General features: G+C 39.5%; 39 protein-coding genes and 3 pseudogenes. 14 read left to right on the top strand and 28 right to left on the bottom strand.

Annotated elements, in window-relative coordinates; translation table 11 throughout:
• The first annotated feature begins 40 nt into the window (after positions 1 to 40).
• The 7 genes from IPH84_11690 to IPH84_11660 all read left to right on the top strand — a co-directional run bounded on the left by IPH84_11690 (position 41) and on the right by IPH84_11660 (position 8,571).
• A complete protein-coding gene (locus IPH84_11690; protein MBK7173869.1) occupies positions 41 to 1,717 on the top strand; it encodes a hypothetical protein in 1,677 nt (558 codons plus the stop codon).
• Positions 1,718 to 1,777: 60 nt separating this feature from the next.
• Positions 1,778 to 2,632: a 4Fe-4S dicluster domain-containing protein gene (locus IPH84_11685; GenBank protein MBK7173868.1), complete on the top strand. Its 855-nt coding sequence runs from the start codon at positions 1,778 to 1,780 to the stop codon at positions 2,630 to 2,632.
• The gene (nrfD, locus tag IPH84_11680; protein ID MBK7173867.1) at positions 2,622 to 3,860 is read left to right on the top strand and encodes a polysulfide reductase NrfD; all 1,239 of its coding nucleotides are present in this window, start codon (positions 2,622 to 2,624) and stop codon (positions 3,858 to 3,860) included. The genes IPH84_11685 and nrfD overlap by 11 nt, the downstream gene beginning before the upstream one ends.
• A 64-nt stretch (positions 3,861 to 3,924) precedes the next feature.
• Entirely contained in the window at positions 3,925 to 4,641 is a 717-nt protein-coding gene (locus IPH84_11675) for a hypothetical protein (protein MBK7173866.1), read from the top strand.
• Between the two features lie 304 nt (positions 4,642 to 4,945).
• A complete protein-coding gene (locus IPH84_11670; GenBank protein MBK7173865.1) occupies positions 4,946 to 6,610 on the top strand; it encodes a hypothetical protein in 1,665 nt (554 codons plus the stop codon).
• 12 nt (positions 6,611 to 6,622) lie between these two features.
• On the top strand, positions 6,623 to 7,963 hold the full coding sequence (locus tag IPH84_11665) for a sigma-54-dependent Fis family transcriptional regulator (protein ID MBK7173864.1): 1,341 nt from the start codon (positions 6,623 to 6,625) through the stop codon (positions 7,961 to 7,963).
• Positions 7,964 to 8,037: 74 nt separating this feature from the next.
• The gene (locus tag IPH84_11660) at positions 8,038 to 8,571 is read left to right on the top strand and encodes an archaemetzincin family Zn-dependent metalloprotease (GenBank protein MBK7173863.1); all 534 of its coding nucleotides are present in this window, start codon (positions 8,038 to 8,040) and stop codon (positions 8,569 to 8,571) included.
• Positions 8,572 to 9,047: 476 nt separating this feature from the next.
• Here IPH84_11660 and IPH84_11655 read toward each other — a convergent pair whose 3' ends face one another.
• From IPH84_11655 to IPH84_11645, 3 genes are all read right to left on the bottom strand, one after another.
• Positions 9,048 to 10,223, bottom strand: coding sequence for a DUF116 domain-containing protein (locus tag IPH84_11655; GenBank protein MBK7173862.1), 1,176 nt, complete (start codon positions 10,221 to 10,223; stop codon positions 9,048 to 9,050).
• A 128-nt stretch (positions 10,224 to 10,351) separates the two neighbouring features.
• Positions 10,352 to 12,016 carry a PAS domain-containing sensor histidine kinase gene (locus IPH84_11650; GenBank protein ID MBK7173861.1) on the bottom strand — a complete coding sequence of 555 codons (1,665 nt, stop codon included), beginning with the start codon at positions 12,014 to 12,016 and terminating at the stop codon, positions 10,352 to 10,354.
• A gap of 71 nt (positions 12,017 to 12,087) precedes the next feature.
• Complete coding sequence (locus tag IPH84_11645; protein MBK7173860.1) at positions 12,088 to 12,951, bottom strand: OmpA family protein; 864 nt, start codon at positions 12,949 to 12,951, stop codon at positions 12,088 to 12,090.
• 345 nt (positions 12,952 to 13,296) lie between these two features.
• Between IPH84_11645 and IPH84_11640 the strand changes: the two genes are divergently transcribed.
• A complete protein-coding gene (locus IPH84_11640) occupies positions 13,297 to 14,316 on the top strand; it encodes a branched-chain amino acid aminotransferase (GenBank protein MBK7173859.1) in 1,020 nt (339 codons plus the stop codon).
• A gap of 177 nt (positions 14,317 to 14,493) precedes the next feature.
• Here the strand turns inward: IPH84_11640 and IPH84_11635 are convergent, their stop codons facing one another.
• The 8 genes and pseudogenes from IPH84_11635 to tatA form a co-directional block, all read right to left on the bottom strand.
• Positions 14,494 to 15,645, bottom strand: a complete 1,152-nt coding sequence (locus IPH84_11635; protein ID MBK7173858.1) for a serine hydrolase — start codon at positions 15,643 to 15,645, stop codon at positions 14,494 to 14,496.
• Between the two features lie 26 nt (positions 15,646 to 15,671).
• Positions 15,672 to 16,514: an orotidine-5'-phosphate decarboxylase gene (pyrF, locus tag IPH84_11630; GenBank protein MBK7173857.1), complete on the bottom strand. Its 843-nt coding sequence runs from the start codon at positions 16,512 to 16,514 to the stop codon at positions 15,672 to 15,674.
• A 126-nt stretch (positions 16,515 to 16,640) separates the two neighbouring features.
• Positions 16,641 to 17,710: pseudogene (gene prfA, locus IPH84_11625) on the bottom strand (peptide chain release factor 1).
• A gap of 209 nt (positions 17,711 to 17,919) precedes the next feature.
• A complete protein-coding gene (locus IPH84_11620) occupies positions 17,920 to 19,668 on the bottom strand; it encodes a hypothetical protein (protein ID MBK7173856.1) in 1,749 nt (582 codons plus the stop codon).
• Between the two features lie 40 nt (positions 19,669 to 19,708).
• The gene (locus tag IPH84_11615; protein MBK7173855.1) at positions 19,709 to 21,406 is read right to left on the bottom strand and encodes a TldD/PmbA family protein; all 1,698 of its coding nucleotides are present in this window, start codon (positions 21,404 to 21,406) and stop codon (positions 19,709 to 19,711) included.
• A gap of 78 nt (positions 21,407 to 21,484) precedes the next feature.
• Positions 21,485 to 22,651 (bottom strand): phosphoribosylformylglycinamidine cyclo-ligase, encoded by a 1,167-nt coding sequence (locus IPH84_11610; GenBank protein ID MBK7173854.1) that lies wholly within the window; start codon positions 22,649 to 22,651, stop codon positions 21,485 to 21,487.
• Positions 22,652 to 22,670: 19 nt separating this feature from the next.
• A complete protein-coding gene (locus IPH84_11605) occupies positions 22,671 to 25,121 on the bottom strand; it encodes an OmpA family protein (GenBank protein ID MBK7173853.1) in 2,451 nt (816 codons plus the stop codon).
• A 68-nt stretch (positions 25,122 to 25,189) separates the two neighbouring features.
• Complete coding sequence (tatA, locus tag IPH84_11600; protein ID MBK7173852.1) at positions 25,190 to 25,582, bottom strand: twin-arginine translocase TatA/TatE family subunit; 393 nt, start codon at positions 25,580 to 25,582, stop codon at positions 25,190 to 25,192.
• Between the two features lie 365 nt (positions 25,583 to 25,947).
• On the opposite strand from tatA, the gene IPH84_11595 reads away from it, so the two are divergent.
• Both IPH84_11595 and IPH84_11590 read left to right on the top strand, forming a co-directional pair.
• Entirely contained in the window at positions 25,948 to 27,756 is a 1,809-nt protein-coding gene (locus IPH84_11595) for an ATPase (protein MBK7173851.1), read from the top strand.
• Positions 27,757 to 27,818: 62 nt separating this feature from the next.
• The gene (locus tag IPH84_11590) at positions 27,819 to 28,469 is read left to right on the top strand and encodes a TrkA family potassium uptake protein (protein ID MBK7173850.1); all 651 of its coding nucleotides are present in this window, start codon (positions 27,819 to 27,821) and stop codon (positions 28,467 to 28,469) included.
• On the opposite strand, the gene IPH84_11585 is transcribed toward IPH84_11590, so the two are convergent.
• From IPH84_11585 to IPH84_11560, 6 genes and pseudogenes are all read right to left on the bottom strand, one after another.
• On the bottom strand, positions 28,466 to 29,662 hold the full coding sequence (locus IPH84_11585; protein MBK7173849.1) for a cation:proton antiporter: 1,197 nt from the start codon (positions 29,660 to 29,662) through the stop codon (positions 28,466 to 28,468). The genes IPH84_11590 and IPH84_11585 overlap by 4 nt on opposite strands.
• 430 nt (positions 29,663 to 30,092) lie before the next feature.
• Positions 30,093 to 30,795, bottom strand: a pseudogene (locus IPH84_11580) (mechanosensitive ion channel).
• Positions 30,796 to 30,873: 78 nt separating this feature from the next.
• On the bottom strand, positions 30,874 to 32,427 hold the full coding sequence (locus IPH84_11575) for a KamA family radical SAM protein (GenBank protein MBK7173848.1): 1,554 nt from the start codon (positions 32,425 to 32,427) through the stop codon (positions 30,874 to 30,876).
• A 269-nt stretch (positions 32,428 to 32,696) separates the two neighbouring features.
• Entirely contained in the window at positions 32,697 to 34,076 is a 1,380-nt protein-coding gene (locus IPH84_11570) for an asparagine synthase (GenBank protein ID MBK7173847.1), read from the bottom strand.
• Positions 34,077 to 34,107: 31 nt separating this feature from the next.
• Positions 34,108 to 35,739, bottom strand: a complete 1,632-nt coding sequence (locus IPH84_11565) for a cobalamin-dependent protein (GenBank protein MBK7173846.1) — start codon at positions 35,737 to 35,739, stop codon at positions 34,108 to 34,110.
• 4 nt (positions 35,740 to 35,743) lie between these two features.
• The gene (locus IPH84_11560; GenBank protein MBK7173845.1) at positions 35,744 to 36,853 is read right to left on the bottom strand and encodes an NAD/NADP octopine/nopaline dehydrogenase family protein; all 1,110 of its coding nucleotides are present in this window, start codon (positions 36,851 to 36,853) and stop codon (positions 35,744 to 35,746) included.
• Positions 36,854 to 37,252: 399 nt separating this feature from the next.
• Between IPH84_11560 and IPH84_11555 the strand changes: the two genes are divergently transcribed.
• Together IPH84_11555 and IPH84_11550 are read left to right on the top strand one after the other, a co-directional pair.
• On the top strand, positions 37,253 to 37,942 hold the full coding sequence (locus IPH84_11555; protein MBK7173844.1) for a response regulator transcription factor: 690 nt from the start codon (positions 37,253 to 37,255) through the stop codon (positions 37,940 to 37,942).
• A gap of 154 nt (positions 37,943 to 38,096) precedes the next feature.
• Entirely contained in the window at positions 38,097 to 39,299 is a 1,203-nt protein-coding gene (locus IPH84_11550; GenBank protein ID MBK7173843.1) for a HAMP domain-containing histidine kinase, read from the top strand.
• Between the two features lie 228 nt (positions 39,300 to 39,527).
• Here the strand turns inward: IPH84_11550 and secDF are convergent, their stop codons facing one another.
• The 4 genes from secDF to IPH84_11530 all read right to left on the bottom strand — a co-directional run bounded on the left by secDF (position 39,528) and on the right by IPH84_11530 (position 45,789).
• Positions 39,528 to 42,653 carry a protein translocase subunit SecDF gene (gene secDF / locus IPH84_11545; protein ID MBK7173842.1) on the bottom strand — a complete coding sequence of 1,042 codons (3,126 nt, stop codon included), beginning with the start codon at positions 42,651 to 42,653 and terminating at the stop codon, positions 39,528 to 39,530.
• A 174-nt stretch (positions 42,654 to 42,827) separates the two neighbouring features.
• On the bottom strand, positions 42,828 to 43,019 hold the full coding sequence (locus IPH84_11540) for a cold shock domain-containing protein (GenBank protein MBK7173841.1): 192 nt from the start codon (positions 43,017 to 43,019) through the stop codon (positions 42,828 to 42,830).
• Between the two features lie 766 nt (positions 43,020 to 43,785).
• Positions 43,786 to 44,565, bottom strand: coding sequence for a hypothetical protein (locus IPH84_11535; GenBank protein MBK7173840.1), 780 nt, complete (start codon positions 44,563 to 44,565; stop codon positions 43,786 to 43,788).
• A 108-nt stretch (positions 44,566 to 44,673) separates the two neighbouring features.
• Entirely contained in the window at positions 44,674 to 45,789 is a 1,116-nt protein-coding gene (locus tag IPH84_11530; GenBank protein ID MBK7173839.1) for an endonuclease/exonuclease/phosphatase family protein, read from the bottom strand.
• A gap of 131 nt (positions 45,790 to 45,920) precedes the next feature.
• Here IPH84_11530 and IPH84_11525 point away from each other — a divergent pair, with 131 nt between their 5' ends.
• Entirely contained in the window at positions 45,921 to 46,796 is an 876-nt protein-coding gene (locus IPH84_11525; GenBank protein ID MBK7173838.1) for an endonuclease/exonuclease/phosphatase family protein, read from the top strand.
• A 14-nt stretch (positions 46,797 to 46,810) separates the two neighbouring features.
• Positions 46,811 to 49,036, top strand: coding sequence for a T9SS type A sorting domain-containing protein (locus IPH84_11520; protein ID MBK7173837.1), 2,226 nt, complete (start codon positions 46,811 to 46,813; stop codon positions 49,034 to 49,036).
• A gap of 66 nt (positions 49,037 to 49,102) precedes the next feature.
• Here the strand turns inward: IPH84_11520 and IPH84_11515 are convergent, their stop codons facing one another.
• From IPH84_11515 to IPH84_11485, 7 genes and pseudogenes are all read right to left on the bottom strand, one after another.
• The gene (locus tag IPH84_11515) at positions 49,103 to 49,834 is read right to left on the bottom strand and encodes a TIGR00730 family Rossman fold protein (protein MBK7173836.1); all 732 of its coding nucleotides are present in this window, start codon (positions 49,832 to 49,834) and stop codon (positions 49,103 to 49,105) included.
• Positions 49,835 to 49,929: 95 nt separating this feature from the next.
• A pseudogene (gene uvrA, locus IPH84_11510) lies at positions 49,930 to 52,784 on the bottom strand (excinuclease ABC subunit UvrA).
• Positions 52,785 to 52,821: 37 nt separating this feature from the next.
• Positions 52,822 to 53,826: a lytic transglycosylase domain-containing protein gene (locus IPH84_11505; GenBank protein ID MBK7173835.1), complete on the bottom strand. Its 1,005-nt coding sequence runs from the start codon at positions 53,824 to 53,826 to the stop codon at positions 52,822 to 52,824.
• Between the two features lie 113 nt (positions 53,827 to 53,939).
• Entirely contained in the window at positions 53,940 to 54,485 is a 546-nt protein-coding gene (rfbC, locus tag IPH84_11500) for a dTDP-4-dehydrorhamnose 3,5-epimerase (GenBank protein ID MBK7173834.1), read from the bottom strand.
• Between the two features lie 69 nt (positions 54,486 to 54,554).
• Positions 54,555 to 55,946 carry a dihydrolipoyl dehydrogenase gene (gene lpdA / locus IPH84_11495; protein ID MBK7173833.1) on the bottom strand — a complete coding sequence of 464 codons (1,392 nt, stop codon included), beginning with the start codon at positions 55,944 to 55,946 and terminating at the stop codon, positions 54,555 to 54,557.
• Between the two features lie 263 nt (positions 55,947 to 56,209).
• Positions 56,210 to 56,917: a hypothetical protein gene (locus IPH84_11490; protein ID MBK7173832.1), complete on the bottom strand. Its 708-nt coding sequence runs from the start codon at positions 56,915 to 56,917 to the stop codon at positions 56,210 to 56,212.
• A 136-nt stretch (positions 56,918 to 57,053) separates the two neighbouring features.
• On the bottom strand, positions 57,054 to 57,515 hold the full coding sequence (locus IPH84_11485; GenBank protein ID MBK7173831.1) for an Lrp/AsnC ligand binding domain-containing protein: 462 nt from the start codon (positions 57,513 to 57,515) through the stop codon (positions 57,054 to 57,056).
• Positions 57,516 to 57,671: the final 156 nt, after the last annotated feature.

The following is a 57,671-nucleotide window of genomic DNA, read 5'->3' as shown; positions in this document are numbered from 1 at the left end:
AGTTCACATCTTTCATTCGAACTTTAAAATTCAATGTCCCATGAAACCATATTCAAGTATTTTATTTGCCGGAATCTTATTACTGTTGATCTCCAATGGATTTAGCGGTAACACAACTGAAAAATCTTTAGTAAACAGTCCGGTTCAGCCTCAATTGGTGATTCATTGTTCACCTGACCTCCTTCCAATGATGCAAACATGGGTGCATTCCTATGCTGAAACAAATAAAGCTTTCACTTTGCAGTGCAGGGAAATATCCGGGAATGGAGTGTTGGCTGCAGACGGACTTCGCTTTTCATCGGCTAAATCGGCCGAAAAAGCAAACAATCAAAATTGGCAACTGAAAGTAGGGAAAGATGTGGTTGTTGGAATCATTAAAGCTTCTCACCCTCATGCAGCGATCATAAATTCAAAAGGAATCAAGGCATCACAAATGGCTGAATGGCTGAATAACCCTGATGCAAGGAACTGGAATACCGTCGACCCACAAATTAATAGTCAAGGTTTTGAATTATTCTATTCAGGAAGCCAGGGAATACTCTCAACGTTAAATACCTTTTCCGGCACTACAGAGCTTCTGATTATGAATAGATTGGAAACACTTGAGGAACTTCTAGGTAAAGTTGGAACCAATGAGAATGCGATAGGATTTTGCCGATTAGGAGATTTATTGAGTCTTCAAAAGAGGGCATTCCCTTCTTCAGTAATGATTGTTCCCATCGATAAGAATAACAATGGCAGGCTTGATAATTTTGAAAGGATTTATTCTGATCCTGTAGCTCTGTTGCGGGGTGTTTGGCTTGGTAAATATCCTTCTTCCCTTGTTGAAGATTTTGTAATTACCTCTGATAAGCTTCCTGCTGATCAATCTGTTATTGCATTTCTTCAATGGGTGATCAGTGATGGCCAGAATTTATTAAATACTAATGGATATTGTGAACTGGCAAATGTAGAAAAGGAGTCAGGTAAAACAGTTTTGGCTGGAAATCTTCTTGTGCTGAATGAACCAGAACAAGCTGTTGGCATGTCCTTATGGATCATCGTCATTTTTGGAGTCATTATTATTGGCGTCCTGATCTCCCTGATTGCATTCAGAGGTAAGGTTCAAAGAGGTCCATTGAATACAACCCCGGGGAAACATTACCTGATAAATGAAGACACCGCGACTTTCCCGGGTGGGTTCTATTTCGATAAAACACATACCTGGGTATATATGGAGCAGGATGGGATTGTTAAAGTAGGGATTGATGACTTTCTGCAACATATTACCGGTATGCTAAATAAAGTGACACTTCTTGAAGTCGGAACCAAAGTTAGGAAGGGTGAAAAGCTTGTAACTATTATCAATGAAGGCAAGCAACTCAATATCTATGCCCCGGTTTCAGGTGTGATTAAAAATCGCAATCCAAAATTAACAGTTGATTCAACGTTGATAAATTCAGCACCCTATTCTGATGGATGGATTTACCAGATCGAACCACTGAACTGGAAAAGGGAACTGGATTTTATGATGATGGGAAATGCTTATAAGGAATGGGTTAGAACTGAATTCCAGAGAGTCCGTGATTTTTTTGCCTTCAGTCCTGTAATGAGGCTCGACTCCGCAGAACCAGTGATGATCCAGGATGGCGGAGAGCTTACAGATCATCCGCTTTCCATGCTATCACCTGAAGTTTGGGAAGATTTTCAGACCCGGTTTATTGACATTTCCAGGTAATGCAAAACTTATCAGAACTATTGTTAGTGTGCGATTTTTATAACCATCAACTATAACATTATGAGCCTGGATCGGAGGGATTTTTTCAAAACAATGGGAATTGCCGGATTAACCCTGGCAATTGGAAATGAGTCATCGGCTAAGCCTGTTGGGAATCAGGAGACTGAATTCTTCGGGATGTTGTTTGATGCAACCTTATGCATTGGCTGCGGGAGTTGCCTCAAAGCTTGTTCAAAGTCAAACCAGCTTCCGGCTCCGGAAGGAGAGATTGAACCTGGGGTCATACAAAAGACCAGTGAAAGCCGTCGAGCTGTAATTAATAATTATAATACATCGAAAGGTGAAGTATATATCAGGAATCAATGTATGCACTGCAATGAACCCGCCTGTGCTGCTGCATGTCTGACAAAGGCAATGCACAAGACCAAAGAAGGGCCGGTAGTATGGGATGCCGACCGCTGCATGGGATGCCGTTATTGCATGGTATCATGCCCATTTGATGTTCCTAAGTTTGAGTATCATAGTGCAAACCCCAGGATTCAAAAATGTGATATGTGTTATAGCCGGATTGAGAAAGGAAAGATCCCGGCATGCGCTGAAGCCTGTGGTGACGCATTGATATTTGGTACCCGGAGGGAACTCATTGCAGAAGCAAGAAAAAGAATAACCGAAAACCCGGATGATTATGTAGATCAAATCTATGGGGAACATGTTGCCGGTGGAACCGGAGTTATTTACTTATCACCTGTACCTTTTAAGGAACTCGGTGTAAAGCAGGGTTTGCAAAATGCATCGTATCCATCATTGTCCAAGGGGTTTCTGTATAGCGTACCTTCCGTCTTTATCATACTCCCAACCTTATTACTAGGCATTCATGAAGCAACCAAAACCAATGAGCAAAACCATGAACATTAGCAGTAAACAGATTGAATCCCTCAAACTTAGGGAGCCTGGTACACCAATGATCAAATTTCTATGGGAGCAATTGAAACCCAGGGGAGCATGGTTGACACCGTTTAACCTTATCTCCATACCAATCATCTTTCTTGGAATAGGTCTGATCGTCATCAGGTTCTGGAAAGGAATCGGATCAATTACCAATCTTACCCAGGAAACACCATGGGGATTGTGGATCGGCTTTGATGTAGTTACGGGAGTGGCCTTCGCTGGCGGCGCATATGTGATCACATTCATGGTCTATATCCTGAAAATCAGGAAGTATCATTCCATCGTAAGAGTTACTGTTTTAAATGGGTTCCTTGCTTATGTTTTTTATGCAGGTGCTTTACTCCTGGACCTGGGTCGTCCATGGAACGTGGTAAATCCCATTATTGGCAATGGATTCGGGACCAGTTCAGTGCTATTCCTGGTAGCCTGGCATTTCCTCTTATATATGATTGCTGAATTAATTGAATTCTCCCCGGCAATCGCTGAATGGCTGGGAGCTAAAAGGGCGCATAAAATACTGAGTGGCATGACGATAGCCGCTGTTATCTTCGGGATTACCTTATCTACCCTGCATCAATCCGGGTTAGGGGCTTTATACCTTATGGCAAAAGATAAGATTCATCCCCTTTGGTATTCTGAATTCATTCCTGTTCTTTTCCTGGTTTCCAGTGTTTTTGCCGGACTTTCGATGGTGATTTTTGAAGGATCAATTACTCATAAAGTGTTTTCTGATAAGATCAGTGATTCTAACCATAAAGCTCATCACGGAATAATCCATGGACTCTCAAAGATTTGCACTGCTGCAATGTTTGCTTACTTTTTCCTGCAGCTACTTGTGTTCATACATGGAAAGCATTGGACTTATCTTAATACATCAATGGGATACTGGTATCTCGTCGAAATGATTGGTTTCGTTGTAATACCAATGCTGATCTATTTCATTGGTTACAGGCGAAATAAACTGTTGCTGATACGAATAGCGGCAATCCTGACTATGCTTGGAATCATCATCAACCGGCTGAACGTCACAGTGATCGGATTCAGATGGGATGCCACTCCTCATTATGTTCCATCATGGATGGAGATCGTTGTAACTCTTACTGTGATCTTTACGGAAATTTGGATTTTCAGATGGGTAATCAACCGTATGCCAGTACTCCAGGAATCGCCCTCCTGGGTAGAAGAATCTAAGTGATCCAAATCATTCTGTAACGATTGACGCAAATAAATAATTAAGATAATTCATCAAAACATCTATTATGGAAGGTTTTACATACAATGATATATTTGAGACCAAGGGTATTGAATATATCGCCATACTTATCTTCTTTGCTTTACTGATACCATTCTGGATGATCCTTAATCGGAGGGTTAAAGCTGGCAGTCGCATTCAAAATAAATCAGGCATATTATCAATGGCTGCATTGAGAATTCCTGAGGGCATTTTTCACAGTAAGAATCATTGCTGGACTTTCCTTGATCCAAATGGAGTCGCCAGCCTTGGAGCAGATGACTTACTCATGCATCTTGCAGGGAATGTCAGTTTCAGGAACCTGAAGAAGCCCGGGGATAAAGTGTTGAAGGGAGAATGTGTTGCCACTTTGACCCAAGGGACTAAAGAATTAAAGGTATTTACTCCGATCTCCGGAGAGATCCTGTCTGTAAATTCAAACCTGTCAGACTTTCCGGAACTTATTAATGAAGATCCCTATGGAAAGGGATGGATGTTCAGGGTTAAACCTGATAACTGGGTAGCAGAAACCAATACCTTTTATCTTGCACAAGAAACAGTTGACTGGACCTCACATGAACTTGAAAGAATTAAAGGTTTCCTCGTTCAGGCTACAGCGCCATATTCTGTTGATAAATCGATGGTAGTCATGCAGGATGGAGGTGAAATATCTGAGCAACCTTTATCTGGTTTGCCCCAGGAAATCTGGTCAAAATTTCAATTGGAATTTCTTACCCGGTTTTAATTTTTTCTTCACAGATGATTTTAGAATTGTATGAATGCCGTATATGACCCTGGCAGGAGTTTTGCCAGGGTTATACTTGTTTTTACTACCTAATATTCAATACTCTTATCAACTTTTCTGTATTTAAAATAGTGTCAGTTGTATTAGTTGTTTCTGTAAGATATTGTATAATAGAGATATAGGTAAATGATGCCAGGAACTGTTGAAAATTTCAGCAAATAAATATTAGAAATATCAACATATGATATACATATAATTGAAATACATATTAACTTAGCGTGGAAAATTGATTAATTATTCAACAATGGCCTGGTGGAATAATAAGGAAGATAAGAAAAGCAAACGTGCTTTCATCAATGGATATGTTAAATTCAGGTCATCGATCTACGGACGAGTGGTATTCATTATCACATTATCTTCATTTTTTCTGTTTGCTACTTTCGGGGTAATATTTCGCTCTGTGAATGAAGATTATATGAAGTCAGTCATTCGAGAGAAGGGTAATAATATTGGTGTTTTAGTCGAAGGAGCCTTGTATCGTTCGATGCTTGAAAATGATCAGATGGCATTACAAGGCACTCTGGATATTATCAATACCATGTCGGATATTGACGATGTAAATATGTATGACCAGGAAGATAATCTGGTATATACATCAATTGCTGACGATACCCTGAAACATGCTGATCCGGATTGTAAAAGCTGTCACAGGAATTTCAGTACCATGTTTTCAGCAACCGAGAAGTCTTATAAGATTATCGGGGTTGACAGTGAATGCAGCATGAGCCATGGGAATAATTCAATCCGTCATTTATTGATTAAATCACCCATACTAAATAGCAAATCTTGTTATGAGAGTAACTGTCATTATCATACGAAGGATGAAAAGATTTTAGGATCACTCGTGATAAAGATTCCATTGGCCAGCCTTGATACTGCTTTAATGAAATCAACTACAAACTACTTTGTGCTTGCTTCTTTAATGACATTATTACTTTTGATATTTCTTTTCTTTTTTACAGGGAAGAAGATCAAGGATCCTCTTAATGAAATAATCAAAGCCAGTGAAGCGGTAACGCATGGGGATAGGGACACCAGACTGGTGATCAGTCCCAGGCAGTTATCGGATATGCGGATGGTTTCATACGCTTTCAATAATATGTTGGACAACCTTCAGGCAGCCAATAATGAATTGAAGAACTGGTCCCAGCAACTGGAATATAAGGTACGTAAAAAGACGGAGGAATTAGGTCAGGCTCAGCATGAACTTATTAATATTGAGAGAATTGCATCACTTGGGAGATTATCTCTATCAGTAGCTCATGAGATTAATAATCCATTATCCGGAATTTTAGTGTATACAAAGTTGATATTTAAGCAATTAGGTAAGCAAGACATAGAACCAGTGAAAAAGGAGGCTATGCTGCGTCATCTAATTCTGATTGAAAATGAAACCAAGCGTTGTGGGGATATCGTGCGAGGATTGCTGGATTTTTCGAGGAAAGATCAAAACGATTTTGAACCCAGGCATTTGCACGAAATTCTGATCGAAACATTCGAATTGATGACTCATCCAATGAAAATTGCTAATGTCAGTTTTCTCTCTGATTTCTCAGCAAAAAGTGATTTGGTTTATTGTAGCCCTAATCAACTCAAACAAGCTTGTGTAGCGATCATTGTAAATGCATCTGAAGCAATTTCAGAACACGGAGAAATAGTTTTCCGAACAGTTAACCCTGATGATGAGCACATTAAAGTGGAGATTGCTGATAACGGAATCGGTATTTCAGCATCGGATCTCCCGCATATTTTTGAACCTTTCTTTTCAACAAAAGAAAATGAAAGGGGCATTGGACTTGGACTGGCAATTGTTCATGGTATTGTTCAAAGCCATAAAGGGCGCATAGAAGTAAAGTCGGAAAGGGCTAAAGGAACATCTATTTCAATACTTCTTCCCATTGTTAAATAATAAGCAGATATTATGGTAAAGCAAATTTCCATTCTGATTGTTGATGATGAAGAATCGGTAAGAGATTCTTTATTCAATTGGTTTATTGAGGACGGGTATAGGGTAGAATGTGCAGAAGATGCGAAACAGGCACTCACTAGGCTGGAGTCTTCAGAATTTGATATAGTGCTGGCTGATATCAAAATGCCTGGCATGGATGGCCTTGAAATGTTAAGAAGGATCAAAAGTCTTAGGAAAGACTCCATTGTGATTGTTATGACTGCTTTTGCAACTGTTGATACTGCTGTTCAGGCTTTGAAGGATGGAGCATTCGATTATGTCACGAAGCCTTTTGATCCGGATGATTTGTCGCATTTGATAAGGAATGCTTCAAAACAAATACACCTTGAAGATGAAAATGAAACCCTGAAAGTTCATTTGTCCTCACTCGAAAATGTTGAAAACTTAATAGGGAATAGTGAAGCCATGCGTCGGGTGTATGGAGAGATAGAACGTGTAGCTCATTCAGCCGCCCCTGTTATCATTACAGGGGAGAGTGGTACAGGTAAGGAGTTGGTAGCTAAGGCGATACATGCTAATTCCCCTCGAAAATTCTTTCCTATGGTGAGTGTTCATTGCGGCGCTTTAACTGAAAGCCTTCTCGAAAGTGAATTATTTGGGCATGAGAAGGGTGCGTTTACCGGGGCGATGTACAATCGGAAAGGCAGGTTTGAAATGGCTGATAATGGAACCATTTTTCTGGATGAAATTGCCACAATTTCTACAAAAATGCAGGTAGAGTTACTCAGAGTTTTGGAAACCAAGAGTTTTATGAGGGTTGGAGGGAATAGGGAGATATCATCCGATTTCAGGGTGATTTGTGCTACAAACAAAGATTTAAAAAGCATGGTCGAAGCCGGATCTTTCAGGGAAGACCTTTACTATCGGTTGAATGTAGTGACTATCGAAGTGCCGCCCTTACGGGAGCGTTTAGAAGATGTACCTGTCCTCGTGGATTTCTTTATCAGGAAATACTGTTCAGCAATGAACCGGACTGTAATTCCCATTGATGATGCCGCTTTGATTAAACTACAGGATTTAACATTCCCGGGTAATATCAGGGAACTTGAAAATATGATTGAAAGGGCTTTAGTTGTTGGTAACGGCAAACGAATTACTGTGAAAGATCTGCCATTTATCAAGGATTCACAAGGTTCTTCAGTTGAAAGCCTTGATGAGCTTGAAAAAGGCCATATCCTGAACATTCTTATTAAGTATTCCTGGAATATATCTGCTGCCGCTAAGGCATTAAAAGTTGACAGAGTAACCTTATATAACAAGATCAGGAAATACGACCTCAAGTCACCTCGGTAGAGATTAAAACTTTGTATTTTTCACATCTTATTCCCTGGTCATTATTCATCAATGTCAATTTAACAGAGTCAATAGTGGACGAGATCGCAATGATTTCTTTCGGATACTTCGAAAAGCAACTCCTTGATGCTGTTACTATGCGCACTGAGCAGGCTTTTTCTGCCCGTATTAGTTGGAAAGAAGGCTTTCTGGATCTCGGAGATTACTATGATCCTTCGAGGCGTCAATATGATGGTAACAGGATTCTGAAAGTTATTGATGAGCGGTTTGGAGTTAGCAAAGGAAAAACTATCGGTTTATTGAGTATTGATCTGTTTATTCCAATTCTCACCTTTATTTACGGACAGGCATTTCTGAACGGTCGTAGTTGTATTGCCTCCAATTACCGATTAAGTAATGAAAGATATGGTTTACTTCCGGATGAAACTCTCATGCACAACCGGTTTATTAAAGAGATCATTCATGAATTGGGGCACACTTATGGATTAATCCATTGCTCACATCCGGATTGTGTGATGCGTTCAAGTACCTATGTTGAAGATATTGACCAAAAAGGGGAGGATTTCTGTCCGAACTGTAAGTCAAACCTGATTCATTTTCCGGAATAACATACAATTTTATCAATACTGTATTAATCCCTGGATTTATTTTTCAAGGCTTATCCTGTTTTTAAAAAATGGAAATTTTTATGCCGTTTCTGTTCCATTTTAGTGAAAGATTAGAAAGGATTTGAACAAAATTCTGGTTCAAATTTTCACTTTTGCCTACCGTTTGTTGTCAAAATTAACCGTTAGATAAGCGAAACCTACCGTTTACTCATTGGAGCCTTGAAATTTGCAATAACGTATCTACTTTTAATTAATATTACTGGCAGCTAATGAGCACTTGTTGGAAGATAATTTACAGATTCAAAGTGTTGCCGGAGTCGAAAAGTAAATTTACCTAAAAATATTTTTCATCCACCTCTTTAATTTATCAGTGCTGCCTCACCAGAGTGGCTAATATCAATCCATTTTCATATCAGGGCTGCTTCCTTACCGAAGCAGCTCTTTTGTTTAGATTCCTCCTGTCACGAAATGCAGGATCAGGCAACCATTAAGCTTTTAGCCTGATTTCCTGCTACTTTTTTCAATTGATTGATATTTAAGTCTGTTGGAATGCCTTCTTCATTCCAGTGTTTTTTACAGCCACAATAATCGAGAAAGATACATTGAGATGAAATATTCAGGTTTTTCATCTCATAGCCACCAGTCAGCAAATTTAAAATACATGCTACACCAATGAGGCTTGTATCAGGTTTATTTTGCCATTTTTCAAGGAACCTGGTAAAATCCGATGAATGAGGAATGATATAGGTATCTGTTGACATTAACTTCATCTGCGATGCGATTTTTCCAATATTACAGTTTGAATTACAAAATGTACATTTCTTTTCAATTCCATCATTGCAGGCTTTACATCCTGAAGCTGGTTCAGTTCTCATACAGGTAGGAAGCAGCAGGACCTTTTTCTTTGTCTGCAGAAACCCGGATTTAAGCTCCCTGTTTAGCAGTTCTGCACCAAACATATTCAGGTGGTACTCATTTTCTTTACGATTAACTAAAAAATAATCCTCCTTGTTTTGATAATTAATTTTATTGATTGCCTGGAAGCATTCAATATTCATAGTGTATTTACCCAGTACTTTCTTTCCGTCAGAGGAAAACCTTTCTGCAAAGTAACATGACGAATTTAGTATTTGCCAGATGTAGGAATTGTTTTTCGTTTTAAAGAATTCAAGCCAGCTTTTCATCTTTTTTACTTCTTCATTAAACTCACCGGTTGAATGCAGCCAGTTTAATAGTCGGTTGAAGTTTTTATCTGTATATTCTATCTCCAACGCCTGGTTTCTTTGTTCAAGGAGTTGATAAGCAAGTATACCCCTGATCTTATCGATCCTGGATTTCTGCCTGGGATATCGCTTGCGCAGTTTATAAAGTTCAGTCAGGATGGTAGTGGAGATTCTTTTGGTTTGTGCTGCCTTCACTGAGTAGTTCATCCAGAAGATGCCAATCATCAGAAGTTCAAGCAGGTATTCATGCCTGGAAGAATCGATTCTCTTATTAAGTCGCTGGTTGTGAATATAATAATCTTCGGTAAATCTGCCAAGACAGGCATCCGCTTTTAGGATCATCCGATCAGTAAAACACTCGAGATCCAGGTAAAAGGAGTCGGAGTTTTGTTGTCCGGCATTAAGGGAATAGGGGAGTAGGCTGCTCATAGTAACTCAATTATGATGCAAACCTATGCACTTCTATGTAGGGTAGGAATTAAATTCCGGTGAATGGGGGAAATTGCTCCGTGAAGAGAGGAATATTCTTTGTAAAGAAAATTTTAGTTTATCAAAAACTAGTTAATATGAATCGGAAAGTTGACAGAAACGTTGGTGCCTTGATTAATTTTACTTGTCACTTTGATGGAACCATTCAATAATTGAACAAGGTCTTTGCATAATTTAAGACCGATTCCTGAACCATTTTCAGCCATGGTTCCCTTTGTTGTTACAAAATTGTCCTCTTCAAAAATTGATATCATGGATTCCTCCGACATACCAACACCAGTATCATTAATATGTATAGTGAATGAATCAGCATTATGAATCATTTTAATGGACACACTCCCTCCAATATCTGTAAATTTAATCGCATTAGAAAGTAAGTTGCGTAGGATTGTTTTGAGCATATCTGAGTCGATTTCCAGGCTAAGGTTATCGGAATAACTTACGTCAATTTCAATCTTCTTTCTATCTGCAGCGGGCAATAGGAAACTGATAGTTTGTTCAATTAATGTATTGATATTTAATAATGTGGGTTGGTATTTTAGTGCACCTGTTTGTGCATTGGCCCATGTTAGCAGGTTTTCAAGCAGGACATAGGATTGTTTAGCACAACTCTCAATTCTCTGAATATATTCCTCAAAGTTAGACAGGTCGTTTGACTGACTACTGATATGAAGGAGTTCTGCATAGCCAATAATACTATTAAAAGGCCCCCTGAGGTCATGAGCCATGATTGAAAGCAGTTTATCTTTGGTACTATTTAATTCTTCTAATTGCTGATAAAGTTTCACCTGGATTTCCTCTGCTTTCACTTCATCCGATATGTCCCTTACTATAGCCCACATACCTTCCGGTTTATAATCATCATCTTTGGAGAGATATATACGCAATTCAACGGGGAAAACAGATCCATCTTTCCTGATATATTCTTTTCTTAAAACTTCTGAATAACCGTTTATAAGTACTTGTTTTTCAATGATATTCAACTCTGTTTGGTGCCATTTAATAGGTGTGATATCAAGGAAGTTAAGCTTGTATATTTCCTCATACTCATAACCCAGCATGTGTTTAAATGCTTCATTGCATTCTTTGATTGTTCCATTCATATCCACCCAGGCATAACCATCCATAAGACTTTGATGCAAGCCGCGATATTTTTTTTCAGAAGCTTTTATTGCTTGTTCTGACAGGTATTGCTCGGTGATGTCACGCGATATTACAACAGTTCTTTGCTCTTGCTTCTCATTCACATACACCTTCCCCTTGGATTCAATGACTCGGTATTCGCCGTTCTTATGCCGGAACCTGTAAGTATCAGTGATTTTTGATTTGTTTTCCTGCAATTTCTCATATTGCTCATAGCTTCGTTTAAGATTATCGGGGTGGATAAACTCTAAAGCATTTTTTCCTATCAGTTCTTTAGGAGCATAGCCTAAGATATCTTTATATTGGTTATTGGCGTATCGATAAATCCCATTTTCATCGATTTCACAAACAAGGTCATTGATATTGTTAAGAAGAAGGAGTAGCCTTGGATTCTCAGTTTCAAGTTGAATTTCAGAATCAAGCCCTGGAGTGGTTTCAGTTGTTCGCACTATGGAAATCTCCGGCAAATCTGTTGGGTCTGGAAATGCTAAAAGAGCATCTTTTTCCTTAACCGACTGAATACGTTTACCTGCCAATCGTTTTTTCTTCATGAGGTTATCTGATTGTAAAGTAAAAGTAAGAGTTTTCAATCAAAAAAAATACCCCCGGGAAATTCCCCAGGGGCAGAAAATATTAACGTTGTCAACCTTTTAGTCCAAACCTACTTCTCAAGCAGTTTGAAGAATTGATCCAATTGTGGAAGGATAACAATACGGGTGCGGCGATTTGCAGATTTACCTTCAGCATTATCATTGGCACTGAGAGGTTTATACTCACTTCTGCCGGCAGCGGTCATCTTTGACGGATCCAGGCCGTACTTCGACTGTAATAATCGTACAACAGATGTAGCTCGTTTAACACTCAGGTCCCAGTTATCTTCAAGGTCACCTTTTTTGAAAGGAACATTGTCGGTATGACCTTCAACCATGAATTCGATGTTGGGCTGATTGGCCAGAACTTTGGCTACTTTTCCCAGTACAGTGCTGGCCTGCTCTGTAATCACATAGCTGCCACTCTTGAAGAGCATCTTGTCAGAAATATCGATATAAACTACCCCTTTATCAACCTTGATATTGATATCCTGGTCGTTAAGGTTGCCAATAGCTCCCTTTAGATTCAGGACTAAAGCCATATTCAATGAATCTTTCTGAGCTAAGGAATTCTGCAAACCATAAATGTAAGCATCTTTTTTCCCGATGTTATCCATCGATTGTTTAATGCTTTCTGCCTGGGCACCTGAAATAACTGAAAGGTTCTCCAGTTGATTAAGAACCTGATTATTGTTCTTTTTGAAATAAGCAACCTGGTCATTAAGGTCGGTAATCTGTTTGTTGAGAGCGTCTACATCATCTTTATGCTTTGCTCTTGCATTTTCACAAGCATTCAGGTCAGCCTGAGCTTTGGAAAATGATTGGGTGAGAGATTCAAGTTTGCTTGTTTGGGCTTTATACTTCTTTGAGCTCACACATGAGCTACCCAACAACACCATTGCTAATCCAAGTGCTAATAAAACTTTTGTATTCATCTTCTTTTATATTAGTTAAACATTGCAGCTGTAATGCAGGTTAAATCTTGCTTTTTTATAGTAAAACCCGCCTGTACATTCCTTGCTTTATATGTTACAAAGATACTCACAAAAACGTGACGAGCCTGATTCTAGTATGTTAATCATATTAATTTAGACCACTTTTAAGTTAAACATATAGAGGAAAAATGATTGTGAAAATGAGAATACCCAATGAAATAATATTTAACTTCGCCCATCGGGGATCGCTCATAAATGACTGGTAAAGTTGTTTTTTGACTTGTGGGTAGCATCCCTTTCAAGTCCTTCGTTTTCAGGATAATAATTAATAAAAGATATACGAAAATGACCAACATTGAATGGAGTACCCTCCCTTTTGGTTACCTGAAGACCAATTATAATATCAGGGCTTATTTTCGCGAAGGTGAATGGAGCAAACTGGAGATTTCTGATTCGGAATACATTCCAATCCATATGGCTGCAACAGCATTGCATTATGGACAACAAGCCTTTGAAGGACTTAAAGCATACATGGGCAAAGATGGGAAAATTCGTCTGTTCCGATGGGAAGAAAATGCAAAAAGGATGCAGGATTCGGCCAATGGAGTATTGATGGCTGTTCCACCCGCTGAGTTATTTAAAGAAGCCATCATTACAGCGGTAAAGATGAATAAGGAATTCGTACCTCCTTATGGAACCGGTGCTTCACTCTATATTCGTCCACTATTAATTGGAAGTGGTCCAAGAGTTGGTGTTAAACCTGCCGATGAATATATGTTGCTTGTATTTGTTTCACCTGTTGGTCCCTATTTTAAGGAAGGGTTTAACCCGGTTAGTATTCAAATTGCTCATGATTCTGATAGAGCTGCCCCTCTTGGCACCGGAAAATATAAAGTCGGGGGCAATTATGCTGCCAGTCTGATGGCAGGAGAACGCGCCCATAAACAAGGCTTTGCTTCTGCTTTGTTCCTTGATGCCCGGGAGAAAAAGTATATTGATGAAGCCGGCCCGGCCAATTTCTTTGCCATTAAAGGAAATAAGTATATTACACCGCTTTCAGAATCAATACTTCCTTCCATAACTAATAAAAGCCTGATGACTTTGGCTGAAGATATGGGAATGACAGTTGAAAGAAGAAAAATTCCTGTTGAAGAACTCGCAGAATTTGATGAAGTCGGAGCATGTGGTACTGCAGCTGTTATTTCACCGATAAGAAGAATCGTGGATCCCGTAACCGGGCAGGAATTTCATTATTGCAAGGATGGTAAAGCCGGAGAGGTTTCAACAAAATTATATAAAATGTTGCTGGGAATTCAGTATGGTGATGAACCGGATATTCATAACTGGATCACAATTGTCCAATAATTGATAGTTTCTTTGATTAATGGCTGCCCAACCAGGCAGCCATTATTATTTTTGTGCCTATCTAATTGATCCGGCATTGGCTACACATGCTGAAGAGCCTTTTCATTTAGTAAAAGGGGCAATAGTGAGACATTTACACTGCACTTGTGCATTTGTCTTCACGAGGGTGAACAGGAATTAGTAAATAGGTCCGGAATTCAGCAAATTGATGGCTGCATCGAGATATATATAAACATCCTCCGGAACATTCCCTCTCTTTATTTCACTCCTTTTATGGCCGAGCCTAACCACTACCGTTTTCAATTCCGGGATCACAAAGATGTATTGCCCCAGGATTCCCCTCGCATAGATAATATTCATTCCCTTGTATGTAAGTCTCCAGAACTGGTAGCCGTACCAATCGCATTTCTCGCCAGATTCATTCACAAGCCAGGTTGCAGGAGAAGTAGCTTCCATCATATATTCCCGTGAAATAACCTGTTTCTGGTTGAATTGGCCGGTATCCAGCACTAACTGACCGATTCGGGCAAAATCAGTTGCATTACTGTTAAAACAACAGTATGCTTTCTCATGTCCATCTTCTGTGTCTAAACTCCAGTAAGCATCATACTGAGCCCCCAGCGGTTGCCATAATTTTTCCGACGCATAAGTTGCTAAACTCTTACCGGAAGCTTTTTCTATGATAATGCTAAGTAGTTGTGTATCACAGCTTTTGTATCTGAATATTTTTCCCGGAGCCTCAGCAATTTGGAGTGAAGTCACTAATTCAGATAAGTTTTGGCCATAATATGCCTGGGTAGTCTTTGAAAAAGCGCTTGAATAGGCTTCATCCCAATCTAACCCGGAACTCATGCTAAGTAAATCTTTGATCCGGATGTTTTGGTATGCTTCACCTTTGAATTCCTGTATATAATCTGTGATTGGCTGATCGAGACTCTTAATTTTTCCTTCATCCAGCAGACAACCGATAAGCAGTGAAACGATGCTCTTTGCCATTGAAAATGAGTTGCTTAGCGAAGAGTCAGCATATCCATCCCAATATTCTTCATGCAGCAGGCTATCATTTTGAATCACAACAAAAGCCGTTGTTCCATATTGCCTGAAATAGGCAATAGAGGAATCGTTTATTACTAATTTGTTGTATTCCGGATGTTTTTTCCAGGGTAAGGGAATGCCCTTTGCAACTTGCCTGTTGGCGAAAAGTGAGTAATCGTCAATTCCAGGGTGTTGATACACAATGGCTTTGCGCAAATAAACTGGTAAAAGGAGCCAGATCAAGGCCAGGGATAACAAAACAATACTTATGACCCGGAACAATTTCTTATTCATAAGGGTGAGGATGAGGTGATGAAATGCTAAATAAGATCCTGCTGCATAAGAAGGGCTTGCATATCTTTTTGCATACTGGATGCTTCTTCGGCTGCTTTTTCTGCAAAATCAGGATCAGCTGAAGCAAAAAGAATGGAACGTGAGGCATTAACAAGGAGTCCGCAGTGGTCATTCATTCCATACCTGGCCACTTCCTGCAGGCTACCTCCCTGGGCTCCGACACCCGGAACCAGAAGGAAGTGCTCAGGGACAATTTTTCTGACTTCTGCCAGCATTTCTGCACGGGTGGCACCCACAACATACATCATATTATCAGGAGATCCCCAATGCCTGGATGTTTCCAATACTCTCTCAAAAAGAGGAATTCCTTCAGCATCCTTGTTTAACTGGAAGTTATCAGCTCCTTTATTTGAAGTTAATGCTAAAAGGATGACCCATTTTCCATTGAATCCAAGAAACGGAGATACGGAATCTTCCCCCATATAAGGCGCAACTGTAATAGCATCGAAACTAAAACCTGATGCTGATTTATCAAATGCAGCCTTTGCATATTGTGAAGATGTATTACCAATGTCTCCGCGTTTGGCATCAGCAATAGTGAATACCTCATCCTTGAACTTTTCTAAATAGTTCATGGTTTTATGCAGGCTTTCCATTCCTTTCAAACCACGACTCTCATAAAATGCCAGGTTGGGTTTATAAGCGACAGTAAAAGGCAAGGTAGCATCAATAATAGCCTTATTAAACTCGAAAACAGGGTCATCAAAATCCATGAGATGCCTGGGGATCTTTTGAAGATCACTATCAAGTCCGACACAAAGAAATGATCTTTTATTCCTGATCAGATCGAAGAGTTGTTGACGATTCATGGGATGGTGATGAAGGGATGATAAATTTTTTGTCCTTTGGGGGGTGGGGGAGCCTCCCCCCCGGGGGGGGGGGTGGTTTCCGCCCGCCGCCAAAAAATTCCCTTTCCCAGCAATTGGAAAATTTGATTATTCAACAGCAGCTTTGAGCCGTTCAGCATTTTCAGCCAGTTGCAGGGCATCGATTACTTCCTGGATATTACCATCCATGAAGGTTGAGAGGTTATAAAGGGTCATATTGATGCGGTGATCTGTCACACGGCTTTGAGGATAGTTGTAAGTCCTGACTTTGGCAGAACGATCCCCTGAAGAAACCATGGTCTTTCTTTTTTTGAAATTTCATCCAGGTATTTCTGGTATTCTCTTTCAAAGATGCGTGTCCGAAGAACCGTCATGGCTTTCTCAAAATTCTTTATCTGAGATTTTTCATCCTGAATTGCGACCACAATTCCGGTTGGAACATGCGTGAGTCTGACAGCAGAATAAGTGGTGTTTACGCTTTGTCCACCCGGGCCTGAAGAGCAGTAGGTATCTTTACGGATATCGCTGGGTTTGAGATCAACATCAAATTCATCGGCTTCAGGCAGAACGGCAATGGTAGCAGCTGAAGTATGAACACGGCCCTGGGTTTCGGTTGCAGGAACACGCTGAACACGATGAACCCCTGATTCATATTTAAGCACTCCGTAAACCCCTTCTCCTTTAACTTCGAGGATAATTTCCTTGAATCCCCCCATAGTACCTTCGGCCATGCTCACGAGTTCTAATTTCCATCCGCGGGTTTCGCAGAATCGTGTATACATGCGATACAGATCTCCGGCGAAAAGACTGGCTTCATCACCACCAGTACCTGCCCTGATTTCAAGCACGGCATTTTTGCCATCCTGTGGATCAGAAGGAATGAGTAAGAGACGAGTATCTTCTTCCAGGATATCTTTCTGGCTGATCATGCTTTCAAGCTCCTCACGGGCAAAAGCCCTCATTTCTTCATCTTTCTCTTCAGTTAGCATAACCCTTGCAGCCTCGATATTTTCTGTAAGCATTTTATACTGCTTGTAGGCGGCTTCAACAGGTTGCAACTCTTTAAAATCCTTAGAGAGTTTTATATAGTTCTTCATATCCGACATTACAGCAGGATCATTGATTTGCTGCTCAATACTGATGTAACGGCTATGAATGGCTTCTAATTTATCTAACATATTAATGCGTTCATTTTTGCGGGTGCAAAGTTAGTCTTTTTTATCTGAGAAATAAGAGTCCGGATTGTGACTAAGGAGGAGATAAATACCTTTGAATACTGCTGCAATTATTCATGCCAAAGGCTGAAATCATAACAAATACAGATACAGCAAAAACGTGACAGGAGTTCACGTTTTAGTCCCTTAATGTATGAACTTTACTTCAACCCTTAATTTACTTTCTTTATGGTTGGGTAAGGTACCAATCTTTTCTCCGTCCCATACTGAGAATTGCTGCTAAATCTGAAATTTCCGTTTTCAACAAGCACAGCATCCGGTACTATAAAACTCACCGGCAATTCCTGGAGATAAGAGTAGAAATCATTTTTTACAATTTGGGTTGATGAGAATCCTAATAGCCTGTCTGTCTGTGTTTTCATATAGCTATCATTATCAGAAATATCTTCCTTAATTAATCGTTCCGACTGATCGGCTATTTTTACCAGAAAGTATTGATTGCTACAGTAATTTTTACCGATAAAAAGAGGCCTTACTATCATTGCATATTCGAGGTTGCGGTCTTCTGCTTCTTCCAACAGCATCTTTCTCAGTTCTTCCTTACTTTTCCCATTTTTAGCATTTACCACCAATACCCCGGGTGCAACCTGGTCGTTAACTGATAATCCTCCGAACCTTGAATGTCCATTGGGAACCTGCTGGTTAGGAGTAGGAATGCGGTTATTTAACATGTTTTTCAGTACCCCATTTTCCACCAGGAGTAAGGTGTCGGGAGGAGCTATGCCTTCCGCATCCATCGGATAATAACCATAGAGTGGGGTGCCCTGGAATTGTTTCAGGGAGGGGCAATCCAACACAGTCAGGTCTTTGGAGAAAATCCTTTTATTATACTTCTGTTCATCACTGTCATTCTGCTTTACCGCTAGCGTGCGATTTTCATTACTAAATACCTCACGGGAGGCAATAAGTGTATTTGTCCCCTCAAAAAAGTATTTCCTGAAGTAATCGGCACTGGAGACTCCTTCGTATAGCACAGGGCCGGAATAGTCTTCGGGGATGGTATCCGGAATTCTGTTGTTTAATAAACGTGTTTTTATTAATTGACAAGCCTGAACCAATTCATCTTCACCAGGTAATTCATTCATTGTTAATCCATTGAATCCTATGCTTTCAATTAATGTACTTCCGTTAACATCAAAGCAATTGGCCGATAAATTGATGGAAAAACTTGTATAGGGATGATGCAGGACAGTACCTTCAGTATTATAGTAATAGGTCATGTAATTCCTTGCATTAAACGTTGCTTCAGAATCGATAAACACTGTATCCTCAAGAAAAATACCTGATAACTTCTTTAAGAGGCTTGACATTTTCTGCCTGTCGAACTCAATGACTTCAGGTGCTTTAATATTTGTAACAGCTGTAGAAGGATTGAAATCTCTCAATCCTTCGTTGGGATTATTACCAGCTTTCCTGTTAATAGCTTCAATTTTATGTTTATAATGGTCGTTTGCTGACCGATAAACTTCATCAGACATTTGCCAGAAATACCTCCTGATTGCCCAATAATCTGCCTCCTGCGGCAATGTTGTAAATTGTCGGAATGCAGAAGCAGAATTATAATTGCTTTCGGTATCATTGAAGTTTTCATCATTCAATTCATAATTTCCTACCATAAGCCTAAGGGTTCCGGCATTGTTCGGATCGAACCGGTCATAATAAACTGTACCCATTTTTGCCCCGCAGCGATACTCTTTTCCCCAGAGCAAAGTATATGCAATAAAAAACGGTTTTTGCATATCAGTATCATTCAGTTGATGAAAACTTCTGAATAGTTCATCCTTAAGCGCTGATGTAACAATTTTTTCTTCCTCTGGATTAATTGAAGTCAATTGGGCATAGCTTCCGAATGTGATACCTAAGCAAAAGAAAGTGATTGCTATATTGAAAAGTGATTTCATATTTAATGATTATTACAATGGGATTCTACTCACCTGATGATTAATTGGATGATATTGTTGTAGCCGAAGGTTGTACCAGGAATGGCTTCTCAACATGAAATTCAGGTGTTTTCTGTGTTTCAATTTTCTTTACAAAGAAGGAGGGGCATACGATGGTTACCGGGATGGACCCTGATTCTGCACCACAAAACCCCGGGAATAATTCAGAGTCATCGCCGGCGGCTTCTATTTCTGAAAACATGGTTAGCGGGGTTCCAATAAGTGAAACCTGACGCACCATCTCATCCGGCCTTCCATCAGCATAAACCCTGTATATCTCGGTAGGAAAAACAGTAAAAACATTGGCCATATAAACTGAGTTTAAGGTGAGACCTCCTGAAACCTGTTTGAAATAATAGCCATACTCTTTTTTCTGTCGTTTGCATTCAGATATCAGTTTTTTCCTCAATTCCGCTTCATTATATGTTTTCTCTGATTCAACAATCATGTTGGATTGCCTGGAAACAGCTCCCGATCCTATCATGGCTCTTCCATGTCCGTTGGATTGGTTGAAACCTTTGACAGGCTTTCGTGACATAAGGAAATCCTGCAAAACTCCGTTTTCAACCACCTTTACCTTTTTTGCGAGGATCCCTTCATCATCATATTTATAGCTTCCGGTAAGATGCTGACCCTTATAATCTTTGCTAGTAGGATCAAAAGAGATGCTGATGTATTTTGGAAGAACAGTTTTACCAAGCTTATCACCAAATGTTTGACTATCATTCATATCTGCCAACCGATGCCCTTCTACCCTATGTCCGAATATTTCGTGAAAGAATACGCCTGCAGCCTGCGGTGACAGCAGGGCCGGACCACTGTATGGCTGTGCAATGGGAGCATCCTTCATCAATTTCATCCGTGTAATCATCTGCTGCAGGTCAATCCTGATATTCTCGATCGATTTCAGTTCTGAAGGGTCGTTTACTGAATAGGTTAGCATATCCACAGCCAATTGGTTGTCAGTAGTCCTGATTAACCCCATGATCATCAGCATACATGATTGTTTATTCTGACTAATTTCCTGGCCTTCAGAAGTTACAAGGTGTTGCCGGTTCTGATTTGTGGCAAAAAACACTGTTCCTGCCATGAATGAAGTATCTTCAAGAAATTGTGATGAGAGAGACGAACATTTTAACTTCCACTCATCCAACAATGATTTATTGATGATACTTTCAGGAACTTCTTCATAATACACTAAAGCATCTGCCTTAGTAAAGTCGTCGACATCCTGTTTAAAACCTTCATCATCCCTGGCATCCAGTACTTGTTTATATTGATCTTTTGATCGCTCATAAGCATAAGCTGTTGCATTCCACATTTCCAGACGAAGTATCTGTTCATCATATGTCCATGGTAACATAACCTGGCTGGGTTCCAGCATGGGGTTTGATCCTTCAGGCAGGGCATGCGTATTGTCCATTTTATAGCTTCCAAGCCTGACGGCTGCTGTAAATGAGCGACTTGAGTCGATGTTTGCCGTGAGAACAGAACCAAAAGAAGCTTGAATTCCAAGGCTATACTGATCAAAGATTTTATATTCCATGAAGTAAGCAGGATACTCTTGTTTACTCAGGGAGTTCATTTCATGTTCCATCTCTGCTTTCATAATCCGGATGAGGGATGATTGGGCTATGCATTGGTTCTGAATGAATACAATGATTAATATTCCTGTCAGGATTGAAGATATGATTCTCATGCAGAATTTAGGTTTTTGAAGAAAAATTAACTGTTGGTTATTTACCACTTAAAATTGATGATGATAACTATCTTAAATTCAATACACGAAAAATTGTTCATCGGACTTGATAGTCAATGTTTTATGATCTGAAGCTTCCACTCTGCCGATAATCCTTGCGTCAATTCCAAAGCTTTTGGATATTCCAATGATGTCATTAGCATATTGTTGATCCAAATATAATTCCATTCGATGTCCCATATTAAATACCTGGTACATTTCTTTCAGAGAGGTGCCGGATTGTTCCCCGATCAAAGCAAACAAAGGTGGAATCGGGAAAAGGTTATCCTTAATAATATGCACATTCCCGGCAAAATGCAGGACTTTGGTTTGTCCGCCTCCACTGCAATGGATCATAGCATTTATCTTCCCTCTGAATTCTTCAAGTATTTTATGAATTACCGGAGCATAGGTACGGGTAGGAGAGAGGACAAGTCTACCAATGTCCAGGCCCGGGATTGAGGATGGGTCAGTGAGTTGCTTGCTCCCACAATAAACAACTTCTTGAGGAAGCCGTGTGTCATAGCTTTCCGGGTATTTATCCGCATATAAACGGGAGAATACGTCGTGACGGGCAGAAGTAAGCCCATTGCTTCCCATTCCTCCATTATACGTATCTTCATAGGATGACTGGCCAAAAGAAGCCAATCCGACAATCACATTACCCGGGACAATTTTATTCTCAATAATAGAATTGCGTTTCACCCTGGCTGTAACAGTGCTGTCGACAATGATTGTTCTAACAAGGTCACCAACATCTGCTGTTTCACCACCGGTTGAGAATATTCCGATGCCATAGGATCTCATTTTTTCCAGGAATTCTTCAGTACCGTTAATAATGGTACTAATTACTTCTCCGGGAATAAGGTTTTTATTTCGGCCGATTGTTGAGGATATGAATATTCCGTCAGTGATACCTACGCATAAGAGGTCGTCAGTATTCATGACGATGGCATCCTGTGCAATTCCTTTCCAGACAGACAAATCTCCTGTTTCTTTCCAGTAGAGGTATGCTAATGACGATTTTGTCCCAGCACCATCGGCATGCATTACTACGCAAGAATCCTGATCCCCTCCCGGGAAATCCGGGACAACCTTACAAAAAGCATTCGGGAATAAGCCCTTATCCAATTTGCTAATTGCTGCATGGACATCCTCTTTGGCTGCACTAACCCCTCTAAGGGTATATTTCAACTGATCCGACATCTGCTGGTCCTGCTTGCTTCTACTGGAAGATGATCTGTTTCTTTTCTTTGTCTATACTGTATTTTCCAAAACGTTTCAGGACTGATTCATTCATCAGGACTGCAGCTTTTTGTTTCTTCAGGACAGTTCCTTCAAGGTCAAATGACGATTTATTTGCAATATTGATTTCAGCGACATTAAAGATGGCCTTATCAGATACTGAGTTGTTACCAAGAATCTTTGCAGCATCACCAGCGAAATCTGTTTTACCAATGGCTCCTTCTTTTAAAAGCTTCAGGACCTGATCTTCGGAAAAGCTCAATCCAGGTCCTTCTTCACTGATCACAATATCTACATTGATTCCATTCAGTACGGCTGAAATAGTCATTGTCTGATCAGGATTCTCCAGGTATCGGAGGATATTGTCTTCCGGATTAATCTGAACCGTTACTTTCTGGGTTTGACTTACAATGGCTTTATTCTGTGTTTTAGGCACAAAGTCTTTGCTCAGGATACGGAATTCTGTCCTCCTGTTCAATGCATGAGCCGCTTCCTGTATAGGTTTAGTGGCTAAAGAATCAATGAATGTAGTTGTGAGTAAGGTTCCGGATTTAAATGAGAATCCATCTTTAGTAACATCTTTGGCAAGTTTGCGGGGAACACGTTCACCATAGCCTTTAGCAACCAAACGATCAGGATCAATCCCTCTTTCAATCAGGTAATTAACAACTGATTCCGCACGTTTCTGCGAAAGAACATCATTACTTTCGTCTGAACCTCTTGAATCGGTATGAGAAGCTAACTCAACGATAATGGTTTCATTTTCGTCCAGTGTCTTGATAAGTCCCTGCAGTGAATCCTGGTATTGAGGTTTCAGGTCCCATTTTGCAAGATCGTAAAGGATATCGGGCAGGACGACCGGTTTATCCGGGATTCTTTCAAGCATAAAATCAATGGTGAAATCCTTGCTACTCTCTAATCCGACGGTGGTTTCCCTGGCTTTTTTATTGAAATAATCATCCTTAACACACACCAATTCATAGGAAGTGCGGGCTTTGATCTGGGCTTTATTGAAACTATAAATCCCACGGGCATCTGTTTTGGCTTCAATTGAAGAGCCATCGGAGCCGGTAAGTTTCACCACTGCACCGGTGATAATCTGCAAAGTATTATCATCCTTTACGATCCCTTGAAGAGTAAACAGAACAGGTGGATTCTCAAATGAGTAGATATCATCACCGCCTCTGCCTCCTTTACGGTTTGAAGAAAAGAAACCTTTATCTTCTTCAGGATTGAAAATCATGGCAAAATCGTCGCCGGCTGAATTGACCGGGTACTGAAGGTTAACGGGTTTGTTCCAGATCCCATTGGAAAAGGTGGAGCGGAAAATATCCAGCCCACCCATCCCGGGGTGGCCATTTGAAGCAAAATAAAGGCTTGTGTCGTTGCGCAGGAAAGGGAACATTTCATCACCCGCAGTGTTTACTGCCGGCCCGAGATTAATGGCTTTTCCGAATTCATCACCGGCTGTTTTTCTTGCTGCCATCCATAAATCCTTTCCTCCCTCACCATTGGGCAGGTCGCTTGAAAAGAAAATCATGAGTTCATCAGGACTAATAGAAGGGTTTCCAAAGACTGTTGTGCTGTCTCCCCCTAATGAGAGAGGCTTGGGATCACCCCAATTTCTTCCTGAACGCCTTGAAACATAAACCTGGCAACCTTGCAGAGAGCCTTTATCATTACCACAGCGGGTAAAATATAACTGGTTGAATTTACTGTTTAATGCGGGGTTGCCTTCATTGGCACCGGTATTAATGACATTACCGGTTTCAAGCAGCACAGGGGAAGACCATTGCCCCTTGGGGTCCAGTTTTGCAATGAAGAGATCACTAAAACTCTGGCCGGTCCAGTTATCCAATGATTTTCCGGTTGCAGCATCCCGTGTTGAGGTGAAGACAATTGTATTATAAAGTTTATCAGCATAAGCAACAGAAAAATCAGATTCCTTGGAATTCAGAGGTTTCTCTACTTTAATATTGAATTTTGTAGGAGAATCTATCCATTCCTTTGCAAGTTTGCACGATTCAACCCCATTTAGTCCCCTTACGTCATCAGGTGCCTGCTCTGAATATTTCTCAAAAAACACCAGGGCATCTTCGTATTTTTCATTGCTCATCATCGCTTGTGCAAGGTAGAGGAATACAATGGGGTTCTTTTCTGCATAGTTTGTTTTGGAAATTCTTTTATATGCAGTTTCAGCCTTCTTGGTATTATTGATAAGCCGGTAGCATTCAGCCATCTGAAAGGATATTTTTTCCTTATCAGGTTTACCTTTGGCTTTTGACAGCGCTTTCTTATACTTCGTCAATGCCTGGTTATACTGCATATTGTTGAATGCATCATCAGCAGCTCTCCAATGCCTGTTTTGAGCTTGTAATGAGAAACTCAGTGCAATAAATGAGAAGATAAGTACCAGTGAACGTATTTTCATAAAGGGGGAACAATATGTATATTTAGATGCGTCAGAGCTAAGTAATCAACGAACGTGAACTGTTTTTATTATTCACTTTTTTCAGGGGGGGCAGGGGGATCAACAACAGGTTCAATTGGTTCAGGAGCAGGGACTTGTTGAGTGGGATTATTCTTAAGTTCATTGTCGACTGACAGATCCTTTACTACCCTGGCCCGTGTTTTGGAAACCTCCTGGGTTGCACTATTTATTTCATCCTTTACTTTACTTTGGGCGGCGGCAATTTCACTTCTGATTCCTGAGGATTCCTGCCTGAATTCTCGCGTAAGGTCATTCGAAGCCTTTTTCATTTCATTGATGGCACGACCTATTTTCCTGGCGATTTCAGGCATCTTCTGAGGCCCAAATACCAGGAAAACGACAAGAACAATTACTAATAGTTCACCGCCGCTGATATCAAGAAAGAGCAAAGTTGTATTCAAGGACTTCAGTTTGAAATTGATCAGGACAAAAATACTAAAGAGATGGCACTTATTCGAAAAAACAATTCAGCTGCTTATTAAGAGTAACAGATTTGATTAGTTTCTCCATGAAAAAATGAAGGTTGAAGATGAATTAATATTCAAATTATTTTATTAAAAGTAAGAAAATCAGGTAGTATTAATTTATTATAATTTTTAGCTACCTGTTTGATTATAGGTTTGTTAAAAACTGAATAATACAGAAATCAGCTGAATAATACAGCCTTCAGTGCTCATGATAATAATATTTTGATTTTTAGTGGTTTACTGATTCAAACAACTTAATACTAACTTTGTGTTATGACTTACCTTTCTTCTATTTGAATATGTCGATAAAGTTAGGCTTACTTAGGATTATTGATTTTTTTAACCTTATAAGGAAACGGTTGCTGGCTTTCCTGGATACATTGGGTCTGCTTGCAGCATTGTCTGGCTTTCTCATCATGCTGTATCACATTGGTTTCGGGCATGAGACAGAAGAATTAATTTCTATTCAACGATTGTATAATATCATCTTATGTGCTATTATACTGAGCAATGTTTCCGGGCTTTTTATAAAAAAGTGGAAGGTTAGAGATCTTAGGCTACGACTTTCGGAATTGGCAGTCATTCCTCTCTTATTATTAATACTCAATGCAAGGACTGGATTTACGGGAGTTTTCTGGACTCAAGGCTTAATGCTTGATTTCCTCACTAGAAATTTAGCTGTTTATTTGATTTTTTTGATAGCGCTTATTATAGAGGTATCAACAAGTACATTAAAGCTAAAATTTCGAAATACAAATCCCGGACTTCTCTTTACTTTCAGTTTCCTATTTATCATTGTATTTGGTACTGTTTTACTGATGTTACCGAAGGCCACTTTCCATGGAATCGGGTTAACGGATGCTTTTTTTACTTCAACCAGCGCTGTATGCGTTACGGGATTACTAGTTGTTGATACAGCTACCTGCTTTACTCCATTGGGTAAACTAATAATTATAGCACTTATCCAGGTTGGAGGATTAGGTGTGATGACCTTCACAAGTTTTTTTGGATATTTCTTTAAAGGAGGGGCTTCTTTTGGGAATGAATTTCTTTTAAAAGAACTTATCAATGAAGAAAAGCTTGGTGAGATTTTCAAAACGTTATTAAAGATCATCCTGGTTACTTTCTCTATTGAAACAGTTGGGGCAGTCATTATATATTATTCATTAGATTCGTCTGGATTTTCCAGTCATCTTTCAATGATTGGTTTTTCATCGTTTCATTCCATTTCCGCATTCTGCAACGCAGGATTTTCCACTCTTTCGCAAGGATTATACCAACCTGGTTTCAGGTTCAACTACAATCTTCATTATGTGATTGGTATACTTGTTATCATTGGAGGTTTGGGCTTCCCTGTAATTTTTAATTATTATCGGTTATTAAAGCACTTTTTGAAGAATAAGTATCACCAGATTATTGGGAAAAAGGGCTATGTTCATGCACCAAAAATAATCAATCTGAATTCCCGGGTGGCCCTTATTACAACCTTGGTATTGCTCTTAACCGGGTTTGTATTTTTCTTCTTTTCCGAATACAATCATTCATTGAAAGACTTATCAGTGTCAGGTAAAGTAGCCGGTGCTTTTTTCGGTTCTGTGACCGCCAGGACAGCTGGGTTTAATACTGCTGACATGTCGTTACTAGCTCCTGTTTCAGTCTTGCTTTACCTGTTTTTAATGTGGGTTGGAGCGTCACCAGCGTCTACAGGTGGTGGCATAAAAACGACAACATTTGCTGTGGCAGTTCTCAATTTTTTTCATTTATCCAAAGGCCAGGATAAAATAGAAGTTTATGGAAGAGAATTGACGAAAGAATCAGTAAGCAGGGCATTTGCTGTTATCTTTCTTTCATTCCTGGTAATTTCAATTGCAGTTTTTACCCTCGTCTTAACAGATGGTCAGTTTAATCTTTCAAAAATTGTATTTGAAGTAGTTTCAGCATTTGGAACAGTTGGTTTATCGTTGGGTATTACAGCATACCTGTCGATAGCCGGGAAATGGGTGCTGATCATTACGATGTTTTTGGGACGTATAGGAACGCTTACGATATTGGTAGGAATTTTCAGGAGATTAAACCGATATAATTACCATTTCCTTCAGAAAATATAATGATCAATTAAAATTAAGCACATGAAATTTATCGTAATAGGCTTGGGAATTTCGGGTCAGCATTGTCAATCAGGCTCACAGCTTTGGGTCATGAAGTAATTGGTATTGATGGCAACCGGGAAAAGACAGAAATTTTTAAGGATACTATTTTTCAAACCATTAGCCTTGATTGTACCAGTGAACTTGCACTGCAAACCTTGCCGCTGAAAGAATGCGATTATGCAATTGTCACAATTGGGGAAGATTATGGAGCTTCTATTATGACCACAGCATTATTGAAACAAGCTGGTGTAAGAAAACTGGTAAGCAGGGCAATTAACCCATTACATTACAAAGTACTTGAAACCCTGGGGGTTGATCAGATACTTCAACCAGAATTTGATTCAGCATCAAGCTTTGCTGATAGCATACTATTTAAAGGTGTCACAACTTCGTTTGATGTTACTGAAGATTATAAGGTAATAGAAGTCCTTCTGCCAACCAGATACAATGGCTTGCTATTATCAGAGGTTGATTTTCTGAAACGATATTCGTTATTGGTAATGACCATAATCAGGTACGATGAATCCAAGTCTATATTTGGACATACTGAGAAAAAGAAAATTTCACTTGGACTTCCTTCGGGGGATATTAAACTATTGAAAGGTGATTATCTACTTCTTTTTGGCAGAATAGGGGATATCGATAATCTTTTACATACTTCAGAGGACTAAAGGCTTATTAGTTTTATCCTTATTCTGGAGTTCCGATTTTTTGTTGTCATCAATCCGACCATCATTATCAGTGATGTAAGTATGATTACCTGGATTATCAAGGACTGATTGACCAATGAAATGCGGTTGGCAGGATCGATCGAAAGAAAAAGCAAAATAGTGATCAACCCTCTTGGGGCTACGAACAGCAATGTCCTGAGAGGCAAGTTTGACAAAATGAGTTGAAGAGCTCTGAAAAGGAAGATAATAACCACTATGCCTAATGCCCAAATTAGAGTATCTGTATTTAAGATTTCAGAAGTGGCAATAAGATATCCGAACAGTAAAAAAAATAAGGCTCTTACAATGAATGCTGCTTCGATGGTTAGTTCTTTGAACTTGCGAACTTCTTTATTAAGCAGATCCGGATTAAATCTTTGTATCCACTTAAACTGCTTAAGTTCATCCAAATTGCCAATAAATAAGCCGAACATCAGGATAAATATCAATCCTGGCAAATGGTAGATTTTTGAGAGTTCATAGATTAATATGACTAATAGGATGATTGGAACAAATTTTATGTGATGTTCGATCTTGCTTAATAAGAATGAGAGGCCAATGGTTGCAATAAATGAAACACTAAACATGATGATCATCTGAATGCCAAATTGCCCGAAAGAAGTGGTGCCAAAATTATCGTTGAATATGATAAAATTAAAGAATAGGACACCTATTATATCTGAAAAACTGCTTTCATAAATAATAAACTCTTTATTAGAGGATGAAAGGCCACGAACGCTAGGAATAGCAATAGCACTACTCATGATGCAAAAAGGAATAGCATTGGTCAGGCTATCTTTAAATGTAATCGGGCTGAAATACCTGAAAAGATAGGTCAGCAAGAATGCTGAAGCTATCATGGGAAGCAGGGCGTCCATGAAAGACTTGGTGATGAGTATGATCTTCGATCTGTTGAATTCAAGTTCCAATGAACCCTCAAGTACGATCAGAATAAGACCGATTGTCCCCAGGATTGGAAGGACAGAGGTGAAATCGGGAATCTGAATATTAATAAAAATAGTGAGTCGCCTCACTAACCAACCTAAAATCAATAATAGAATTACAGAAGGGATCCTTGTCTTTGTTGAAGTGATATCAAATAAGTAAGCTATTAATAGCAGAAGGCAGAAAGTAATTATTATCGTTGTGGTCATGGAATGAGAATTGATGATTTTATTGTTGTCATGCAATAACTACAACATTCCGGGGAATCAGAATGTTCCTATTTATAAGGGATAATACTGAAGGTTCCGGGAAGAGTGCCTTAATAGTAATTCAAATATAGTAAGTTTTATAGTTATTTTTGGAATGTTCTCAGTTTAGACCTGGTTTCCAGTAACGCAATCTTTGCAGAGTTTATCTCTTCATAAAAGAATCGATTCTAGGGCTCAGCTTTACAAGCATTTCTTTATTTACATTCTTGTGTCTTTATTTCTCCCAAAGACAGTATTCATTATTATTATCAAACATAGTAATCCAAGTTTATTATTGCTTGCTTTTGAATCATGTATTCTGACTTTCTGGCCGGAATAACACACGACAAATGATAGTCTGAAGGGAGTTCAAAGTGAAAGTATGCTTTTTTCAGAATTCCTTTTTTTCTTTCATTTCCGGAATGCCATTTTTAAAGTGAATATCAACTTGGTGGAATGGGATTACCACTTTTTGTTCAGCAAATTTGCGATTGATAATTCTTCGGATATCACTTTTAACACGTTCAATCCGCAACACCCACATCTATCCTGAAACGGGTCTTCATAGATTGATGGCTCCAGTTGATTACCTTATTTGTGGTAATTTGGGAGTTTGGAATTATGACCACAATATCATCCCTGTTTAGCCCTTTTGAAGTCCGGATACCAATTTGTTGAATAGTTATTACATCATCATCAACTTCAAGGATATCACCCACCCTGGTGGATCCTTCAATAAGGATAATAATTCCCGAAACTATATCATTAAAGGTTTGTTGGAGACCCATCCCAACCCCTACGAGTAATGCTGCTGATCCAACAATTAAAGCGGTAACCCGGATCCCAATACTCTCCAGCATTAATCCAACAGCTATCACCCAGAGAATATACCGGATAATTTGATAGAGGGCATATGAATTGCTAAGATCATATTTATTTAGCTTCTTGTTATGGAAAATACTTTTCTTGATTATCCAGATAATGGCCCTGGTGATCAGCCAGATAACCACGACGGAAATGATTGAATAAATTGAAATTTCAAATTTCCCTAAATGAAATGCAATATTTTCCAGTGAATGGTCAATTTTTGTCATGTTATTATAATAAGTGTTGTATAAGCTGAAAAGCCTTCAATAAGATATACCGTTCTTCAGGTTGAAAGAACAAATTTGTCAGCTGGGCAGATTTGAATCATCATTGCGAACAGAGCGCTTTGCCTTGTTAAATTCCTTTTCTAAGAAGTTACCTATCTCGGAAGGATTTGTCAGAGGCATTTCATTATTATGAAGCTTGTAACCCAAAAGTTCAGCTTTCCTTTGTCCGTCAAAAGAAGGCAATCTGGTTTTATTGGTCGTTTTTATATGTTTACCCTGCTCATCAACAATAATAACCTTCGGCAGGAATACCCCTTTTCGTCCTATAAAATTATTCATGATTTGCATAGCTTCATCATATTCAGCTTGTGTTGCCCGGCCTAAAGCTTCATACTCCGGGATTGTTCTGTTATCCCATGTTGAAACGGTAGCAAAGCTTTTCGAGATAAACTCTTCCACATTATTATGTTTGTCGAGGGTATCGTGCCCTGATGGCATTAATAACACTTTTCCTCCACCTCCTTCGATATTGGCTGCATACCTTGGGACCGTAATTCCAGAAATCCAGCCTTGAATATGTTTCATATATATTTTGCCAACCTGTATGGGTGTAATAAAATGAACGATCCCTCTTTCCTTATGGCATTGAAGCAGGTAATACGGATGAACTCCAATCCAGAACATTCTTCTGAAAGTTTCAGCCAGTATTCTAAGGTTGTCATTTACATGATTCAGGAGAACGGTTTGATTTCGTACAGTAAACCCATGATTACGGATTTTCTTGATGGCTGCTGCCATTTCCAATGTCAATTCCTGGAAATGGTTGATATGGGTCATAAAGTAAACATATTTGTCTAAACCCTTATTGAAACGATTGGCTGATTTATTAATGAGTTCCAGCAGGTCATCTGTTATTCCCATTGGCATGACAACAGGCACTCTTGTTGCAATTCTTATGGCCCGAACATGAGGTATTTTGCTCAGTTCTTCCAATACAAATTGAAGGCGTTTCTTGCTGATCATTAATGCATCACCCCCTGTAATCAGCACCTCATTAATATTCGAATTGAATTTTATATAGAAGAGGCCTTTTTCGATTTCGGTTCTATTGACTTCAACAGATGAATCAAGGGATTTAGCTCGTTGACAATGAACGCAATAGGATGCGCAGCTGGTGTTCTCGGCAACAAAAAGTGCGACTCTGTTTGGATAGCGTTGATAGGCAGCCCCAAAACTCCTGGAACCTTCATTCATAGCACATTCAATCCCCGAATCAGGGAATAGTAGGTTGGCTGGTGTCGGAACGCTTTGCCAGAAAATGGGATCTAATTTATCCGCAGATATTTCAGGAACAACAACCGGATTAAATGGATCTTCCTGCATCAGTGATGCATAATAGGGTGTGATCCTTAAAGGGGATTTGCCTTCACTTTGTAATGTAGTAATCGTGTTTCTTATTTCCTGCTCTTGGAATTCGTTGAGTTTGATAACTAGTTTAAGATCATCAAGTGTATGTATAGTGTTTTGCCTTTGCCACAATGGATCATTCCACTGCGAAGGTGTAATATGTTTCCATAATTCAATTGTCCTATAATCCCTTGGAATGTTCAAAAATGTATCTTGAGTGTTCATATTTCGTCAATTCTTTCAATTAATATAAAAAACCTGTTAAGCAAACCTAGGATGATCAAGTTGGGATTCTCAATTCGCAATACGAAATAGATAACCTTTGCTGTGAGGAGTATACAGAATACGGGCAACTAACATTACTCTATGGATTCAGATAATCCTTTGATATCATTCAAAAATCTCAGAAATTTCCTTCCTGGTTTTGTTATAAGTACAAACGTAAAAGTGGCAGATTCCTAATGCCATTTACATTAACAATCAAGAGGAGATTATCATGATACAACTTTCTTGCTATTTTGTCCAATGTTTTCGAATACGGGGCTACCCTTCGTCCTTCCCATCCAGTCGAGGTTTTCAGGTTCCCCGAATTGTTCTTTAAAGTACCTGTAATAGAATAACTCTTCTTTGGTGTTTAATAACCAGCCATTCTTTAGTTTTCGTTCTTTAAGGAAGTCCTGATCTGTGATTGTATTATAAGCATGCTCCCAGAGCAACGTTCCTACACCTGAACCTTCCCAGAATTTTGATTTAGTGCGGTTAACAACTCTTTCAGGGAGAAGGTTGTCCATTGCGCGGCGGAGTATCCATTTTTCGATTCCATCTTTTATCTTTAGTTCTACAGGGATACTCAACGCAAATTCGAACACTTCAGGGTCAGCAAAAATTACATGTGCTTTTGTTCCAAAAGAAGAAGCCGTTCTATCAACTCGCTGTAATGCTGTGTTATGAAGGTTTTGTGTAATGTTTAGGAGTTCTTTATTCAGTAATGAAACAGGAATCTCCTTAAGGTAGGCATATCCGGCAAAGAGTTCATCTCCTCCTTCACCTGTAAAGACTTCAGAAACATATTCTGATGCTGCCCAGGCAACGGAGAGATTTATGATACTTGACCTTACAAGCAAAGCATCAAACGATTCCAGCTGATAGATTACATCAGGCAGTATTTTTAACATATTATCGAGTGTAATAATTGCCTCATGATGATGAGAACCGATATAGGATGCAACATCCTGTGCGTGTTTTAAGTCAGGAGCACCTTTAAGGCCTCCGGCAAATGTATGGAGGGTTTTCACATGGGGGCGGGCCAATGCAGCTATTGTACTGGAATCCAAACCACCTGAAAGCCATGATCCAATTGTATCTGTTTGAATTCTTCTTTTAATGGAGTCATTTAATAAATTCCTTAGTCTTTCAGCAATCTCCTGAGGGTCACTAAGCGGGCATTCAGAGTTCTGAACTACATAATCCTGTTTTAATCCGAATTTATTCAGGATATGTGCAGGTGGCATCTCAATGATGGATGTAGAAACAGGAAGTATTGCTTTTACTTCGGATCCAAAATATACGGGTGCATTATCCTCATATGCTAAAAACAAGGGAGAAACACCCAATGGGTCACGATGAAATTGCCAGATGTCATCAATTTTTCTAATTCCGGCAGATTGGCCATGGCCATTGCCATCATTAAAAATATTTTTCGAGGTTTCGGCTATTACTCTTTGATCTTCATGATTTGACCAAACCATCCCAATTGTTGCATCTTCCAATTCAAAAATCCGGGATGTGAAGTTTCCCCTATAATGAATTTTCGACAACATCGTTTCAACAGTTTTGATTTCTCCTTTTTTCAGGACTCCTGCTATTCCAGCCATAATTACTGATTTTTAAAGATTTGATTATATTTTAATGGAGTAAGATTCGCCTAAGCCTTTCATTTTCACCTATCGGTTCTCCAGTTTGGGTATCAATAGCAAAGCATGCCCCATTAATAATTCTGGTGGTAATTTCACCTTTTAAGAACCTGTTGCCTTTAAAATTTGGGGCATCAAGGATTCCTTTCTCTATCGCAGATGCAATTGTCTCCGGATCGGAAAGAGGATCATTTTTTGATCTTCCAATGAATTGAATCGCATCCAGAACAATTTTTGATTGCCTTTTTAATACTTCTTTTCGTTCGATAACGGTTTGATCAGAAGCGAAATCAGGAAGTCCATGAAGGCCGTTCCGGAGAACTCCATGCACTATGTTACAACTTTCAATTAGTTCATCGGAATTTATAGCATGATCACCTTCACTAAAGCCGACCACATGAAGAATATGAGGTTTCAGGGTAAGGCTAATTAGCGCAGATGATGCAAGCTGACCTTTAGCAATGGAGGCGTTAGAAGCAAAATGGGCAATTCCAGCCCTTACTTCGCGGTATACTTTGAATGATTCATCTTCCAATGATTCTATGAGTTCGAGTTTAGCCAACATCTTAGCAATATCCATCGAAGGTGAAGTTCCAGGCGGAGTATTAAACATAAACTGAGAAATATACTCTCTTACCCCGGCTTTTTTTGCATTATATGCTGCCAAATATGCCATTGCAACAGCTAGTGAGTCATGAGCATCACGCAAACTCCATTGGTGTGATTCATTCACCTCAACAGGGATTCCTTTTTCAGCATACCAGTGCATCACCGACTGATTCTCTGAGATAGCATCCTTCAATGATCTGTTTGATCGCCCATCAATGACGCTATACCAGCATAAAGGAATAGCAGCCCATGCATTCCTGATGGTACGAACACTCATTTCTGCCCATTTTTGAAGATCCTGTGTGCCTGAATAACAGCGCATCAATGGGAAATTGCCACATCTCGAACTTTCATAAAGTTTTGATAAGTCATCTTGAGATCGAACAGGTACTCCACCTGTTCCATGTAATTTTGGGTTCATTTCCTGCGGTCGGAAAAAGAACTCTTGAGCATTTTGATCCGTGCCTAGAGAAATGACGTCCAATACTCCTGCCTTCGCTATTTTACTAATGCCTTCGATAGTACTGGCTAAGGTTGGGAGTCCAAAGTGATGTCTAAGTATCGGATATGGATATTTTTGGTTTATTCGGCTTATAAGATCACCTGGATACACCTGTTCATCAGGCAAAGATCCTTTGCCTCTGAGAAATGATTTCAATTCGGCCTCATCCTCCGAACCATCGAAGACCCGCACAAAAAAACCTGACTCTTTGGCAACTTGTGCAACTGGTAAAGGGCCACCAAATATGAATCTGGGTACAGAATATTTATTTTTTTTTAAGTTTTCCAGTAAATCATTTATTAAATGTCTGAAATTATCAGCTGTTAGCCGGTAACTGATTGCAACGATATCCGGATTACTTGCAATGATGCTATTAATAATTCTTTGGATAGAAACAGCAGGCCCCAATGATTCAGTTTTATAGCCTTCTGCTTCTGCCAATTTCAGAAAATGATGTAAACCTCCCACATGAACACAATCACCTAATGCGGCGCCAATTATGGTTTTCATAATCTTATTATTGTTGTATAGTTTGTGAAATTCGTTTTTCTCCTATTGCAAACAGTCTGAGTTCCCATAAACTCATTCCTGAAATTCCTAATCTGTCAACATTTCGCCCTTCCTTAAAGTAATCTATGTCACTTATTAGTGATGCAAGGTGAATTAGCGCATCAATAGTCGGAGTTGGAATCCCCAACATCCTGCCAAGTGAGGCTATTGGCACAAGACTGCATGGAACATCTTCTTCTATATATCTCATTTTTAATGTTCTGGGAGCCAATATTTCCCGATATCCTGAATGTTTACGCATAGATTCCAGCAAATTATCACCTGATGCGCTATAAGCAAGATAGAGCCATTGTTTTGCACTTAAAGCCCGTATCCCTAATGCCGCGGCTACTGCAATTCTTTCCTCATCAATGTATTCCAGTATTTTTGCAACTGATTCGGTCACTCCATCATAATAAAATTTAAAATCAGAGTTATCCTCAATCCATCCTGCGTTCAGAATGCTTATTGCAGGATGAAAAATGCTGCCAATATTATCGAAGCTAGTATTGAAGACATTGTTTCCTGGTACAAATTGCGGATAAATCAACCTGAGCTTCTTTAACATCGAAGGAATCAGATGAGCTCTGATTGAAGCAACGGGGATTGACTGTTTAATGCTAAAAATGTGTGATTGACCAGGTCCAATGGTTCTGCAAGCATAAATAAATGTTTGAGCTTCAGCCACGATAACATCAGCGAATATATTTTTCTGGACAAGGACTTGTTTGAATTCCAATGCACCTAAAGTCCTGCCGGGATGAAGTATAATAATCTGACCATCAATCAGAAAAGGAGCAATTTCTTCAGCTATTAATCTATGAGCATTGGCAGGAACGACTACCATGATAAATTCAACACCTTCAATAGCCTCCCTGATTGAATTCGTAGTCAGAGTGATTTCCCCAAATCCTTTAACAGCACCGCTTAACTCAATTCCTCCAATGGAACGAATTCCCCACAACCTTTCATCACCCCTGTTATAAAGATGAACATTATATCCCATAATAGCAAGATGGCCGGCCATGGCTTGTCCTCCGTTCCCAGCCCCAATAACAGCTATTGGTTTTTTTTGTATTTCATTTATTGTTCCCATCTTAAGTGTCTTGAAGCCTTGATTCATTGTTAATTTTACTACGATGTCATTCAAAGTCTGGTTGTGCTAGATGAACTTTAATTGTCTTTATGTAAATTATTCAAGCTGGCTGGTTCATCTGCTGCTTTTAAAAAAAGAATATTTTGACACTGATCATTAATCCAATTATCAAAGCCCAAAACAAGAAGATCATCAGTTCAACTGGAAATTTTATTTTTTCATCCAGATCTGAAGTTTAAAGTATATTGCTTTTCTTAATCAAAGCTATACAAGAACCTTGAAACCGTTAGTTAAAGACTGATTAGAAATTAATTAGAAACTGATTAGAATTCACTAACTCTGATTGAGTAAGTTATATTTGTATTACAATTGATGAAACTGATGGAAAAAATCAAGCTTGTATTAATTGAAGATGAACACAGGCTCGCTGATATTATTGGTAAGCAACTCCAAGAAAATGGTTATGACGTTGATATTGCATATGATGGCTATAGCGGGAAACAGTTGATTTCCCAGAATTCTTATAACCTCGTCCTGTTGGATATCAATTTACCTTTGATCAATGGGTATGAACTCTGTAAAGAAATCCGAAAGGCAAACAAAAACGTACCAATAATTATGATCACAGCTTTAGGAACATCGGACCATAAAATGAATGGATTTGATGCAGGAGCCGATGATTACATTATTAAGCCAATTGATTTTAGAGAGCTTATTGCCAGAATCAATGTATTTCTGCGTAGATCTGAAGTAAAGAATGATTCAGATAAACTGAAGGTAGCTGACCTGGAAATGGATACAAATACGAAAACAGTGTTCAGGTCAGGCAAAAGAATTGAGTTAACAGCAAAAGAAAGCTGTTTGTTGGAAACCTTCATGAAGAACAAAGGAGTTCTGCTTACCAGGGAATATATTATTGAGAATGTTTGGGGTATTGACTTTGATCCTGGCACAAATATTATTGATGTCTATGTGAATTACCTGCGGAAAAAGGTTGATAAAGGTTTCGACAAGAAATTAATACATACAAAATTTGGTTTTGGATTTTATTGCTCAGAAAATGAAATATAGACTAAACCTCAAACTTAAGTTATCGCTTCAATTTACACTTACTGTTGTGGGAATCCTATTATTTTTTTCATTCCTGGTCTATTATTTTTCATATTCCAGCCAAAGGAACAGGTTCAGGGAAAACTTATTGAACCGAGCTAAGAATACTGCCATTTTGTATGCCAATTTTACTGAAATTGATACTACCTTACTCAAAAGAATTCATCAGTCAACACTTTCATGGAAAAATGAAGAGATTTTCATTGCCGATGCTGATCTGAATCGTTTATACGGGTATAATATTAATTATCTGACATCTGAAGTCATCAGCCAAAATTCTCCCGAAGATTTCCGTTATTTCTCAATTAAGGATAAGGATGGAGCCTGCTATAAATATGATTCAAAATTGAAATCAATATATGTGTATGTAGTTGCGTTTGATAAATACCGACGAGAGAAACTGCTTGATTTAAGAGAGATTCTATTTTGGAGTGTTTTATTTAGTGCCTGGCTATCAGTGCTTTTATCATACATTTTTGCAAAAAGAGCTATTAAACCTATTTCAATATTTATCCAATCCGTCAAGAATATTAATCCCTCCAGATTAAATGAAAGACTTGATGAAGGTGATAGAAGTGATGAACTGGAGCAATTGGCAATGACATTCAATGATATGCTTGCTAATCTTGAGATCGCTTTCAAAAACCAGGAGGATTTCATATCAAATGCATCACATGAATTAAGAACACCGATAACGGTAATGATTGCAGAAATAGATTATCTGTTACGCAGAAAACCTGAATACACTGAATATGTTGAATTTACCCATCGTCAGATGAGTGATCTAAAGCACCTTAATTCATTATTAAATAGTTTGCTTGAACTTGCACAGGTAAATGTTTCAAATGAAATCAATAAGTCCACCATCAGGATTGACGAAGTATTATTCATTGCAATACAGCATGTTAAAGAAAGATATTTCGAAAGAAAGATTGTATCAAGTATTCAATATCCTGAAGATGAGGGTGAACTTCTTATCAATGGAAACTCAGGTTTGTTACAAATTGCAATTCAAAATCTGATTGAGAATGCTTGCAAGTTCTCATCTGATGAAGTCACAATATCAATGTCTGTTTTAGGAAGTCATATAGTTCTGATAATTTCTGATAAAGGAATAGGTATTCCTGAGAAGGATATTGAAAATGTTCTAAAGCCTTTCACCAGAGCTTCAAATGTTTTATATAAAGGTGGATTTGGAATTGGCCTTTCTCTGGTTAAGAAAATACTGGAGATTCATCATGCAGAATTCAGACTGGACTCAAAAGTTGAAAACGGAACTAAAATTGAAATAAAATTTGCTAGATACCAAATAGATTAATTGAAATATGTCAAACCCTGCTTTACTAATGTGGTTGTCAACAGTAGCAATTGTTACAGCTTTGTGTATTTATTTCTTTACAAAGGTTTTAATTTCAGGGAAGAAGAAGGAACCTGATTCATATTCTGATAATGAGAAATAGTTAATAGCACAATACTTTGGATATAAAAAACGGAACTATATGTAAAAAAAATCGCCTGTAATTTACAGGCGATTTTTTTTGAAAATTTATTTTACAGATTGAGTACTGTTTGCAAGTTTTTTCTCTCTTCGCTTTCTCTGAATTTCAAGGAAATCATAAGCAATCGGAGTTGCATTGAAAATTGAAGAGTAAGTTCCCACTCCAATACCTACAAGCAATGCAAAGATGAACCCGCGGATAACATCCCCGCCAAAGATCATAATGGCTAAGAGAACCACCAGCGTTGTACCGGCAGTGTTAACTGTTCGTCCAAGTGTACTGTTCATTGCTCCATTCATATTGGTTTGCAGATCCCGTTTGGGATAGAGTGCGGTCCATTCACGGATCCTGTCAAAGATAATTACAGAGTCATTAATGGAATACCCGATTACAGTTAATACTGCAGCGATGAATGCCTGGTCAACCTCAAGGTTAAAAGGTAAAATGCTATAAAAAATCGAGTACATTGAGATTACTATCAATGAGTCATGGAATAGCGAAATAACACCTCCAAGTCCAAACTGCCATTTGCGGAAACGGATTGCAATATAAAGGAAGATCGCAAGAAGTGCAAAGACGAGGGCCATGATAGCTGATTTCTTAATATCATCAGAGATTGCTGGGTCCACTTTCTGTGAATTCAGGATTCCAATTGTGATATTTGATGTACTGAAATCATTAAAGCTAAGTTTTGCTTTGAACATATTCTGCAGACCGGCAAACATCTTACTTTCAATGATGGAGTCAGCTTTTTCTGATTTATCTTCCACCATAAATTTCGTGGTGATCTTTACCTGGTCATCTCCACCAAAAGTCTTTACTTCAGGTGCATCTCCAAATTGTTTTGAAAGTGATTCCCGAATATCATTTACTTTAACAGGCTGGTCGAAACGTACGATATAAGAACGACCTCCCGAGAAATCAACTCCAAAGTTCAAACCCTTGGTTGCCAAGGAGATCAGACCTATAAGGATGACAGCGATGGAAACAATGTACAATTTCTTGCGAATACCGATGAAATTGATCTTCACATTTGTAAAAGCATTAATGGTGTACTTGTTCCCAAAGGTAATGTTGATATTACGATTCAACATATTCTCAAACACGAGTCTCGAAATGAAGATAGCTGAGAAAAGTGAAGTCAGAATACCGATAATCAAGGTAGTTGCGAAACCCTGGATAGGTCCTGAACCGAACACATATAAAACAATACCGGTGATGATTGTGGTAACGTTACCGTCGATAATGGCGGAGTAAGCGTGTTTGAAACCATCGGTGATTGATAATCTTGTCCCTTTGCCTGCCCGGATTTCTTCACGTATTCGTTCGTAGATAATTACGTTTGCATCCACTGCCATACCTAAAGTAAGCACGATACCGGCGATACCCGGGAGGGTAAGTACTGCTCCGATAGAAGCAAGAACACCAATAAGGAAAAATACGTTGATAATAAGAGCCAAATTGGCAACAAGGCCTGCTTTGGAATAATAGAACTGCATGTAAAGCAGTACCAGGACGAATGCGATTACGAATGAAAGGAATCCGGAATTGATGGATTCTTTTCCAAGTGAAGGTCCTACAACTTCTTCCTGTACAATACGTGCAGGAGCAGGCAGTTTACCGGCTTTCAGAACATTTGCAAGGTCTTGTCCTTCTTCAATGGTGAAGTTACCACTAATAGAAGATCTTCCATTAGGAATTTCATCATTTACATTTGGTGCTGAGTAAACATATCCATCGAGAACGATAGCAACCTGTTTGCCAACATTATCGGCAGTGAGGTTACGCCAGATCTTGGCACCTTCTGTATTCATATTCATGGCAACTTCTACTTTGCCATTCTGATCATAATCCTGACGTGCATCAACGATAACATCACCACCGAGTGAGGCAGTATTTTCGCGATTTACTGAACGAAGGGCATAAAGCTCAAGTACTTCGGGAGCTTCTTTAGCAGGTTTAACAGCCCATACAAGGTTCAGGTTACGTGGGAAAAGGTTCTTTACTTTATTCAACAGGTAATTAACCCTTGCAGTATCCTTAATGGCAGCAAAACCAACGGTTGACCTGTCGCTTGGGTAGTATCTTCCATCTTTGCCCTGGTAAATTGCAGGACGCAGGTAAGCAAACAGGGGATTTTCCTTGGCATATTTTTCAAAACTCTGGTCATCCTTAGCTTTTGCAGAGGTATCTTTCTTTAACCTCTCAACCAGGTCAGATTTTGATTTGGTTGAATCAGCAACTTTTGCAACAGCTGCAGTAGAATCAGCAGATTTTACTGCCCCGGCTGAATCAGCAGGATTGATGTTGGTAGAGTCAGAAATATCAGTATTGGCAAGGCGCTTATTCGCTTCGCTGAAATAGCTTTCCAATTGGGTAAACTGATAGGTTTCCCAGAATTCCAGTTTAGCAGATCCTTGCAGGAGCTTACGTACACGCTCAGGTTCTTTGATACCAGGTAACTCAATAAGGATACGGTCGCTGGCATTTAATTTTTGAATATTTGGCTGTGTTACACCAAAACGGTCGATACGGTTACGAAGAATGTTAAAAGTACGATCGTAGGCATCATTACACTCAGTGCGGATAACGGCTAAAACCTCTTCGTTGGTAGAATTGGGTTTTATCTTATCCCTGAGTTCCATGCGGCCAAAGATAGCAGAGAGCTTGGCATTAGGATCTACTTCCTTAAAGGATTCACCAAAAAGGGTGACAAAGTTACTCTGGCTGTTTTTCTGCTTTTCGGCAGCGAGAGCCATAGCTTTTTTGAAAGTAGGATTTGTGCTGTATCCTGACATTGCATTAACTACATCAGCTACTGATACTTCCATAGTAACGTTCATACCACCCTTCAGGTCAAGACCGAGGTTGATTTCACGTTCTTTACACTCTTTGTAAGTGTATTTACGAAGCAGGATGTTGTAGACCGATTGGTTAGAAACCGAGTCAAGATAATATCGCTCGCGCACTGCTGCTAAAGAGTCGGCGATTGTAGCCTGTTTGGCGGCATCTCCTTTGGAAAGTTGTTTGGCAAGCGCCATAACCTCCTCGTTGTTAGCATAATTACTGGCTTTTTTCTCAGTAATCCGGGCAACGATGGTGAAGGAGAGTTGGAAAAGGCACACCAGGGCAAACGCGATAGCAAAAAAACGAATTGCGCCTTTATTCTGCATGTGATTAGAATTTAGATAGTTAACGTAAACGTACTTTTTTTGAGCCTGCAAAGATAGAAATGTATTGTCAAATAACAAACCGACTATCAAAAGAATAACCGCAAAACAATTTAAAATAAAAAACCCCGCATAGTGCGGGGTCAAGGAAATGTGTTATCAATACCTTCTATAAAACTATAGTTGTTTTACATTTACCGCATTCAATCCTTTCTTTCCTTCTTTCAAATCAAAAGAGACTTCATCGTTCTCTTTAATCTGGTCAACCAATCCGGTTACATGTACGAAGTACTCAGTTCCTGATTCATCGTCTTTAATAAATCCAAATCCTTTGGATTCATTGAAAAATTTTACTTTACCTTGTTTCATGATGTTTGTTAAAAAAATTTGCGCAAATATAGGGAAAAATATGTAACTCTGAACATTTTTGGGGATAAGTGAATATTTATTCTTAACCAGATAAAATAGAAGTATTTAAAGGATTGAAAATCAATTAATAATTGTAATCGCTCAGCTCCTTGAATTTCATTTTTTCAATATTTTTAACTCTGCTTAATACTTCAATTAATATCTAAGCCACGAATACACGAATTACAGCACGAATAAACACGAATGGATAAACTCCAAATCCAAGTCCCAAATCTCAAGTCCCAAATCTCAAGTCCCAAATCCAAAATGATAAACTCAAAATGCAAAATGCAAAATGCAAAATAGAACACAGATCATTCAGAAGAATTCTAGTTTGCTGGCAAAAAAATATCAAATAATCAACTCTAAATATTAAATGAAAAAGTAAAATTAACTTATTAGTTTTGAGTTTAGTGTTCAATATTAGACATTCGGGGTATCCCAATTCTGAAATCAGCAATCCGACACCTGGCTGACCAAAGCAATCTTACTCAATAATAATTATACTTTCAGTCGGGCAGGTCCCAAATCCATCCGCCAGCTGGCGGACCAAAATCCAAAATGATAAACTAAGTACCCAGAGCCATAGTCCACCCTTTGGAGCACCCAGCACCTTGGCACTTTGGCACTTTGGCACATCGGCACATTGGCACCTTGGCACATCGGCACCTTGGCACCTTGGCACCTTGGCACATCGGCTCAGCACTCAGCACTCAGCACCCAGCACTCATTTCCTGCTGCCAAAAACAATGTCGAGGGAAGGCCAGAGTTGCCAATGCTTTCCAAACGGGTAATTGCCATATGAAAGATTGTAACCGCCTTTGATTCTGAGTGACCGGCGAATATTCCACACCAGAAAGCCTGAATTTTCAGCAAAGAAATTCTGTTCCTTACGGCTAAGTAGGAAAAAATGCACTCCTTCTTCATAAAACCATCTGCGACAGAGTTGTGCTTTATAGGTAACATCTCCTCTCAGGGAAATACCTTTATAATAATGTGCCATCCTTGGGTAAAACAGGGGAAGGTCAATGGTTGAAAGTGGGTCGACATCACCGGTACGTAATGCAATGGACGCTCCTAATCTGTATGTCAGCAATGAGGAATCACGGAGTTGACGACTAATAATCAGTCCATGATGTGTTGCAATTATAAACGGGAAATCAAACTCCGGTGAGAGTATCCCGCCGGTACCTTTCATGCTTACAAGATTTAAGAATACTGAGGGAATACTCAGGTTATGTTCTGATGCAAACTTATAATTGCCACCAGATGGCCAGGCTATTTTTACTCCGGCATTGGGAAGTAAAGGGAATAAAAAGGCAGACGATGTAATTTCGAGCCTTGGACTCATTCCGATTCTCAAAGGCTGAATGATGCCGGATTCCCATTTGCCTTTTGGCATAATGAAAGCCGTATGATTGCCCATGGCAGAAGTGACCGTCTGTGCAAAACCAATGGGATTAAGCAGTGAAATATATAGGAACGTAAGGATGAACAGTTTTTTCATTTGATTATTTTTTATTCATTCAATATCTGCCTTCAGCGCTATTATTGCTTGATTTGTAACTGTAAGTTTGTAATATAAACTAATCATGACTAGCGGATTGACAAGGAGTTACTCTTTGATAAGAACAAACTCTGCACTTACAGCCGCATGATCGGATAGTTCCATAGCATCCTGGTGGGTAATATCTGAATCCTTAACCCAGCGGTGGTTGGTAAACAGGTAATCCAATGTCCTGTCCCAGGTATGTTCCGGCCTGGTTGTGTGGGTGAAATAGGCGGATTGGTTGGATTGGTATGCTGTAAGAGGAACTGCACATTTATAGGATGAATATAAGGGAAGAATCCATGTCGACTCAGGGGTATAATCACTTCCCGGCTTATGCATGGGGTCATCACCTGGTTGATGAAATGATTCACCCGGGCACATATCCTCGTAACAGAAATCAGTTGAATCACTTCCCGGAGGAAGCGTATTAAGGTCACCTCCGGCTACAAAATATACTCCTTTTTCGTCCAACCGGTCGAGCTCAGCCTTGAACTCTTCAAAATGTTTCTGTTTGGTATCATCAGTTGCAAAAGCAGAGGCATGTATATTCAGGACTGAGAACTCTTTGAAGCCGGGTATCTTGATTGTGCCTGTAATAACACAGGAATGAAGGTAGAAATAGTTAACTATTCCACTTTGATCACCTCGTGTAGCAAGGTTGATTCTTTTTGATTCAGTGATTGGCCATGGAGATAGTATCACCTGCCCCATATCCATCCTGCCCAATCCATCACTGGGGATGTAAGCTGACTTCCATTCAGAAACGTAGGCGGCATAATTAAAGTGGGTGTGATCCAGAATGTACTGTAATTCATCGATATAGGCCGTCCGTTTAGATAGAATATCACACTCCTGGAGAAACAGGATATCAGGTTTTACAACATTGATTTGATTCACTATGTCTTCCAGGTGAGGCATCACTTCCTCTTTGCTCAATATTGTATTATTTCCGCATGCATCACCAAACCAGGGCGTCCGACCGATCCCAAATCTTATATTCCAGGTCATCACCCTGATTGCCGAATCCGGCAGGGGATAATCTTTCAGGTTTCCTGCGGTATACATAGTGGCATCCTCTGTTTCCTCAAAGCCTGTAGCCAATGGTTCACAAGAGTTAAATATGATTCCAGCCACAATGAACAGTAGCAATGAAATGCCATGTGTTATGATTTTCTTCATGATTATGTGCAAATTTTAAGAATCAAACATAGTGATAAAATTTTTAACTGCCACAGCGATCGCCAGAGATGTTTTTATTGTCGAAATTTGCAGAAATTGTTCTTGAATAGATTAAATAAACCTCCAGCGAAATGAAATTTCATGTTTTACCTGTTTTAATCGGGTGCTTTCTTATTCAATCCACCCTGGTTTCTTCACAATCAACTGCTGAAAATAACAGCTTCAATGTAATGACATACAACATCCGTTTCAACAACCCGGGAGATGGCGTAAATGCATGGCCTGAGAGAAAGGACAGGGTTTTTGAAGTTGTAAAAGAAGCTAATCCTGATTTATTTGGACTTCAGGAGGCTCTCATTGGCCAGATAAATGATTTTCAGAAGGTCTTTCCTGAATTTAAATGGGTAGGAGTAGGACGTGAAGATGGAAAGGAAGGAGGAGAGTTTTCCCCGGTATTTTATAATGCAAGTCGGTTCACTGCAGAATTATCAGGAACCTTCTGGCTTTCACAAAGTCCAAACATTGCCGGTGTCAAGGGCTGGGATGCTGCTTGTAACCGGGTAGTCAGTTGGGTTAAACTCACTGATCATAAGAGTGGCAAGACTTTTTTCCTTTTTAATACACATTTTGACCACATGGGTAAAATTGCAAGAAAGGAGAGTTCGTTTTTATTACTTCATGCTATTGACTCCCTGGCTAATGGAATGCCAGCAATTGTTACCGGTGATTTCAATGCAACGCCCGAATCAGAACCTATTCAAATACTGACTGGTGCTACTACAGAAATTAAACCTTTGATCAATTCGAGTGAACTGGCAACGAAAAGAACCGGTCCATCGTATTCGTATACGGGATTTGAATATGACAAAATACCCGAAGAACTCATTGATTATGTTTTCGTAAAAAATATCCCTGCGGTTTATTCCCATACCATAATCGATACCCGATATGGTAAGTATTATCCGTCGGATCATTTACCTGTTATTGTAAACATGGAACTGAAATAAGTTAAGTTCTAACCATGAAAACTGCCTTTAAACTATTTCTCCTTATACTCTTTCCTTGGTTTGCTGAAGCACAAAGCCTGGAAACTGAGATTTTCAGGGCCACCAGTCCCCAGGTTTTTGACAAGTCCGGAAATTCTCTCAGCTTTCCTTTTGCAGGCGGTATTAACAATGCTCAGTATGGAGCCATTGACTTAGATTTGGATGGTACAAAGGATTTATTAGTTTTCGACAGGCATGGTAATCGATTGCTTTGTTTCCTGAATGAAGGAACTACCAATACTATTGCTTATCAGTTTCATCCTGAATTTGCATCACAGTTTCCTGAAATCAGAGAATGGATCATATTGCATGATTTCAATCATGATGGGAAAGAGGATATCTTTACCTATACCACCGGGGGTATCAAAGTATTCCGGAATGATTCAGAATTATCCCTCAGGTTTACACAGATTACATTTCCTTATCTCGTTTCATACCAGGGCTCAACCTATAGCAATATTCTTGTTACCTATGCTGATTACCCTGGTATTGCTGATGTGGATGGAGATGGTGATACAGATATCCTTAGTTTCAAAGGACTGGGTTCATTCATTGAATGGCACCGGAATCTTTCGATGGATCTTTATGGAATCCCTGATTCATTAATTTATGAGCGATCCTCAAATTGCTGGGGCCGTTTTGCAGAAGCAGGAGAATCAAATATCATTCAATTGGATACTTGCCTGGATTTCAAAAATGCAACATTAAAAAATGGCGCCAAGCACACCGGGTCAACTTTATTGCCCTTTGATTATAGTGGTGATGGACTCATGGATCTGGTGCTGGGTGATGTGGATTATCCATCATTAGTATACCTGACAAATGGAGGCACATCCGAAGATGCCGAAATGATCTCTCAAACCTTGCAGTTCCCAAATCCTGATAACCCTGTTTTTCTGCCTTCCTTCCCGGCTGCCTGTCTTGTGGATGTGAATAATGACCTTCAGAAAGATTTGCTGGTGTCATGTTTTGATCCGGGCTTACTGCGGTCAGAAAGTAGCCGTAGTTCATGGTTGTATTTAAATGAAGGAACCCAATCATTTGAATTTATAAGTGATGCATTTCTTCAAAACCAGATGATTGACCTTGGTTCCGGTGCATATCCAACCATTTTCGATGTTAACCAGGATGGATTGCCCGACCTGGTGATTGGGAATTATGGGATACTGGATACCTGTATTTATAGTCCTGAAACCGGTTTACAATGCACTTATATCTCCAGTCTTTGTTTGTTGGAGAATATTGGAACTTTAACGACTCCTTCCTTCCGGATGATAGATACAGACTATCTTGGTTTATCGGAATTGAAAATGCAATCACTGATTCCCACTTTCGGGGATCTTGACGGTGATGGAGATGCCGACCTGCTCTGCGGGAATTCAAAAGGCAAGTTCATTTATCTTGAAAATACGGCCCCATTAGGTCAGCCTGCTGAGTTTATTCTTAATGACCCCGCTTACAGGCAGTTGGATGTTGGTGATTTTAGTGCCCCACAAATTTTTGACCTTGATTCAGATGGATTGAATGATATTATCAGTGGAAAAAGGGATGGCAGGATCTGTTATTTCAGGAATGAAGGTCCTGTTGAAAATCCACAATTTCTGCTGGTTACGGATTCATTGGGTGGCATCGATGTCACTAATACCTCTTTATCCTATTTTGGTTATTCTGTGCCCCATTTTTACCGGAATTCCTATCAAAAGCTTTATTTACTGGTAGGATCGGAGTTTGGAGAGGTTTTTATATTTGATGATATCATGCAGCACCTTGATGGACAATTTCCATCCCTTGGTACACTGAGGCTGCCTTACCAGGGATGGAGGACCGGGCTTACAACCGGGAACCTGAATGGAGATACAGTCCCTGACCTGCTGATTGGAAATTATTCAGGTGGATTGGGCTATTTCGAAGGTCTGTATGCGACTCTTGGTAATGAAGAACCTCAGGCTGGCAGGAAACAACTTAGCATATTTCCAAATCCTTCAAGGAAGGAAGAAGTGATGGTGGAAATTCCCGGTATTGAACCTGGAAGTAAGGTTTCCATTGAGATTCATCACATCAACGGCGTAAAGATCCTGGAGAAGCGAAAGACAGAATTACCCTTCAAGGTGGATACCAGGGACTGGAATGCTGGCATTTATATAGTTTCGGTTTATTCCAGCACCAAGCTTTACAGCGGGAAAATGGTTGTACTTCCATAGATAAATCCAGGAAGCACTTATTTATGCTTGAATGACGAAAAGTGAAACTGAAAAGATAATGCCAGGTTAGAAATTTGGTTTCAGGGCATATTTATGATAGTAGTCATCGATTACCGAAACAGCCTGAGCGGGTTCATCAACGAGAGTAAAAATATCGAGATCTTCTTCTGCAATATTCTTTTCTGCTACCATTCTTTCTTTAATCCAGGTGATTAATCCTCCCCAATATTCTTTACCTACTACAACAATGGGAAACCTAACCAATTTATGGGTCTGTATAAGGGTCACGGCTTCGAAGAATTCATCGAGCGTGCCGAACCCACCGGGAAGCACAATATATCCCTGGGAGTATTTCATGAACATTAGTTTCCTGACAAAGAAGTAATCGAAAGTGATGAGTTTATCAGGATCGATAAACGGGTTTGAACTCTGTTCAAAAGGTAACCTGATATTAAGGCCGACAGATTTTCCCCCTCCGAAATGGGCACCTTTATTAGCTGCCTCCATGATACCCGGTCCGCCACCTGAAATTACCCCGAAGCCTTTTTTAGTCAGCAGGTAGGCAATTTCTTCGGCTACTTTATAGTATTTATTATTGGAAGGAACCCTGGCAGATCCAAAGATCGTTACACATGGTCCGATCCTGGCCATCTTTTCATATCCTTCGACCAATTCAGCCATGATCTTGAATACTGACCATGAGTCATGGGATTTTGTAACATTCCAGTCTTTAGGAGTGATCGCCATGCGTATGCGATCTTCTTCACTCAGGTTAATTAATTCGTCTTCAATATGCATTGCAATAAATATTAAATGGTAGTTTGCGAAGATGATTCCAAAATAAACGAGGAACCGGGCAAGCTACTAGAATTAATAGAAGTTTCTTGAAAAGGTTATTGTAGTATTTCTTTTAGGTATTGGGCAGTAAAACTCTCTTCGTTTTTTGCCAGTTGCTCAGGTGTGCCTTCAGCGATTATTTTTCCTCCCCGGGACCCGCCATCGGGTCCGAGATCTACAATATAATCGGCCATTTTAATCACTTCCAGGTTGTGTTCAATAACCAAAACTGAATTTCCCCTGTCGACCAATTTATTAAGAACCTGCAGCAATACGTTAACATCCTCAAAATGAAGGCCTGTTGTAGGTTCATCGAGGATATAAAGCGTTTTACCGGTATCACGTTTTGAAAGTTCTGTCGCTAGTTTTACTCTTTGGGCTTCACCACCAGAGAGTGTAGTGGATTGTTGACCCAGGGTGATATATCCTAATCCTACTTCATTGAGTGTTTTGATTTTATGCAGGATAGAGGGAATATTTACAAAGAATTCTACAGCCTGTTCAATGGTCATTTTCAGCACATCATTTATCGATTTGCCTCTGTAACGGACTTCCAGGGTTTCACGATTATAGCGCTTTCCTTCACATTCTTCACATGGTACGTGCACATCAGGAAGGAAATTCATTTCTATTACACGTATTCCAGCTCCCTGGCATGTTTCACATCTGCCACCTTTAACATTGAATGAGAAACGACCGGGCTTATAACCCCTGATTTTTGATTCAGGCAATGCAGTAAATAATTTACGGATTTCATCGAAAACACCGGTATAGGTTGCCGGGTTTGACCTAGAGTTCTTCCGATAGGCGATTGATCGACTTCAATTACTTTATCGATTTTATCTATTCCTTCAATGGTATCATAAGGCAAGGGTTGCTGTTCTGACCGATAAAAATGTTTACTCAGGATAGGGTAGAGGGTTTCATTGATAAGGCTTGATTTTCCGCTACCTGATACACCTGTAATACATGTGAAGACACCTAACGGGAGACGCAGGTCAACATTTTGCAAATTATTTCCCCTCGCCCCTTTTAACAGGATGAAATCACCATTGGGTTTCCGCCTTTTTTCAGGAATCAGGATCTTTTTTTTGCCACTCAGGTAGCAACAAGTGATGCTGTTACATTGAAGGAGTTCCTCAGGGCTGCCTTTTGCAACAACCCTTCCACCATGTGTTCCTGCACCCGGTCCGATATCAATTACATAATCGGCTGCCATGATCATATCCTTATCATGTTCAACAACGATGACAGAATTACCTGTATCCCTGAGATCATGCAAGGCTTTGATCAGCCGGTGGTTATCCCGCTGATGCAATCCAATACTGGGCTCATCAAGAATGTAAAGTACCCCTACCAGCTGAGATCCAATTTGAGTTGCCAGCCTGATTCGTTGTGATTCGCCACCGGAAAGTGAACCTGATGGACGGCCAATGGTCAGGTAATCCAAGCCTACATCAAGAAGAAATCCCAACCGGCTTCTTATTTCCCTGATAATTTCATGGGCAATCATCTTCTTCCTGTCATCCAGGTTGGATTCCAATTCTGCAAACCAAACTGAGAGAGCATTGAGATCCATTTCAGCCAGTTCAGCAATATTTTTGCCATTGATCATGAAGCATAAGGCCTCTTTCTTCAGACGAAACCCATGACATTCGGGGCATTTCACCATATTCATAAATGAATCTGCCCATCGTTTCAATCCTTCTGAACTACTGGATTCAGTCTGATTTATGATATGTTGAACGATACCTTCAAAATTCAGTGAATACGTTGAGGTTACACCAAGATATTCATGAGCCACTTTAATAACTTCATCCGAACCATGCAGCATGGTATCGATGGCTTCTTCCGGAACCTGGCTCAGCGGGGTATCCATAGTGAAGTGATACTTATGGGCAATTGCATCCAGTTGCCTGAAGATCCATGTCGGCTTATATTCTCCCAAAGGAGCTAAGCCCCCTTTCCTGATGCTCTTTGAGGTATCCGGGATGATCTTATTGAAATCAATTTCTGAAATTTCACCCAGCCCTTTACAATGGTGGCAATAGCCATAAGGAGAATTGAAGGAGAAAGTATTGGGTTCCGGTTCTTCGAAAGAGAGACCCGTTTCGGGATCCATAAGTAACCTGCTGTAATACTGCGCTTTATTCGACTCAACATCCAACACCATCATCGCACCTTTTCCCTGGCGTAAAGCAGTTGTTACAGAACCTGATATCCGTTGAGCCGATTTACCGCTTACTTCAATTTCATCAATTACGACTTCTATATCATGATTTTTATACCTGTCGACCTGCATTCCGAAGTTGATCTGCACAACAGCACCATCAACCCTGACCCTTGAGAACCCTTGTTTCCTGATCTGTTCAAATAATTCACGGTAATGGCCTTTCCTGCCTTTAACCACTGGAGATAGCAGAATGACCCTTTTCCCGGCAAAATGTTTATGAATCAATTCAATAATCTGGCTATCGGAATACCTTACCATTTGTTGTCCGGAATCCGGCGAATAGGCATCTCCTACCCGTGCATATAATAATCGAAGGAAATCATAAATCTCAGTAATCGTCCCAACGGTAGACCTGGGGTTTCGATTGGTCGTCTTTTGTTCAATGGAAATAACCGGGCTGAGTCCGGTGATTTTATCGACATCCGGTCGTTCTATATCCCCTATAAATTGCCTTGCATAGGCAGAAAAAGTTTCCATATACCTACGCTGGCCTTCGGCATATATGGTATCGAAGGCCAAGGATGATTTCCCGCTTCCACTTAATCCGGTAATAACCACGAGTTTATTCCGAGGGATTACCAGGTCAATGTTTTTGAGGTTATGAACCCTGGCCCCGAATATTTCGAGTTGTTCTTCAGCAATCAGGTTGAGAGGAGCCGGGGGAGTCAAAATTTCCATAGGTTTGTTGTAGCAGGGATATAGTGATCAGTGGTTGTTATCGGAACAACCTGCCGGCAACAGCAGTGTCATTAAAAAATGATTCAGCCTCAACGGCCTGTTGCTGCAGCATTTCGAAATTATCGTACCCTTTTTTGGGTATCGTGAGCAGATATTTTTTACCGGCCTTAACGGTAAGTTTTTCCTTACGAAGCCATGGATTGAATTCTTTCAATATTTTATAGTTGATATTCAATCGGTTGGAATAATTAACCAGGCTAGCAATGGAGGAATCGATGCTTACGGTATAGGTTGGGATGGATGGATATAGGTCCTTATTCCTGAGAAAGAACCCAAACTCAGTAGGATGTTCATACAGCAATTTCAGGGCTACGATCCGGTAGATATACCTTGATGTTTCTGAATTAAGGTAGAGATCGTAGTAGTTTGAAATTTTTTGTTCTGATAAGGATTTCTGAATCCTTCCTTCACCGGCATTGTAGGCGGCAGCGGATAATGTCCAGTTTCCGAATATGCTGTATGAATTTGCCAGCAGTTTACAGGCTGCTATAGTTGATTTTTCCAGGTTATATCTTTCGTCAACCTCTTCTGTGATCTCTAATCCGTATCGCTTAGCTGTTTCAGGCATGAACTGCCAGATCCCTGAAGCCCCGGCAGGTGACACAACATTACTCAATCCGCTTTCAATAAGTGCCAGGTATTTAAAATCATCCGGGATATTGTATTGTTTAAGGATAGGTTCCATGATTCGGAAGTACCTGTTCGCTTTTTTCAGCAACAATAATGTATTTGATTGCCAATAAGAGTTAACAAGTAGCTCGCGGTCAACACCTTCCCTGACATAATAAAGATTCATCGGGAGTGGTTCTCCTGCAAAATCCAGTGTTGATGGGCTGAGCACAGCATAAATCCTGTTATTCTGCTGATAAGCCAGGGTATATTCACTGTCATTCTTCTTTTCTCTTTGATTTTCATAGAGAAGAAATCCTTCCAGCAGACAGATGGCAGATATGGCAATAATTGCGAGCGATTTCCAGGACATAGAGTAAGATCGGAAGGTGGATAAAGTGTATTTTATTTATTAAGCACTGAAAATTAACCGGCTAAATGAGATTAACCTGAATTTATGCCTATGAATTGCAGGTTCTTTAGGAATTATGGGAATAAGATTTCACAATTTTCCAGCAAGGGAGCAATTGTATCTTTACCAGACAAGGATGGGTTTTCGCAATCCCATCTGATTCCAATGGCTGGATCGTCCCATCGTATGCTTCCTTCAGAATCTTTATGGTAGAAGTTAGTGCACTTGTAAGAGAAAACAGTATTATCTTCCAGAGTCACAAACCCATGGGCAAAACCTTCTGGAATCCAGCACATCCATTTATTTTCGCCACTGAGGGTTACTGAAACCCATTGTCCGAAAGTAGGAGAGCTTTTCCTGATATCCACTGCAACATCCAGCACTGCACCTTGTATCACACGCACCAGTTTACCCTGGGCCCAGGGTGACTTTTGGAAGTGCAAGCCTCTGAGAACTCCTTTTTGTGACAGGGATTCATTATCCTGAACAAATCGGGTTTCAATACCCATCTGTTTGAATTTTTCTGCATGGAACGATTCCATGAAATAACCTCTCTCATCACGGAAGAGATCAGGTTTAATGATGATTACATCCGGAATGGAGGTGGCTTCGATTTGCATAGGTTGAATAAAGTGCTTAAAATGAGGTGATTGTGTATGGGATTATTTTCTATTTGTCAGAATGCAGGATTACAAATGAATCACTTCACCATAAGCAGCTGCAACGGCTTCCATAACAGCTTCACTCATTGTTGGATGCGGGTGTATCGATTTTATGATTTCATGACCCGTAGTTTCCAGTTTGCGGGCAACTACTACTTCAGCGATCATTTCCGTTACATTATCCCCAATCATATGAGCACCCAGCCATTCACCATATTTAGCATCGAAAATAACCTTGATAAACCCTTCTTTTGACCCGGAGGCACTGGCTTTTCCTGAGGCAGTATAAGGGAATTTGCCGACTTTGATTTCATAACCGGCTTCCTTAGCGGCTTTTTCAGTCATACCAACTGAAGCAATTTCCGGATGAGTGTAAGTACAGCCAGGAATATTTGAATAATCGATGGGTTCAACATGTAGTCCTGCAATTTTCTCAACACAGGTAATACCTTCATGAGATGCAACGTGTGCTAATGCCGGGCCATGAACAATATCACCAATAGCATAATACCCTTCTACATTTGTTTTATAGAAATCATCAACCAGTACTTTTCCTTTTTCAGTCTTAATACCCGTTTCTTCGAGGCCAATTCCTTCAATATTAGTAGCTATACCAACTGCTGAGAGGACAATATCACATTCAACAGTCTCAACACCTTTAGCTGTTTTGATGCTGACAATGCATACTTTATTCTTGATTTCCACCTTTTCAACTGTTGAAGAGGTCATAACCTTCATGCCTGATTTCTTGAAACTCCTCTCCAGTTGTTTGGAGACTTCTTCATCTTCGATGGGCACAACATTAGGCAGGAATTCAACCAATGTAACCTGAGTACCAATGGTTTGATAGAAATAGGCAAATTCGGAACCGATAGCCCCTGATCCTACTACCACCATACGCTTAGGTTGTTCCGGCAGTGTCATTGCTTCACGATAACCAATGATCTGTTTTCCATCCTGTTTCAGATTCGGAAGTTCCCTGGACCGGGCTCCTGTGGCAATGATGATATGGTTTGCTGTGATTTCTGTAGTCTTGCCATCAGCATCAGTGACTTCAACTTTTTTACCTGGCTTTAATTTCCCGAATCCAGGAATGTGGTCAATTTTATTTTTTTTAAACAGGAACTGAATCCCTTTACTCATTCCTTCGGCTACATCCCTGCTTCTTTTCACCATTGCAGGCAACTCAGCAGATACTTCACCTGTAAGTTTAACGCCATAGTCACTCAAATGGCTGGCATAATGAAATACCTGGGCACTTTTGAGCAAGGCTTTGGTTGGTATACATCCCCAATTGAGGCAAATACCCCCTAATTCAGCTTTTTCAACCACTCCAACTTTTAGTCCAAGTTGTGAAGCACGGATAGCGGCAACGTAACCACCTGGTCCACTGCCGATTACAATAATATCATAGTTCATTTAGAACACATTTTAAGTTGAATACAAAAGTATCAATTTTATGAATAGGGATGGCCTAAAAGGAAACCCTGAAATCTAACAAGATTGTTTCAGAAATGTTGATTATCTCACTTCAGTTGGTGAATAAGTCTCTTGGAACTGAATTATTCGGGTAGCAATAATTTGCAAAGTATCTAATATTAAAGGTAAGTTAAAACCGATTAAGAATGAGAAAGAAAAAACCGGCTATTTGGGGCCGGTTTTTTCTTTAAATTATTTGTTTTTTACTTGTTCTCATCTTCAGGATTGGCATTCAATAATTCATCCGGCAGCTGTTTTTCAATCACTTTAAAGTCTGCAGGGACTTTGAATTTATCGGCAGGGACCGTAACATCAAATTCAACCTTATCAGCAATCATTTCAACTGTTCCAAAAGCGAATTTCAAAGGAACATTTTTGTAATGAACTCCAGTAGCAATCATAGATGGGTTTGAACTATCAGGAATCATAGTATATCTTGTACCCTTAATACCGGCAATTGTTTCGGTTCCATCTTCTTTATAGGACATCTTCTGTTTCAATTCATCACTTAGTTCAGCCAGGTTTTGCTGAGCAAGGAATTCCTTTGGTAAGGATTCTTTATAAGCTTCCTTTTTAGCAATATTCTGACCATTTTGCATGTTTTCAAGTTCATAATGGATGTTAGTCAGGCCTTCACGAATATCAAAGGCATGTACTTTCATGGTTTGACCCATCATAGATCCTTCTGTAATAATCTCCCTGGTCTCGCGGTTGCCATAATCATCAAAAAAGACGGTCTGTGTAAGGGTCATGCCCATCATATTCATAGGCTTGTATTTGATAATGCCTGATTTTACCCCATAGGTACTTCCTTCTTTAGCCCCTTCAGGAATGTCTCCATTTTTTCCTGATTTACAGGCCATTAAAACAATCAATAAGAAAATCTGGGCAATGATGAATGTTTTTTTCATGATAAGATTTGGTTAAAGTGATTGGTTTTCAACGGTAAAAGTAATCTATTTTCATGATTCCTTCCATGTCAGGATATCGATTGATGTTTGTGAATGGGTAGCGGTGCGAAAATGAAAGGAACTATAGACTTTGGAATCAGATAATTACCGGAAGTTGTCGGTCGAAACCTTCTTCCAGTGAGATAAAGGTCTCTGTAAATGTAATTTCTGGGATGGATTGAATCTGTTCTACAATTATTTTTTTTAGATGCTCATTATTCTGCGTATATAATTTAATGAGCAAGGAATACTTACCAGAGATATGGTGACATTCCACGATTTCGGGTATATGCCGGATTTTACGGAATACTTCATCATGAGTACTTGTGCTTACCAGATTCACCTGTATCCCAATATAAGCACAAGTCATGTATCCTAATCCTTTAGGTGAAAGTACCACCTGGGCGGATGAAATAACCCCTGATTCTTTCAGTTTTTGTATTCGCTGATGGATTGCTGCTCCGGAAACCTTGCACCGGCGGGCAATTTCAAGATAAGGCATCCTTGCATCCTTGAGGAGATAATCGAGGATGCGTTTGTCCAACATATCTATTTTCATGAATTTGGCTACTTTTAGATTGACAGTTATCGATAAATAATTGTTTGTTTTAGTTACAATATTCGCTAATAATGTGGATTCAGGTTTCGAAATTAAAATAAAATGTTTAATATAGTTACAGATAGTAACATATTTCAGGTATTATTTAAAATACTG

Source organism: Bacteroidales bacterium (assembly GCA_016707785.1).
In the GTDB taxonomy this organism is placed as follows: domain Bacteria; phylum Bacteroidota; class Bacteroidia; order Bacteroidales; family UBA4417; genus UBA4417.
The sequence above is the reverse complement of the archived record's forward strand: the minus strand, read 5'-3'. Positions and strand labels throughout refer to the sequence as shown.

What these genes read in the sequence shown, in the direction of transcription:
- IPH84_11685 (MBK7173868.1), top strand. Translation starts at nt 1,778, where the DNA reads ATGAGCCTGGATCGGAGGGATTTTTTCAAAACAATGGGAATTGCCGGA.
- IPH84_11610 (MBK7173854.1), bottom strand. Translation starts at nt 22,651, where the DNA reads ATGTCGGATCAGTTGAAATATACCCTTAGAGGGGTTAGTGCAGCCAAA.
- IPH84_11515 (MBK7173836.1), bottom strand. Translation starts at nt 49,834, where the DNA reads ATGCATATTGAAGACGAATTAATTAACCTGAGTGAAGAAGATCGCATA.
- IPH84_11605 (MBK7173853.1), bottom strand. Translation starts at nt 25,121, where the DNA reads ATGAAAATACGTTCACTGGTACTTATCTTCTCATTTATTGCACTGAGT.
- IPH84_11615 (MBK7173855.1), bottom strand. Translation starts at nt 21,406, where the DNA reads ATGAGAATCATATCTTCAATCCTGACAGGAATATTAATCATTGTATTC.
- IPH84_11655 (MBK7173862.1), bottom strand. Translation starts at nt 10,223, where the DNA reads ATGAGCAGCCTACTCCCCTATTCCCTTAATGCCGGACAACAAAACTCC.
- IPH84_11555 (MBK7173844.1), top strand. Translation starts at nt 37,253, where the DNA reads ATGGAAAAAATCAAGCTTGTATTAATTGAAGATGAACACAGGCTCGCT.
- secDF (MBK7173842.1), bottom strand. Translation starts at nt 42,653, where the DNA reads ATGCAGAATAAAGGCGCAATTCGTTTTTTTGCTATCGCGTTTGCCCTG.
- IPH84_11525 (MBK7173838.1), top strand. Translation starts at nt 45,921, where the DNA reads ATGAAATTTCATGTTTTACCTGTTTTAATCGGGTGCTTTCTTATTCAA.
- IPH84_11645 (MBK7173860.1), bottom strand. Translation starts at nt 12,951, where the DNA reads ATGAATACAAAAGTTTTATTAGCACTTGGATTAGCAATGGTGTTGTTG.
- IPH84_11640 (MBK7173859.1), top strand. Translation starts at nt 13,297, where the DNA reads ATGACCAACATTGAATGGAGTACCCTCCCTTTTGGTTACCTGAAGACC.
- IPH84_11595 (MBK7173851.1), top strand. Translation starts at nt 25,948, where the DNA reads ATGTCGATAAAGTTAGGCTTACTTAGGATTATTGATTTTTTTAACCTT.
- IPH84_11620 (MBK7173856.1), bottom strand. Translation starts at nt 19,668, where the DNA reads ATGAAATCACTTTTCAATATAGCAATCACTTTCTTTTGCTTAGGTATC.
- IPH84_11520 (MBK7173837.1), top strand. Translation starts at nt 46,811, where the DNA reads ATGAAAACTGCCTTTAAACTATTTCTCCTTATACTCTTTCCTTGGTTT.
- IPH84_11585 (MBK7173849.1), bottom strand. Translation starts at nt 29,662, where the DNA reads ATGACCACAACGATAATAATTACTTTCTGCCTTCTGCTATTAATAGCT.
- IPH84_11675 (MBK7173866.1), top strand. Translation starts at nt 3,925, where the DNA reads ATGGAAGGTTTTACATACAATGATATATTTGAGACCAAGGGTATTGAA.
- IPH84_11635 (MBK7173858.1), bottom strand. Translation starts at nt 15,645, where the DNA reads ATGAATAAGAAATTGTTCCGGGTCATAAGTATTGTTTTGTTATCCCTG.
- lpdA (MBK7173833.1), bottom strand. Translation starts at nt 55,946, where the DNA reads ATGAACTATGATATTATTGTAATCGGCAGTGGACCAGGTGGTTACGTT.
- IPH84_11540 (MBK7173841.1), bottom strand. Translation starts at nt 43,019, where the DNA reads ATGAAACAAGGTAAAGTAAAATTTTTCAATGAATCCAAAGGATTTGGA.
- IPH84_11575 (MBK7173848.1), bottom strand. Translation starts at nt 32,427, where the DNA reads ATGAACACTCAAGATACATTTTTGAACATTCCAAGGGATTATAGGACA.
- IPH84_11690 (MBK7173869.1), top strand. Translation starts at nt 41, where the DNA reads ATGAAACCATATTCAAGTATTTTATTTGCCGGAATCTTATTACTGTTG.
- IPH84_11570 (MBK7173847.1), bottom strand. Translation starts at nt 34,076, where the DNA reads ATGGCTGGAATAGCAGGAGTCCTGAAAAAAGGAGAAATCAAAACTGTT.
- IPH84_11505 (MBK7173835.1), bottom strand. Translation starts at nt 53,826, where the DNA reads ATGTCCTGGAAATCGCTCGCAATTATTGCCATATCTGCCATCTGTCTG.
- IPH84_11535 (MBK7173840.1), bottom strand. Translation starts at nt 44,565, where the DNA reads ATGAAAAAACTGTTCATCCTTACGTTCCTATATATTTCACTGCTTAAT.
- rfbC (MBK7173834.1), bottom strand. Translation starts at nt 54,485, where the DNA reads ATGCAAATCGAAGCCACCTCCATTCCGGATGTAATCATCATTAAACCT.
- IPH84_11490 (MBK7173832.1), bottom strand. Translation starts at nt 56,917, where the DNA reads ATGAAAAAAACATTCATCATTGCCCAGATTTTCTTATTGATTGTTTTA.
- nrfD (MBK7173867.1), top strand. Translation starts at nt 2,622, where the DNA reads ATGAACATTAGCAGTAAACAGATTGAATCCCTCAAACTTAGGGAGCCT.
- IPH84_11530 (MBK7173839.1), bottom strand. Translation starts at nt 45,789, where the DNA reads ATGAAGAAAATCATAACACATGGCATTTCATTGCTACTGTTCATTGTG.
- IPH84_11485 (MBK7173831.1), bottom strand. Translation starts at nt 57,515, where the DNA reads ATGAAAATAGATATGTTGGACAAACGCATCCTCGATTATCTCCTCAAG.
- IPH84_11665 (MBK7173864.1), top strand. Translation starts at nt 6,623, where the DNA reads ATGGTAAAGCAAATTTCCATTCTGATTGTTGATGATGAAGAATCGGTA.
- pyrF (MBK7173857.1), bottom strand. Translation starts at nt 16,514, where the DNA reads ATGAATCGTCAACAACTCTTCGATCTGATCAGGAATAAAAGATCATTT.
- IPH84_11670 (MBK7173865.1), top strand. Translation starts at nt 4,946, where the DNA reads ATGGCCTGGTGGAATAATAAGGAAGATAAGAAAAGCAAACGTGCTTTC.